The sequence below is a fragment of the Actinomadura gamaensis genome (genome assembly GCF_042652125.1).
GTDB lineage: Bacteria > Actinomycetota > Actinomycetes > Streptosporangiales > Streptosporangiaceae > Spirillospora > Spirillospora gamaensis.
The window spans coordinates 1-56903 of sequence record NZ_JBHSIT010000018.1 but is presented as its reverse complement, the minus strand read 5'-3'; the positions used below and the strand labels follow the sequence as shown (position 1 = coordinate 56903).

Below are 56903 nucleotides of genomic sequence, written 5' to 3'. Positions count from 1 at the left end.
ACTACCACCGCGACCAGAAGCGCAAGAGCGGCGACCCGTACATCACGCACCCGCTCGCCGTCTCCACCATCCTCGCCGAGCTCGGCATGAACACCGAGACGCTGTGCGCGGCCCTGCTGCACGACACCGTCGAGGACACCGAGTACACCCTGGAGGAGCTGCGCGCCGACTTCGGCGACGAGATCGCCGCCCTCGTGGACGGCGTCACCAAGCTCGACAAGGTCAAGTACGGCGAGGCGGCCGAGGCCGAGACCGTCCGCAAGATGGTCGTCGCGATGTCCCGGGACATCCGGGTCCTGGTGATCAAGCTCGCCGACCGGCTGCACAACATGCGCACGCTGCGCTACATGCCGCGGCACAAGCAGGAGAAGAAGGCCCGCGAGACGCTCGAGGTCTTCGCCCCGCTGGCGCACCGGCTCGGCATGAACACGCTGAAGTGGGAGCTGGAGGACCTGTCCTTCGCCACGCTCTACCCGAAGCGGTTCGACGAGATCGCCCGCCTGGTGTCCGAGCGCGCGCCGCGCCGCGACGTGTTCCTCCAAGAGGTCATCGAGGCCGTCTCCGGCGACCTGCGCGAGGCCAAGATCAAGGCGACCGTGGTCGGGCGGCCCAAGCACTACTACTCGATCTACCAGAAGATGATCGCCCGGGACGTGGACTTCGACAAGATCTACGACCTGGTCGGCATCCGCATCCTGGTCGACACCGTCCGCGACTGCTACGCGGCGCTCGGCACGATCCACGCGCGGTGGAACCCGGTCCCCGGCCGGTTCAAGGACTACATCGCGATGCCGAAGTTCAACATGTACCAGTCGCTGCACACCAGCGTGATCGGCCCCGAGGGCAAGCCGGTCGAGCTGCAGATCCGCACCTGGGGCATGCACCGCCGGGCCGAGTACGGCGTCGCCGCGCACTGGAAGTACAAGGAGGAGACGGTCGGCGGCCGCAAGGCGGCCGACATGCAGTGGCTGCGGCAGCTGCTCGACTGGCAGAAGGAGACCGCCGACCCCGCCGAGTTCCTGGAGTCGCTGCGGTTCGACCTGTCGGTGTCGGAGGTGTTCGTCTTCACCCCGAAGGGCGACGTGATCGCGCTGCCGCAGGGGGCGACGCCGGTCGACTTCGCCTACGCGGTGCACACCGAGGTCGGGCACCGGACGATCGGCGCGCGGGTGAACGGCCGGCTGGTGCCGCTGGAGTCGGTGCTCGACAACGGCGACACCGTCGAGATCTTCACCAGCAAGGCCCCGGACGCCGGCCCGTCCCGCGACTGGCTGAACTTCGTCAAGTCGCCGCGCGCCCGCAACAAGATCAAGCACTGGTTCTCCAAGGAGCGGCGGGACACCGCGATCGAGTCCGGCAAGGACTCGATCGCCCGCGCGATGCGCAAGCAGAACATGCCGCTCCAGCGCATGATGTCGGGCGAGGCGCTGCTCGTGCTGGCCCGCGACCTCCGCTATCCGGACATCTCGTCCCTGTACGCGGCGGTCGGCGAGGGGCACATCTCGGCGCAGAGCGTCGTGCAGAAGCTCGTGGAGGCGCTCGGCGGCGTCGAGTCCGCCGAGGAGGACCTCGCCGAGATCGCGCTCCCGACGCGGCGCAAGCGGACCCGTCCGGCCGGCGACCCCGGCGTGGTCGTCGCGGGCGACCCGGACGTCTGGGTGCGGCTCTCGCGATGTTGCACGCCCGTCCCGGGCGACGACATCGTCGGGTTCGTGACCCGCGGGCACGGCGTCTCGGTGCACCGCGCCGACTGCGCGAACGTCGCCCAGCTGAAGGAGCAGCCCGACCGGCTCATCGACGTCCGCTGGTCGCCCGGCGAGGACTCGGTGTTCCTGGTCGCGATCCAGGTCGAGGCGCTCGACCGTCCACGGCTCCTGTCGGACGTGACGCGCGTGCTGTCCGACCAGCACGTGAACATCCTGTCTGCGTCGGTCACCACGACCCGCGACCGGGTCGCGGTCAGCCGCTTCACCTTCGAGATGGGCGACCCGAAGCATCTCGGCCACGTGCTGAAGGCCGTCCGGTCCATCGACGGCGTGTACGACGTGTACCGCGTCACCAGCGGCACGAACCGCTGACCCGGCCCAGGAGAACGCCCTCGTACGGCGAGAGGGCCGGTCCGGGAATCGGACCGGCCCTCACTCATGCCGTGACGATCAGGCCCCGGCGGATTCGGCGCCGGCCTCGGTCTCGTCCTCGTCGTCTTCGGGAACGACGTCGATCCCGGCCTCGGCGCGCTGCTCCGGCGTGATGACGGTCGGCGCGGCGGTCAGCGGGTCGTAGCCGGACGCGGCCTTCGGGAAGGCGATCACGTCGCGGATGGACGACTCGCCGGCCAGCAGCATGGCCATCCGGTCCCAGCCGAAGGCGATCCCGCCGTGCGGCGGCGGGCCGAACTTGAACGCCTCCAGCAGGAACCCGAACTTCGACTCGGCCTCCTGCTTGGACAGGCCGAGCACGTCGAACACCTTCTGCTGCATCTCGGCCTGGTGGATACGGATCGAGCCGCCGCCGATCTCGTTGCCGTTGCAGACGATGTCGTAGGCGTTCGCGAGCACCGAGCCCGGGTCGGACACCAGCCGGTCGGCGTGCTCGGGCTTGGGCGCGGTGAACGGGTGGTGCACCGACGTCCAGCCGATCTGCTCGCCCTTGTCGTCCTCGACGGGCTCGAAGACCGGCGCGTCCACGACCCAGCAGAACGCCCAGGCGTCCTCGTCGATCAGGCCCTTGCGGCGGCCGATCTCCAGCCGGGCCGCGCCGAGCAGCTCGCGGGTCGCGTGCGGCTTGCCCGCGCCGAAGAAGATCGCGTCGCCGGGCGCGGCGCCGACCTCGGCGGCCAAGCCCGACTTCTCCTCGTCCGACAGGTTCTTGGCGACCGGGCCGCCGAGCGTGCCGTCCTCCTGGACGAGCACGTAGGCGAGGCCGCGCGCGCCGCGCTGCTTCGCCCAGTCCTGCCAGCCGTCCAGCTCCTTGCGGGTCTGGGCCGCGCCGCCCGGCATGACGACCGCGCCCACGTACGGCGCCTGGAACACCCGGAACGAGGTGTTCGCGAAGTACTCGGTCATCTCGGTCAGCTCGAGCCCGAACCGCAGGTCCGGCTTGTCCGACCCGTAGCGGGCCATCGCGTCGGCGTAGGCGATGTGCGGGATCTCGCCGATCTCGTGCCCGGCGATGTCGCGCCACAGCCGCCGGACGAGGTCCTCGGCGACCGCGAGGACGTCGGACTGCTCGGCGAACGACATCTCGATGTCGATCTGGGTGAACTCCGGCTGCCGGTCGGCGCGGAAGTCCTCGTCGCGGTAGCAGCGCGCGATCTGGAAGTACCGCTCGACGCCCCCGACCATGAGCAGCTGCTTGAACAGCTGCGGGGACTGCGGCAGCGCGTACCAGTGGCCCGGCCGCAGCCGCGCCGGGACCAGGAAGTCGCGCGCGCCCTCGGGGGTGGAGCGGGTCAGCGTCGGCGTCTCGACGTTCACGAAGCCGTGCTCGCGCATGACCTCGTTGACGATGTAGGCGCCCTGCGAGCGGATCCGGATGTCGCGGCCGACGGCCTCGCGGCGCAGGTCGAGGTACCGGTACTTGAGCCGGACCTCCTCGTTGACGTTGACGTCGCCCTCGATCGGGAACGGCAGCGGCGCGGACTCGCTCAGCACCTCGATCTCGGTCGCGGCGACCTCGATCTCGCCGGTGGGCAGCTCGGGGTTCTCGTTGCCCTCGGGCCGGATCCGCACCTCGCCGGTGATCTTGACGCAGTACTCCGACCGCAGGTCGTGCGCGGTGTCCTCCTCGCGGAAGACGACCTGCGCGGTGCCCGAGGCGTCCCGCAGGTCGATGAAGGTGACGCCGCCGTGGTCGCGGCGCCGCGCCACCCATCCGGCCAGCGTCACCCGCTGGCCGGCGTGCTCCCTGCGGAGCGTCCCCGCCTCGTGCGAGCGGATCATCGTGAAAGCCTTTCCGTCAACGTCGAAATGGTGTCGGCGAGCGCGACGGGGGCCTGCTCCCCGGACGCGAGGTCCTTGAGCTGGACGACCCCGTCGGCGATATCTCGCTCGCCGAGGATCAGCGCGAACCGCGCCCCGGACCGGTCGGCGTCCTTCATGGCGCCCTTGAGCCTCTTGCCGCCGAACGGCATGTCGGTCGCGATCCCGGCCTCGCGCAGCCCGGCGACCAGCTCGAAGACCCTGCGCTCGGCCGCCTCGCCCAGCGGCACCGCGAACACCTCGCAGCGCGGCTTGGGCGCGAACCCGGCGCCTTCCGCCTCCAGCGCGAGGAGGGTGCGGTCGAGGCCGAGGCCGAAGCCGATGCCGGGCAGCTCGGGGCCGCCGATGTCCTCCGACAGGCCGTCGTAGCGTCCGCCGCCGCCGATGCCGGACTGCGCGCCGAGCAGCGGGTGGTCGAACTCGAAGGTGGTGCGGGTGTAGTAGTCCAGCCCGCGGACCAGGGTCGGGGTGTCCTCGTAGGCGATGCCGAGGTCGGTGAGCAGCTCGCGGACCCGGTCGTGGTAGGCCTTGCAGTCGCCGCACAGGTGGTCGGCCATCAGCGGCGCGTCCCGCAGCTGCTCGCGGACGGCCGGGCGCTTGTCGTCCAGCACCCGCAGCGGGTTGATCTCGATGCGCTCGCGGGTCGCCTCGTCCAGGTCCAGGCCGCGCAGGAACTCCTGCAGCAGCGCCCGGTACGCCGGACGGCACTCCTTGCAGCCGAGCGAGTTCAGCAGCAGCCGCATCTGGGTGAGGCCCAGCGACCGGTACCAGCCCGCCGCGATCGCGATCACCTCGGCGTCGACGGCCGGGTCCTCGCTGCCGATCGCCTCCAGGTCGAGCTGGTAGAACTGCCGGTACCGGCCCTGCTGGGGCCGCTCGGCGCGGAACGCGGGACCGCTCGTCCACACCTTGACCGGGAGCCCGCCCTGCTTGTGCAGGTTGTGCTCCAGGACGGCGCGCAGCACCCCGGCGGTGAACTCCGGACGCAGCGTCAGCGACCGCCCGCCGCGGTCGGTGAAGGTGTACATCTCCTTGGAGACCACGTCGGTCGATTCGCCGACGCCCCGCTTGAACAGGTTGGTGTCCTCGAAGACGGCCATCTCCAGGTAGCCGTATCCGGCCAGCCGGGCGCGCTCGGCGAACGCTTCGCGCACGGCGTAGAAGAGGTCCGCGCGGGGCGGCACGTATTCACTGATGCCCTTGGGGGCCTGGAAGCTCGAACTCATGTCTGTGGGTCAGAATCCCTTGTGCGGGCCGTCGGTTGGCTTCAGATCAGCCAGGTTGCGATCCTCGTCAGTCTCGGAAGACTGACGCCACTTAGCCAGGAAGGGGTTGGTCGCGCGCTCACGGCCGATGGTCGTCTGAGGTCCGTGGCCGGGCAGGACGGCCGTCTCGTCGGGCATGGTCAGGCACACCCGGGAGAGGCTGTCCAGGATCTGCTCGTAGGAGCCGCCCGGCAGGTCGGTGCGTCCGATGGAGCCGGCGAACAGCAGGTCCCCGCTGAACATCACGTCGGGGAGCTCACCGGTGGCCGGGGTGCGGAACGTCACCGACCCGCCGGTATGCCCGGGCGCGTGGTCGACGGTGATCTTCAGGCCCGCGAGTTCGAGCTTCACGCCGTCGGCCAGCTCGCGGACGTCGTCCGGCTCCGACAGCGTCAGGCCGCCGAGGAACTGCTGCTTGGTGGCCAGCGACAGGCCCTTGCCCGGATCGGTCAGCAGGTCGCGGTCGTCCGGGTGGATGAAGGCGGGCACGTCCCGGGCGCCGCAGACCGGCGCGACCGACCAGACGTGGTCGATGTGGCCGTGGGTGAGCAGCACCGCGACCGGCTTCAGCCGGTGCTCGCGCAGGATCTCCTCGATCCCGGCCTCGGCGTCCTGGCCCGGATCGATGATCACGCACTCCTCGCCCGCGGCGGGCGCCACGACGTAGCAGTTCGCGGCGAACGATCCGGCGGGGAACCCGGCGACGAGCACGGTCGTCCTTCCTGTGAATTCGCTGAGTGTGCGGTGGGCGCGGGGCGCCCGCGCGCGTCCGCTTCCGGACGGCGCGGCGATCCGGCGGGAAAGCCCGGAACCGGCCCGTCACCGCCGCACACGCGGTGGTACGAGGGTACCGGCGCGGCCGGTCCCGCCGCGAACGAGATCCCGTGATCGCCGTGTCGGGCGTCCGCGGCCGGTGCCGGGGGCGGTGGAAGGGGCCGGCGACCCTTCCGGTACCGCTACTATGCGCTGCACGTTCACCTGATCACACGTACGAGAACGAGGGGCAGGCCACGTGGCGGGGAAGGACCGCAAGAAGCAGCTCGCGCGGCAGCGCTACGAGCGCCAGCAGGCGCGCCGGCAGGCCGAGGAGGCGCGCGCCCGCACCCTGAAGATCGTCGGCGCGGCGGTGGCGGCGGTGGTCGTCATCGGCGGCGGCACGGCCGCGGCCCTCGTCCTCGGCAAGGACGACAAGAAGAAGGACGCCAAGCCCGAGGCGCAGGCCACCCAGTCCAAGGCCAAGCCGGGGGAGTGCGCCTACAACTCCTCGCAGGACCAGGGCGCCCTGAAGGACGGCTCCAAGCCGCCCGCCAAGCCCGCCTACAACGGGCCGGTGAAGGCGACGGTCAAGACGTCCCAGGGCGACATCGGGCTGACCCTCGACGGCGCCAAGGCCCCCTGCGCCACCAACTCGTTCGCGTTCCTGGCGGGCAAGAAGTACTGGGACGGCAGCCACTGCCACCGGCTGTCCACCGGGACGGGCCTGCAGATGCTGCAGTGCGGCGACCCGACCGGCACCGGCCAGGGCGGGCCCGGCTACAAGTTCGCCAACGAGAACACCTCGGGCGCCAAGTACACGGCGGGTACCCTCGCCATGGCCAACGCGGGCCCCGACACCAACGGCAGCCAGTTCTTCCTGGTCTACGGGGACTCGCAGCTCCCGCCGGACTACACCGTGTTCGGCAAGATCACCTCGGGCCTGGACGTGCTGCAGAAGGTCGCCAAGGGCGGCATCGCCAAGGCGGGCGACGACGGCACGGGCGAGCCCAAGAAGAAGGTCACGATCGAGGACGTCGCGATCGCCGGGAAATAGGGGATCGGGATACTAAGGTGTGGAGGGTCCGATGAGTGTGAACACGACCGCGCACTCGGGCGCGCACGCGATCGGACCCGCGATTCAGGAGGCAAGGGTGTCCAGCGCGACCGATCCCTGGGGCCGGGTGGACGAGGACGGCACGGTCTACGTGCGGACCGCGGACGGCGAACGCGTCGTCGGGTCCTGGCAGGCCGGGGCTCCGGAAGAGGCCCTCGGCTACTTCCGCCGCAAGTACGACGCTCTCGTCACCGAGATCGGCCTGCTGGAGCAGCGGGTGCGGACCACCGACCTGCAGCCCCAGCAGGCGCAGCAGAGCATCGCCCGGCTGCGTGAGCAGGTCACCGAGGCGCACGCGGTCGGCGACCTGGACGCCCTGGTGCGCCGCCTGGACGGCCTCGACGGCCTGGTCGGCAAGCGCCGCGAGGAGGTCAAGGCCCAGCGCGAGCACGCCCGGCACGAGGCCCGCGAGGTCAAGGAGCGCATCGTCGCCGAGGCCGAGCGGATCGCGGCCGAGGAGACGCACTGGAAGAACGGCGGCGAGCGGCTCCGCCAGCTGGTCGAGGAGTGGAAGGCCGCCGAGCGCGTCGACCGTCCGACCGAGACCGCGCTGTGGAAGCGGCTGTCGGCCGCCCGCAACGCCTTCACCAAGCGCCGCAAGGCCTACTTCGCGACCCTGGACGACCAGCGCGAGGACGCCCGCCGCGAGAAGGAGCGCCTGGTCGCCGAGGCCGAGGCGATGTCCGGCTCGACCGACTGGAGCGAGACGGCCGCCGCCTACCGCGACCTGATGCGCCGCTGGAAGGTCGCGGGCCGTGCCGCCCGCGACGTCGAGGAGGAGCTGTGGGCCCGGTTCAAGGGCGCGCAGGACGTCTTCTTCCAGGCGCGCAGCTCCGCGTTCGCCGAGCGCGACGCCGAGCTGCGGGTGAACGCCGAGGAGAAGGAGCGCATCCTCGCCGAGGCGGAGAAGCTGCTCCCGGTCACCGACGTGCGCGCCGCCCGGCAGGCGCTGCGCGGCATCCAGGAGCGCTGGGAGGCCGCCGGGATGGTCCCGCGCGACATGCGCGACCGGCTGGAGGGGCGCCTCCGCAAGATCGAGGAGACCGTCCGGACGGCCGAGGAGGCCGAGTGGCGCCGGACCAACCCCGAGGCCCGCGCCCGCGCCGAGGCGACCGTCAACCAGCTTCGGTCGTCGATCGAGCAGCTGGAGAAGCGGCTCGACAAGGCCCGCTCGTCCGGCCGCGAGAAGGACGTCCGGGACGCCGAGGAGGCCCTGGCCGCCCGCCGCGCCTGGCTCTCCGAGGCCGAGCGCACCCTCGCCGAGTTCTCCTGACCTCGGCCAACTGAGCGCGAGACGGGCCCGGCGACCCCCTGAGGGTCTCCGGGCTCCGTCGTGTGGTCAGGTCGTGCGGTCAGGGGGCCGGGGGGCGGTGGCCTGCCGGGTGGCGGCCGAGGAACGACAGCAGGCGGGTCTGCTCGTCCGCGCCCGGCGGGGCGGTGAGCGGCGGCCCGAGGTGCCCGGCGGCGCGCATCGGCGCGGCGATCACCCGCGCGGTGGCGAACGCGTGGTGGACCAGGTCCGGGTCCAGGCGGGTGGGCTGGCCGGTGGCCACGGCGAGGTCCCAGGTGTGGACGAGCGGCTCCAGGATGTACCCGGCGAGGTAGTCGCCGAGGGGCACGTCCCCGAGCGCGCCGAGCGGAATCGGGCGGGCGAGCGCCTGCTCCGACAGCGCCGCCGCGCACTCCTTGCGGGCGCTGCGCCAGGCGAGCAGGACGTCGCCGGGGCAGAACCGCTCCGGCCGGGTGTTGACGTCGGGCTGCGGGGCGCCGACGGCGAGCGCCCTGATCATGTGCTGGCCGCCGATGACGTGCCCGGCGACCTGCCGGGCGGTCCAGCCCGCGCAGGGCGAGGGGGCGGCCCAGCCGTCCCGCGGCACCGCGCCGACCACGCCCTCGAACAGGTCCAGCGCCCGTTCGTAGCCGCCGAGGCGCGGCACCGCGCCGCCGCCCGGTCCGCGCTCTCCGCCGTGCTCGCCGCCCGTCCCGCCGCTCGTCCCGCTGCCCGTCATGCCGCCCAGTCACCCGCGATCGGCGACCGGTGTCAAGCGGGGCGGCGGCGCCGGTCCGCCCCTCTCGCGCCCGGCCCGCGCGGGACCTGCGCAGGTCCGTTCTGATCGCTTTCGGCCGGCCTCGCACGTCCCCGGAACCCCTGCGGCGGATGTGGCCCGGCTGCGCGGAGGCGCGAACCGGGCCGGGCGGTGTCAGGCGGCGGGTGAGCCGCGTTCGGTGAGCATCCGCTCCATCAGCGTGATCTCGGCGCGCTGGCCCTCGACCATGGTGCGGGCCAGGCGCTCGACCCGCGCGTCGCCGGTCCGGCCGAGGACGGCTTCGGCCATCGCGACGCCGCCCCGGTGGTGGGCGATCATCAGCCGGAGGAACAGCGTCTCGGCCGCCCGCCCGGACGCCCGTTCCAGCTCGGCGAGCTGGGCAGGGGTGGCCATTCCGGGCATGGAGCCGTCCGCCGGGAGGGACGTCCCGCCGCCGTGCCCGCCGTGGCCCATCCAGCGCATCGGCCCGGCCGGGTCGGTCTTCGGGAGGCCCCAGCCGTCCAGCCAGGCGGTCATCATGCCGATCTGCGCCTGCTGGGTGTTGATGATGTCGTAGGCGAGCAGCCGGACGGCCTCGTCCCGCGTCCGGTCGCGCACGAGGAACGACATCTGCACGGCCTGCGCGTGATGGACGCTCATGTCCCGCGCGAACCCGGCCTCCGGGCCTTCGGCGGCGGGCCGTCCGGACCGCTGCGTCCAGCCGAACAGGACGGCGGCGACCGCCAAAGCGGCGACCACGGCGATCACGACGGTCCGCCGCCCGCGCGGGGCGGTGGGCCCGGCCGGGGCCGGGACCGCCTCGGCGGCGGTCCCGGCCCCCGGCTCGGTCTGGGGTCCGGCGGTCACGCGGTGGCCTTGCCGCCGGTGCAGGGCGCGCCCGGCTCCGGCGTCTGCGGGCCCCGGACGAACGCGCGCAGGAACTGGTCCACCCGCTCGTCGCCCGCGTCCTGGACCTTGACCTGCTTGCCCCACGCGCTGAGCGCGATCGGGGCGTCCAGGCCGGGGTAGGGGCTGAGCAGCGTGTAGGCGGTGGCGCCGACCTTCGCCGACAGCTTGACGACCTGGTCCTTCGGCAGGTCCGGGCGGTAGGTGATCCAGACCGCGCCGTGCTCCAGCGAGTGGACGGCGTTCTCGTTGCGGAGCGGGCTGGTGTAGACGCCGCAGTTCTGCCAGACCGGGTCGTGGTTGCCGCCCATCGGGGGGTTCGCGTCGTACGTCACCGAGGTCGCGACGTGCTCGCGGCCCGGCTCGTCCTTGCTGACCAGGCCCTTGATCTCGGCGCCGTCGGCGGACGAGCGGGTCTGCATGAAGGCGAACCCGATCGCGACGGCCGCGACGAGCCCGATCACGGAGAAGAACGCGATCGTGCCCCAGGGCGTCTGCTTCTCGGTCAGGGCGTTCTTGCGGGGTGCGGGCCTGCCGGGGCCGCTCTTGCGCGACGCCGACGGCTTGGACGATCCGTTTCCGGGCACGCCGGAACGGCTGTTCTTGGGCATGGCTGTAGAGATCCTCTCGCATGGCTTGAATCCGGAGATGTCGAGGCATGACCGCCATGGGGCGGCCGAGGGGCCTCTACAGCCGGAGCACCTGCAAGGAGGCCAGCGAGAGGGGCGCGGGGCACGGACGGGACGGCTCGGCCGGCCGCCAGCCCAGCCGCGCGGGCAGCAGGAACCGCCACCGGCCCGGACGCGCGGCCAGCGCGAGCAGCATGAAGCCCAGCAGGACGGCCAGGCACAGGCAGGTGTCCACCGGGGCGGGCGGCGTGCGGTGGTGGGAGGCGATCGACGTCAGGGGCGCGCCGTCCACGCCGACCAGGTGCCGGTGCGCGGAACCGTCGGCGGCCGGGGCGAGCCAGGTCACCGCGTGCGGGTGGCAGACGTCCGGCGGCGGGGCGTGCTCCAGCCCGTAGCTGAACACGAGCCCGGCCACGGCGAACAGGACCACGAGCAGCCCCGCCAGTCCGTGGCGTCGCTGTGGCGTCTGCTGGGGCGCGGTCGTGGCCGCCCTCTCGGTCACCTGCTCCGGTTCACCTCCGGGACGGACCAACGCCTCCGCCGTCCCATGGGTTCCCGATCATCCTGACTTGTCACCGGATCGAGATAGTGTCGGACGGTGACGAGCAGTCTGGGAGCAGGGGAGCCGGAGGGCCTCTTCGACGATCCGACGACCGAGGGCGCGGAGCCTTCGCGCCGTCCCGGGGGCCTGGCCGGGAACGGGTCCGGCGGGCCCGCCGGCGTGGCGGACAGAACGGGGACGGCGGGTGCGCAGCAGCCGCTCGCCGTGCGGATGCGCCCGCGCGGCCTGGACGAGGTCGTCGGCCAGCGGCACCTGCTCGGCCCCGGCACCCCCATCCGGCAGCTCGTCGAGCGCGACGCCCCCATGTCGCTGGTCCTGTGGGGCCCGCCCGGCACCGGCAAGACCACCCTGGCGACCGTGGTGAGCCACGTCACCAGCCGCCGCTTCGTGGAGATCTCCGCCGTCACCGACGGGGTCAAGCGCGTCCGCGCCGAGATCGACCTCGCCCGCCGCGAGCTCGGCATGAGCGGCCGCCAGACCGTCCTGTTCGTGGACGAGGTGCACCGCTTCAACAAGGCCCAGCAGGACGCGCTGCTCCCCGCCGTCGAGAACCGCTGGGTCTCGTTCATCGGCGCCACCACCGAGAACCCGTTCTTCTCGGTGATCAGCCCGCTGCTGTCCCGGTCGCTGCTGCTGACGCTGGAGCCGCTCGCCGAGGACGACCTGCGCGAGGTGATCCGCCGGGCGCTCGCCGACGAGCGCGGCCTGAACGGTGAGATCGAGCTCGACCCCGCCGCCGAGGACCATCTGATCAGGCTCGCCGGGGGAGACGCCCGCCGCACCCTCACCTACCTGGAGGCGGCCGCCATGGTCGCCGACCCCGGGAAGCCGGTGGACGTCGCCGTCCTGGAGCGCGCCGTCGACCGGGCCGCCGTCCGCTACGACCGCGAGGGCGACCAGCACTACGACGTCATCAGCGCGTTCATCAAGAGCATCCGCGGCAGCGACGCCGACGCCGCGCTGCACTACCTCGCCCGCATGATCGAGGCGGGCGAGGACCCGCGGTTCATCGCCCGGCGGCTGATCGTCCACGCCAGCGAGGACGTCGGCATGGCCGACCCCACCGCGCTCCAGACCGCCGTCGCCGCCGCCCAAGCGGTCGAGTTCGTCGGGCTGCCCGAGGCCCGCATCAACCTCGCCCAGGCGGTGATCCACCTGGCCGTCGCACCCAAGTCCAACGCCGTGGTCGTGGCCGTGGACGAGGCGCTCGGCGACGTCCGCAAGGGCCTCGCCGGCCCCGTCCCGGCGCACCTGCGCGACGCGCACTACAAGGGCGCGGCGCGGATCGGGCACGGCGAGGGCTACAAGTACGCGCACGATCACCCGGGCGGGGTCGTCCGGCAGCAGTACGCCCCCGACAACGTGCACGGGCGCGAGTACTACCGGCCCACCAGGCACGGCGCGGAGGCCCGCTTCACGGAGGTTCTGGGACGAATCCGGGCGGTGCTGCGCGGCACGGCCCGCTCCAGGGAGAACTGAGCCGGGCTCCGGACGATCTCCGATCGAGCGGCGGGCGGTGGTCCCGCCGCCGCGGCCGGACCACGGTAAGGTCTGTCAGACCGGCCCGGCAGCGGCCGGAACCGGGTACCGGAAAGGTGTACCGGCGACCACCGCGGACGACACAGCGAACGGAAATGCCCTGATGCTCACTGGTGGACAGCTGGCAGGTCTCATCGTGGCCGTGTTCTGGGCCGTGCTGGTGTCCTTCCTCGCCTACACGCTCCTCAAACTCGCGAAACTGCTCGGCGAGGCGCGCAGGATGGTCGCCGACATCGGCGACCAGGCCGGGCCGCTGATGGACGACATGGCCCGCACCGTCCGCCGCGCCAACGAGCAGCTCGGCCGCACCGACGTGATCACCAAGCAGGTCGGCTCGGTCACCCAGAACGTCTCGGCGGTCACCACCGTGATGACCTCGGTCGTCGGCGGGCCGCTGGTGAAGGCCGCCGCGTTCTCCTACGGGGTGCGCAAGGCGCTCGCCAACCGGTCCGGCGAGGAACGGCCGCCGAGCCGTCCGCAGCTCCCGGCCCAGGCGTCCCGGAGCGCCGCGCGCGGCGGCCCGGGCGCCAACGGCGGACGCGGGAGGCGGCGGTGAAGCGGCTGTTCTGGCTCACGGTCGGCGCCGGCGCGGGCGTCTACGCCTCGCACCGGGTCAAGCGGCGCGTCGAGACGCTGGCCCGCCAGTGGTCGCCGGAGGGCGTCGCGGTCCGCGCGGTGAGCGCCGGGCAGGGCGCCGGCCGGCGGCTGCTCGACTTCGCCGCCGACGTGCGGGCCGAGACCGCCGCCCGCGAGGAGGAGCTGCGGGAGGCGGTCGGGCTGGACCAGACCCTTCCCGAACCCGAGGAGCCCCGCGCCCGCCGCCGGGTCCTGCGGGCGCGTTACACGATCGTCAACGACAAGGATGGCCACTGATATGGAGTCGGCAGAGGTCGCACGCCGCTTCCTCAAGTTCTTCGAAGAGCGCGGGCACCTGGTGGTGCCCTCGGCCAGCCTGGTCGCGGAGGACCCGACCCTCCTGCTGGTCAACGCCGGGATGGTCCCGTTCAAGCCGTACATGCTCGGCCAGCGGACGCCTCCGTCGCAGCGGATGACCAGCGCGCAGAAGTGCGTGCGCACCCCGGACATCGACGAGGTCGGCAAGACCACGCGGCACGCCACGTTCTTCCAGATGCTGGGCAACTTCTCCATCGGGGACTACTTCAAGGAGCAGGCGATCCCGTTCGCCTGGGACCTGCTGACCAGGCCGCAGGCCGAGGGCGGGTTCGGGTTCCCCGAGGACAGGCTCTGGGTCACCGTCTTCCACGACGACGACGAGGCCGCCGAGATCTGGAACAGGAAGGTCGGCGTGCCCGCCGAGCGCATCCAGCGCCGCGGGATGGCCGACAACTTCTGGTCCATGGGCGTCCCCGGGCCGTGCGGCCCGTGCTCGGAGATCTACTACGACCGCGGCCCGGAGTACGGCCGCGAGGGCGGCCCGGTCGTCGACGAGGACCGCTACCTCGAGGTGTGGAACCTCGTGTTCATGCAGTTCGAGCGGGGTCCGGGCGAGGGCAAGGAGGACTTCCCGATCCTCGGCCCGCTCGCGCACAGGAACATCGACACCGGCATGGGCCTGGAGCGGATGGCCGCCGTCCTCCAGGGCGTCGACAACATCTACGAGACCGACACGCTGTGGCGGGTCCTCGACCGGGCCGCGCAGCTCACCGACACGACCTACGGGCGCGAGCACCGCGCGGACGTGTCGCTGCGGGTCGTCGCCGACCACGTCCGGTCCGGCACGATGATGGTCGCCGACGGCATCCGTCCCGGCAACGAGGGCCGCGGCTACGTGCTGCGCCGCATCCTGCGCCGCTCGATCCGCAACCTGCGGCTGCTCGGCGCGCAGGACGCGGGCCTGATGCACGAGCTCACCGACGTCGCGATCAAGGCGATGGGCGAGCAGTACCCCGAGCTGGTCCGCACCGCCGCCAACATCCACACGGTGATCGACGCGGAGGAGGAGTCCTTCCTGTCCACCCTGCGCACCGGCACCACGATCTTCGACACGGCCGTCGCCGAGACCAAGGGCGCGGGCGCGAAGGTGCTGGCGGGCGACCAGGCGTTCAAGCTGCACGACACCTACGGCTTCCCGATCGACCTCACCCTCGAGATGGCCGCCGAGCAGGGCCTCTCGGTGGACGAGGAGGGCTTCCGCCGACTGATGAAGGAGCAGCGCGACCGCGCCAAGCAGGACGCGCGCGAGAAGAAGACCGGCAACCTGGACGTCTCGGTCCTGGACGCGCTGCTCACCGAGGCGGGCGGCAAGGTCGACTTCATCGGCTACGGCCAGCTCATCGGCGAGGCCCGCCTCGTCGGCCTGCTGGTGAACGGCGCGAACGTGCCCGCCGCGGGCGAGGGCGCCGAGGTCGAGGTCGTCCTCGACCGCACCCCCTTCTACGCCGAGGGCGGCGGCCAGCTCGCCGACACCGGCGTGATCCGGCTCGGCAACGGCGCGTCCATCGAGGTCCGCGACGTCCAGTCCCCGCTGAAGGGCCTGATCGTGCACCGCGGCGTCGTCCGCGGCGGCGAGGCGCAGGCGGGCGACACCGCCTATGCCGAGGTGGACGTCGAGCGGCGGCACGCGATCTCCCGCTCGCACTCGGCCACGCACCTGGTGCACGCCGGGTTCCGGCGCGCGCTCGGCGAGTCCGCCGCGCAGGCCGGGTCGGAGAACTCGCCCGGCCGGTTCCGGTTCGACTTCACCGCCTCCGGCGCCGTCCCGGTGAGCGTGCTGCGCGACGTCGAGGACGAGGTCAACGAGGTCCTGGTCAACGACCTGGACGTGCGGGCCTTCCACACCTCGATCGACGAGGCCCGCGCCATGGGCGCGCTCGCCCTGTTCGGCGAGAAGTACGGCGACGAGGTCCGCGTCGTGGAGATCGGCGAGTACTCCCGCGAGCTGTGCGGCGGCACGCACGTCGCGCGGTCCGGGCAGCTCGGCCTGATCAAGGTGCTCGGCGAGTCGTCCATCGGCGCGGGCGTGCGCCGCGTCGAGGCTCTGGTCGGCATCGACGCCTTCCGCTTCCTGGCCCGCGAGAGTGTGCTGGTCAACCAGCTCTCCGAGCAGCTGAAGGCGCGCAAGGAGGAGCTGCCCGAGCGGATCTCCGGGCTGGTCGGCCGCCTGCGCGACGCCGAGAAGGAGCTGGAGAAGGTCCGCGCCCAGCAGGTCCTGCAGGCCGCGGCCGGCCTCGCCGAGGACGCCAGGGACGTCAACGGGATCGCCTTCGTGGGCCACCGGGCCCCCGACGGCACCGGCGCGGACGACCTGCGCAAGCTCGCCGTGGACGTGCGCGGACGCCTCCAGGGCCGTCCGGCCGTGGTGATGGTCGCGGGCGCGCCCAAGGACCGTCCCGTCGTCGTCATCGCCCTCACCGAGGGCGCGCGCGAGCGCGGCCTGAAGGCGGGGCAGCTCGTCGGCCTCGCCGCCAAGACCCTCGGCGGTGGCGGCGGCGGCAAGGACGACCTCGCCCAGGGCGGAGGCGCCGACGCCGGCAGGATCGGCGAGGCGCTGGCCGCCGTCGAACGAGCCGTAGGGGCCGCATGAGGCACGGCGTCCGCCTGGGAGTCGATGTGGGAAGCGTCCGGATCGGCGTGGCCCGCAGCGACCCCGGCGGCATCCTCGCCTCCCCCCTGGAGACCGTGAAAGCGGGCAAGGGGGACGTCGACCGGCTGGTGAGGCTGGTGGACGAGAACGAGGCGATCGAGGTCGTCGTCGGGCTGCCGACGTCGCTGTCGGGCCGCGAGGGCCCGGCGGCGGCGTCCGCCCGGAGATTCGCGACGATGCTGGCGGACCGGCTTCCCCCGGAGACGGTCCGCCTGTACGACGAACGACTCACCACCGTCACGGCCGAGAGCGGCCTGCGCGCGGGCGGAGTCCACGGTCAGGCCCGTCGCAGGGTCGTCGATCAGGCCGCCGCGGCGGTCCTGCTCCAGGCGGCCCTCGACGGCGAGAGGTTGACGGGACGCCCGCCCGGCGAGACCGTCCGGGGGAGCTGATGAGCGACGTGGACCTGTTCTCCGACCCGCCGAACGGCCGGGGCCGTTCCGGTCGCGGCCAGCAGGGCCGCGGCCGCTCCGGCCGTGGCCGCCCGCGCCGCGTGGGAGGCCGCCGCGCCCGCGAGGAGCAGCACGACCAGGAGCCGTACGAGCAGGACGAGTACGAGCAGCAGGCGTACGGGCGGCAGCAGCAGTACGACCAGCAGCAGTACGACCAGCAGCAGCAGTACGACCAGCAGGCGTACGAGCAGCAGCAGTACGAGCAGCAGGGGTACGGGCGGCACCAGCAGCAGTACGACCAGTACGGTCGTCCGCAGCCCGGCGGACAGCAGCAGGCGCCACAGCAGGCTCAGCAGCACGCGCAGCACGCGCAGAGTGGCCAGTACGGGCACGGCCAGCCGGGTCAGTACGAGCAGTACGAGCAGGACGAGTACTACGAGGACGAGTACGACGAGTACGAGGAGCAGGGCCGGGGACGCAGCGGCCACCTCCTCGACGACCAGCTGAACCGCGGCGACCGCGGCGACCGGGAGGACCAGCGGCGCGCGCGCAGCAAGCAGCGCCGCCGCAAGGGCAAGGGACGCGCCGCCGTGCTGTTCGCGATGGCGTTCCTCGTCGCGGTCGTCGGCACGGGCGGCGTGCTCGGGTACGCCTGGCTCGACGGCCGGATGCATCCGCCGGACTACTCCGGCCAGGGCTCCGGCAACGTGATCGTCCAGGTGAAGGACGGCGACTCCGGCTCGGCCATCGCCACGACGCTGCAGAAGCACGACGTGGTGAAGAGCGTCCGGGCGTTCCTGAAGGTGTACGCGCACGAGCCGAAGGCGTCCAGCCTCCAGCCGGGCTACTACCAGATGCGGCTGCGGATGTCGTCCAAGGCGGCGATGGCGCTGCTGCTGGACCCGAAGGCCCGCGCGGGCAACATGATCACGCTGCCCGAGGGGCTGCGCGCCAACGAGGTCTTCGAGAAGCTGTCGAAGAAGACGAAGATCCCGGTGAAGAACTTCCAGGCCGCCGCCAGGGACGGCAAGGCGCTCGGGCTGCCGTCCTACGCGAAGGGGAAGGTGGAGGGCTACCTCTACCCGGGCCAGTACAACCTGGACCCGAACGCCCCGGCGAAGGACATCCTCAAGCAGATGGTGGACCGCTTCAACCAGGAGGCCCGCGATCTGGACCTGGTGAACAAGTCCAAGAGCGTCGGGCTCGATCCGGGGCAGGTCGTGACGCTGGCCAGCCTGCTGCAGGCCGAGGGCGGCACCAAGAACGACTACCCGAAGATCGCGCGGGTGCTCTACAACCGGATCAAGGCGGGCCGTCCGCTCCAGCTCGACACCACCGTGCTGTACGCGCTGAACAAGCGGACCCTGCACGTCACCTACAAGGACACGCAGGTCAAGTCGCCGTACAACTCCTACCAGGTGAAGCCGCTGCCGATCGGCGCGATCGACAGCCCGGGCATGGACGCGCTGAAGGCGGCGCTGAACCCGGCGAAGGGCGACTGGCTGTTCTTCGTCACGACCGACCCGTCCACCGGCTACACCGAGTACGGGACGACGGAGGCGGAGTTCACCCGGATGAAGGCCAAGCTCGACAGGTGGCTGGCCGCCCACCCGGAGGGCAAGAAGTGAGCCGCGCGGCCGTCCTCGGATCGCCGGTCGCGCACTCGCTGTCGCCGGTGCTGCACCGGGCCGCGTACGCGGCGATGGGCCTGGACGACTGGTCCTACGACGCGTTCGAGGTCGGCGAGGACGCTCTCGCCGGGTTCCTCGGCGGGCTGGACGGCACGTGGCGCGGCCTGTCGCTGACGATGCCGCTGAAGCGGGTGGCGCTGTCGCTCGCCGACTCGGTGTCCGACCTCGCGGCGAAGGTCGGCGGCGCGAACACGCTCGTCCTGCGGGAGGGGCGGCGCGCCGCCGACAACACCGACGTGCACGGGATCGTCACCGCGCTCCGCGAGGCCGGCCTCGACGGCGCCGGGTCGGTGCTGGTGCTGGGCGGCGGCGCGACCGCCGCGTCCACGCTGGCCGCGCTGTCCCGGCTCGGGGCCTCGCAGGTGTCGGTCGCGGTGCGGAGCCCTGAACGGGCCGCCGAGGCGGTGGAGGTGGGCGCGCGGTTCGGGGTGTCCGCCCGGGTCGTCCGGCTGGACGGGCTGGACGCGGCGCTCCCCGCCGACCTGGTCGTCTCCACGCTGCCCGGACGGGCGGCCGACGCGTTCGCCGAGCCGGTCGCCGCGTCCGGCGCGGCGCTGTTCGACGTGGTGTACGCGCCGTGGCCGACCGAGCTCGCCCGCGCGGCCGGCGCGGCGGGCGGACGCGTCGTCGGCGGCTTCGAGATGCTGCTGCACCAGGCCGTGCGCCAGGTCGCGCTGATGACGGGCCGCGAGGACGTCCCCGTGGCGGCCATGCGCGCCGCGGGCGAAGCCGAACTCGCCCGCCGCGCCGCCTGACCGTCCGCGCCGCTCGGCCGGGTCTGAGCGAGGCGGGTCACTCGGCGGGGGATCTGCGGCGGCGCAGGGACTCGTGCGCGGTCGTCATCGCCATCGGGATGATCACGCTGAGCCAGAACTCGCTCCAGCCCCAGGCGTGCCAGGCGACGCCGCCGAGCGCGCCGATCACCACCGAGGCGAGCAGCAGCGACGACCAGTACCGCCGGACGAACCGGACCGGGTCCGGGCGCGGCCGGGACGGCAGCAGCGCGGGCAGCGGGCGGTCGCGGGCGTGCGCCCGCTGCACGACCGTGGCGTCCGGCAGCCAGTGCAGGACGTCGCGGGAGCGGGCCAGCGGCATCCGGGCCAGCTCGATCAGCGCGTCCAGGCGCCACCACAGCGTCCAGAGCGAGATGCGGCCGTCCGGCGGGTAGGCGGTCCAGGACGGCGCGGTCGTCTCGCCGGCGAGCAGGAGCCCGACGGCGCGGCCGAGGAGCGGCCCCGGCGCCCCGCGCGGATCGTGCACCAGCGCGGTCACCGCGAGCGGCAGCCCGTAGTGCCACAGGGCCATCCGCCAGATCGGGGCGGCGGCCGACCCGTGCGGCATGACGTCGTAGGTCTCGATCCAGGTGTGGTCGTCGGCCGCGTCGAGGTGCGCGGCGAGCCAGTCGTAGGCGGCGAGCAGCCGGTCGTCCTCGTGCCCGGGCCGGGCCTCGGCGAGGGTGACCAGCGCGAACGCGGTGTGCGAGACGGTCGGGGCGGCGGCCGGGGTGGTGCCCCAGCCGGGCCGCAGCGCGGTCCGGTCGGCGGTCAGCCACTCCACGCCCCGCTCGACCGCCGGGTCGTAGGGGTTGAGCCGGGTGAGCGCGCGCAGCGCGAGGCAGGTCAGCCAGGTCCGGGACGGCGCGCCGCGCAGCGAGCCCCAGCCGCCGTCCGGGTTCTGGTTGCGCAGCAGCCAGCGGTAGGCGCGGCGCAGGTCCGGGGCGTCGGGCCGCAGGTCGCACCGGGCGATCGCGAGGAACCGGGCGATCCACGCGGTCGCCTCGACGACGGGCATGCCGAGGCTGGTCTTGGTGGACCAGCCGCCATCGCGCAGCGGGTCCGGCGACTCGACCTGCCGGTGCGCGAGGAAGGCCAGGCCCGAGTCGAAGTGCTCGAAGGGGCGTCCGGCGGCGGTGAAGGCGAGCAGCCCGAGCGCGGTGGCCGTCGCGCCGGGCTCCGGCCGGGAGAGCTCGTGGTACCAGCCGCCGCCCGTGCCGTTCGCGGGCGCGTAGGTGTCGCGCAGGACGTCGAGGGAGTCGTTGAGGGTGCGGTGAAGGAGCGCCATGTCGAGCCGGTCGCCGTCCACCCCGGTGTCGGGCGGCCGTTCGGTGCGCTGTCGCTGCTGGTTCAGGGGGATGTTCACAATGAGAGCCTTCTAGGGGGTATGTGCCCGGAAGGACAGGTGCTCTACCGTCCGGGCGCCAGGGTTGTGGCCCTCGCGCGCAGATCACGCACGTTCCGGCGGGCACCTTCCGGGGCGACGGAGGAGGCGGCATGGCGGCGGACCCGGCGGTGCCCGACGAGGACTGCGTGCTGTGCCCGCCCCTGAGGTTCCGGCTGAACACGATCGCCGGACTTCCGGGGCGGGACGCGGTGCTGGCGGAGGACGACGGGTTCTTCCTGATACCCGATCTCGCGCCGCTCGCCGAGGGACATCTGCTGCTCGTCGCGTCCGCGCACCTGCCGTGCGCGGGCGCGCTCGACCCGGATCTCTGGGACCGGGCGATCGCGTGGCGTGACACGGTCGGGCGGCTCTACCGGCGCGCTTACGGAGACTCCGAGCTGCTCCTTCTGGAGCACGGCCCGGCGACCCCGCAGGGCGGCGGGGCCTGTGTCGACCACTTCCACTGGCATCTGCTGCCGGGGGCGTCCGGGGTCCGCGCCGTCCTGATCCGCGATCGGCTGGACGGCGTCCCGGCGAGCCATGCCGTCCTGAGCGGGCGGTTCCGCGCGGGGCGCTCCTACCTCCTCGTCGAGGAGGCGGGCGTCGCGACGGTCCATCCCGGCGACGGCGTGCCGGGCCAGTACCTGCGGCGCGCGACCGCGACGGCGCTCGGCCTGCCGGGGCCGTGGCGCTGGCAGGAGGTGTTCGCGCTGGACGAGAACAGAAGGCGCTTCCTCAGCACCCTGAACACGCTCCGCGCGGCGGCCGGCGACAACGGCCTCGCCGCCTAGCGTCCGCGCGACGTGCGGCGCGCGAGCCACCAGTACAGCTCGGCGGCGGCGAGGCGGTCCCCGAACCCGACGCGCTCGACGCCGTCCTCGTAACCGGACGGGTAGTCCATGGTCAGCTCGCCCCGCCGATGGGCGAGAACGGTCTCCAGCGTGGACGGCCCGAACCGCAGCAGCCAGAGCGGACGCCCCGGAACCAGGGCGTCCAGCACCGGGACGAGCGCACGGGCGCCGTTCGCCGTCACCGGGACGGGCCGTCCGAGCAGCCGCGCCAGCGTCGGGGCCTCGCTGATCACGACGTCGGCGAGGGGCAGCGGCGCGAGCGCCTCCGGCGCGGGGAGCCGCGAGTCCACGTCGTGCGGGACGAGATCGAACAGCACGAGCGTGCGCGCCGCCCGCGCCGCCTCCATCGCGGTGCGCAGCGCGGCCCGCGAGGGCGCGGCGAGCGAGGCGTACCCGTCGCAGCACAGCGCGTCGGCGCGGCGGATCGCGCGGGCCGCGTCCCGCACGTCGGAGGGGGAGAGGCGCCGGTCCGGGGCGTCCCGCTCGGCGACGAGCAGGCGCGCGCCGCGCCCGCCGTCCGGGCCCCGGTCGCTCAGCATGACCGTCACGCCGTTCGCGGTGCCGTGCTCGGCGCGCAGCAGGTCCCGCGCGCCGAGCCGGCGCAGCTCCCGCCGGACGACCGGGGTGAAGTCGTCGTCGCCGATCCGGCCGAGCACCGCGACCCGCCGGAAGTAGCCGACCGCGCACCGCGCCATGTTCATCGCGGTCCCGCCCACCACGGCGCTCGCGGGCGCGTACGCGAGCCGGTCCTCGGCCACCTCGGTGAAGCGGACGTCCGGCAGCGTCGCCCGCACCTCGATCCGGACGTCGCCCATCACCACGACCGAGAAGCGCCGCCGGGCCGCGCCCGAGAGCCCCGGATCGGCGACGGCCGTCCGCACCGCCCCCGGACCGGCGCGGGGACCGGCACGCGGACCGGCGCGCGGCATCAGGGCAGCGCCGGGTACTGGCGCAGGAACTCCCGCAGCACGGGACGCAGGCTCGGGATGAGGTCCAGCGACTCGACCCGGTCGAGCGGCACCCACGCCGACTCGTCCAGGTGGTCGTCCGGCACGCGGTGCGCCAGGCTGACGTCCAGGGTCAGCGGACGGCAGGCGCGGGCGGCGGCCACCACGCGGACCTGCTCGCCCGAACCGTCCGGCATGAACCACTGCCACAGGTGGAACGGCGGGCCCGGATCGACCTTCAGCCCGACCTCCTCCCACACCTCGCGCCGGATGTGGTCGTCCAGGTCGATGTCGCCGGAGACGTTCAGCCGGCCGCCGGGCACCTCCCAGCGGCCGGGGTGGTGCGGGTCGGAGTCGGACTTGCGGACCATCAGCAGCCGGGCGCCGGTCTCGGTGTCGCCGGACACGATGAACGCCTTCTGCGCGAACTCGAGCCGGACCGGCACGCCGGGCGGAGCCGTGGCGGCGGCGGGTGCGGGCATGGCGGGAAACCCCTCGCGACGCGGCCCCGTCGGGCCGTCCTCGTCCAACCGTAACCCCGCGGCCGGGCCGCGGGTCAGCACCGTCCGGGCAGATGCTCCTCACCCCCGCAGGACACCGCGCCGCGACCCGCCGGACACCCCGCGTTCGAGCGGCGGCAACCGGCTTCCGGATGGTGACATAATCGCTACCCAGCGTGATTATGGCCCCGGGGAGAGCGATGCAGCACGGTCCCATGCCACGTCCCACGCCGCGGCAGCGTCTGGGCTACTGGTTCGACAACACGATGTCCCGCGGCACGCCCGCGCTGATCGGCTGGCTGGCGGCGGTCTCGATCGTCCTGGTCGTGGCGATCAGCGCGCTGCTGGTGGTGGTGGACGACGCGCAGCAGGCGACCGCGGGCGCCGCCGCCGCGGAGATCTGGAAGAACACCGTCGAGACCTTCAAGCTCGGCGACGACGCGACCCGGGGCAACTGGCTGTTCCGCACGGGGGTCGTCGGCCTCGCGCTCGCCGGGCTGTTCTTCGCCAGCACCCTGATCAGCCTGCTCACCACCGGCGTGAACAACCGGATCGAGGAGCTGCGCAAGGGCCGCTCGGCGGTGCTGGAGAAGGGCCACACCGTCATCATCGGCTGGTCCGACCAGGTCTTCCCGATGATCTCCGAGCTGGTCGAGGCCAACGCCAACCAGCGCCGCGGCCGCGTCGCGATCCTTGCCGACCGCGACCGCGCCGAGATGGAGGACGAGATCCGCCGGGTCGTCGGCCGGACCGGCCGCACCCGCGTGGTGTGCCGCACCGGCAGCCCCATCGACCCGGCCGACCTCGACATCGTCAGCCCGCAGACGGCCCGGTCGATCATCGTGCTCAGCCCGCCCGGCGGCGCCGCCGACGCGCACGTCACCAAGACGCTGCTCGCCATCACCAACAGCCCCACCCGCCGCCGCGGCCCGTACCACATCGTCGCCTCGGTGAAGGACACCCGGAACCGCGCGGCGGCCCGGCTCGCGGGCGGCGACGAGACCGTCCTGGTCGACTCCGACGACATCGCGGCCCGGCTGATCGTCCAGACCTGCCGCCAGTCCGGCCTGTCGGTGGTCTACCAGGACCTGCTCGACTTCGCCGGGGACGAGATCTACATGCAGCGCGAGCCCGCGCTCGTCGGCCGCACCTTCGGCGAGGCCCTGCACGCCTACCCGGCGTCCGCGGTGATCGGCGTCCACCGGGCGGACGGCCGGGTGGAGGTCCGCCCGCCGATGGACGCGGTGTTCGGGGAGGGCGACGAGGTGATCGCGATCTCCGAGGACGACGACACCGTCGTCACCGCGCCCTGGGACGGCGAGGTCGCCGAGCACGCCATCGCGCCGCCGCCCGCCCGCGCGCCGGGGCCGTCCCGCACCCTGATGCTCGGCTGGAACCGGCGCGCCGCCGGGATCGTCCGGCAGCTCGACGCCTACGTCACCGCCGGCTCCCGCCTCGACGTGGTCGCCGACCACCCGGACGGCAAGACCGAGCTGGACGAGGCGCGGCCCGCGCTGGCGCGGCTGGAGGCGACGTTCACCCTCGGCGACACCGACACCCGCGCGGCGCTGGAGTCCCGCGACATCGCCGGCTACGACCACGTCATCGTCCTCTGCTACGACGAGGACGACGCCCAGTACGCCGACGGCCGCGCGCTGATCACCCTGCTGCACCTGCGCCAGATGCAGGCCGAGAGCGGGCAGCGGTACGCGATCGTCAGCGAGATGAGCGACGACCGGAACCGGCGGCTCGCGCAGGTCACCCGCGCCGACGACTTCATCGTCAGCGACAAGCTGCTCAGCCTGCTCATGGTCCAGCTCTCGGAGAACCGGCACCTGGCCGGGGTGTTCGATCACCTGTTCGATCCGGACGGTGCCGAGATCTACCTCAAGCCCGCGCCCGACTACGTCCGGCCGGGCGTGCCGATGGACTTCCACACCGTCGTCGAGGCCGCCCGCCGCCGGGGCGAGGTCGCGATCGGCTACCGGGTCGGGGCGCAGACCCTCGCGCCGCCGACGTTCGGCGTGGTGCTCAATCCGGACAAGACCCGGCGGCTGACCTTCGCCGAGGACGACCGGATCATCGTCCTGGCCGACGACTGACCGGGAGGCGCTACCGTTTCGTGACCGGATCGCGGGGCGGGGTGGAACAAGGACCTCCCGGAGGGTGTTAGTCTTGGTGGTCGACCGGTCCTGCGCGTCCGTCCTCACGGAGGGAACGCGCCGGACGTTCAAGCGGAGGCCACCTCCCACCTGACCGGCCACTCGGCCGGTGGGTCCCGGTCCGTGAACGGCGCTCCGGCGCCCGTTCCGCGGTCGCCGTCCCCGTAGGACGACGACTCGACCGAAGGTGGCCCCGCATGCGCGTCGTGCGGGGCTTTTCGCATGAGGAGCCCCGGGGTACAACCGGTCGCAAGCTTGCCACGCACGGCTCCTAGGAGGTCCCATCAGCGCCGAACCGCGTATCAACGACCGCATTCGCGTGCCCGAGGTCCGGCTCGTCGGCCCGAACGGCGAACAGGTGGGCATCGTGCCCATCGCCAAGGCCCTTGAACTCGCGCGTGAGTCGGACCTCGACCTGGTCGAGGTGGCGCCCACCGCGCGCCCGCCCGTCGCCAAGCTCATGGACTACGGCAAGTTCAAGTACGAGTCCGCGATGAAGGCGCGTGAGGCGCGGAAGAACCAGGCGCACACGGTCATCAAGGAGATCAAGCTCCGGCCGAAGATCGACCCGCACGACTACGAGACCAAGAAGGGTCACGTGGTGCGGTTCCTCAAGGCCGGGGACAAGGTCAAGGTGACCATCATGTTCCGCGGTCGCGAGCAGTCCCGGCCCGAGCTGGGCTACCGGCTGCTGCAGCGCCTCGCCGAGGACGTCGACGAGCTCGGCTTCGTCGAGTCCCGGCCGAAGCAGGACGGCCGTAACATGATCATGGTTCTCGGTCCGCACAAGAAGAAGGCCGAGGCGAAGGCCGAGGCCAAGGCGGAGCGCGCCGCGCGCGCCGAGGAGCGCGCGCAGGAGCAGGAGTCCGCGCAGGGCTGAGCGCCGCACCCCGGCGGGGCCGCCTCGCGCCCCCGCGTGAGCGGGACGGTGCCTTGCGAGAGCAGGGCGCAGACGCACGTACATTGAGCCTGACCTGGCGTCGCACCGCGCGACCCGTGGTGCCACGCCGATCAGGCGCGCCCCCGTGCCCGAGCACGGGGGTCCGAACGAGAGGGAGACGACGGCGCCATGCCGAAGACCAAGACCCACAGCGGGGCCAAGAAGCGGTTCAAGCTGACCGGCTCCGGCAAGGTGATCCGCCGCCGCGCCAACCGCAACCACCTGCTCGAGCACAAGCCCACCAAGCGGACCCGCCGGCTCGACGGCCCCGCCGTGGTGACGCCCGCCGACGCGAAGAACATCAAGAAGCTGCTGCGCAAGTAAGCAGCCGCCAGACCAGCAGTCCGTACGACCGGCCGGCGCCTGAGCCGCCGGCCCCCACGAAGGAGTCCAACACGTGGCACGCGTGAAGCGGGCGGTCAACGCCGCCAAGAAGCGTCGGGTCGTCCTGGAGCGGTCGAGCGGCTACCGCGGCCAGCGGTCGCGCCTGTACCGCAAGGCCAAGGAGCAGCAGCTCCACTCCATGACCTACGCCTTCCGGGACCGCAAGGACCGCAAGGGCCAGTTCCGCCGGCTGTGGATCCAGCGCATCAACGCCGCCGCCCGCGCGAACGGCATGACCTACAACCGGTTCGTGCAGGGCCTGAAGGCCGCCGAGGTCGAGGTCGACCGGCGCATGCTGGCCGAGCTGGCCGTCAACGACGCCGCCGCGTTCGCGGCGCTCGTCGAGGTCGCCCGGGCCGCCCTGCCCGCCGAGGGCGAGAAGGCTGCCTGAGCGCGGCCCGATCGACGAGCACGGGCACGAGTACCGGCGTGAGCATGGCGGGCCGCGAGCTGACCTCGCTCCGATCACCACGGGTGAAGGCCGCTCGGCGGCTCGCCAAACGCGCGTTCCGGCGCCGCGAGCGCCGGTTCCTCGCCGAGGGCCCGCAGGCCGTCCGCGAGGCGCTCGCCATCCCCGGCGGCCTCGCCGAGCTGTTCACCACGGCCGAGGCCGAGGCCCGGCACCCGGAGCTGATCGCCGCCGCCGAGCAGGCCGGCGCGCCGGTGCTGCGGGTGAGCGGCGAGGTGATGGCCGAGCTCGCGCAGACCGTCACGCCGCAGGGGCTGCTGGCGGTCTGCGGGTTCGTGGACGTGTCGCTCGGCGACGCCCTGGCGGCGGCGCCGAAACTGGTGACCGTCCTCGCGCACGTCCGCGACCCCGGCAACGCGGGAACGGTCCTGCGGACCGCCGACGCCGCCGGGTCCGACTCGGTGGTGTTCACCGACGCGTCGGTGGACCCCTACAACGGCAAGTGCGTCCGGGCGTCCGCAGGCAGCCTGTTCCACCTTCCGGTGGTGACGGGCCCGCGGTTCGAGGGCCTGGCCGCCGACCTGAAGGCGGCCGGGCTGACCGTCCTCGCCGCCGACGGCGCGGGCGACCGCACCCTGGACGAGGCCATCGACGGCGGGCTGCTGGCCCGCCCGACCGCCTGGGTCTTCGGGAACGAGGCGTGGGGCCTGCCCGAGGAGACCCTCCGGCACGCGGACGAGGTGGTCCGCGTCCCGATCTACGGCCGCGCCGAGAGCCTGAACCTGGCCACGGCCGCCGCCGTCTGCCTCTACGCCTCCGCGCGGGCGCAGCGCGCCTGACGCGCCGCCGCGGAGGCCGGCGCCCGCCGCCGCGGAAGTCGGCGTTCGCCGCCCCGCGGAGGCCCGACGTCTGCTTTCACCGAGAACCGCCCGGGATTCCCGTCCGGGACCCTTTCGGGCGTGCCGTGGACGCCCGGGAAACGGTTCGGAAAGAACGAGGGCGCGGGGCTTCCGGTTCGGTGCTGACCGCAACCGGACGCTTCGCGCCGCACGACCGCCGTCCCCCGTCCGGCCTGCGAAGATGGTGCCCGTCCGGACGGCGCGGCGGGGACCGCGCCGGCCGCCCGACGCGGCGGCGGGGGAACGGGCACGGGACCGGCGGTTCCTTCCTCGGGAGGAGGGCCGAACCGGTCCGGCGGGGGATTCACACGCGTCGAACGCTGCCTACGGTGGAGCCGTGGGACGGCGACGACGCCGCGAGATGGGGGATCGAATGACCGACCACAGGGGGACGCCCGCCCGGCGCCCGGCCCGGCGCGCGCCCGAGGTCCGGTGCCGCGTCGGCGTCCCCGCGGCCCGCCCGGCGGTCGCACCGGCCGGCCGCGGCACGCCGTCCCACGGGGTGGCCTGCGCGGACGCCGTCCAGTTCCGGGTCGGCCTCGCCGCCGAGCACGGCACGACCACGGTCGTCGCCGTCTCGGGCGAGATCGACCTGCGCACCGCCGACGAGCTGCGCGTCCGGCTGTCCCGGCTCGCCGGCCTCACCGACGGGCCCGCCTGCGCCGACCTGGTGCTCGACTTCGGCGGCGTCGCGTTCTGCGACGCCAGCGGCGTCGGCGTGCTGGTCTCGGTGCGCAACGCCCTGCTCGCGCGCGGCGGACGGCTGCGGCTCGCCCGCGTCCGCCCGGCGCAGCTGCGGCTGCTGCGGGTCGTGGGCCTGGACGCCCTGTTCCCGATCCACGCCGACGTGGCCGACGCGGTCGCCGCCGCCGAGGCCGCCACCGCCCGGCGCGGCTGACCCGTCCGCGCGACGGCGGCCGGGCGCCGGTCGGCCCCGGCCGACACCGGCCCGAGGGCCACAAAACGCTTGCCGGACGGGGGCTCTCGGGTCCCGCGCCGCCGCCGTCTCCGGATAGAGTCTGTTGTCGTCAGGCCGCGTCCCGTCCGGTGTTCTGGAGGCCGTCCGTGGGTGGAGAGGACTCCCCGACCGCGCGTCGGCGCGTGCCCGGTCCGAGGGCCGAGCACGCCGACCCGCCGGGTCCCGGGGCGCTCGAACCCGACGACCTGCCGGACGGCCTGCTCGTCGCCGGCCCGGACGGCCGGGTCGCGATCTTCAACGCCGCCGCCCGCCGGCTCACCGGGGTCACCGCGGAGGCGGCGATCGGCCGCGACTTCCGCGACGTCCTCCCGCTGCACGACACCGAGGGCCGCGACTGGTGGAAGTGCGCCGCGCCCTACGAGGGCCTGCACACCCGCTCCCGGCACCCGGAGCAGACCCTCTTCCTGCCGGACGGCACCGAGCTGCTGGTCAGCGCCGCCTACCGGCGGGACGCGCGGGGACGGGTCGAGCGGTTCACCGTCACCCTGCGCGACGCCGCCCGCCGCGCCCGCCGCGAGCGCGACCGGGCCGACCTGGTCTCGACCGTCGCGCACGAGCTGCGGTCCCCGCTGACCAGCGTGAAGGGCTTCACCGCGACGCTGCTGTCCAAGTGGCACCGGTTCAACGACGACCAGAAGCTCGTGATGCTGGAGACGGTGAACGCCGACGCCGACCGGGTGACGCGGCTGATCACCGAGCTGCTGGACGTGTCCCGGATCGAGGCCGGGCGGCTGGAGATGCGCCGCCAGGTGGTGGACCTCGCCGAGGAGGTCCGCAAGATCATCGCGGGCCGGGTCGCGGCGGGCGAGCCCGCCGACCGGTTCCGGTTCGAGGTCCGCGGCGAGCTGCCCGAGCTGTGGCTCGATCCCGACAAGATGGATCAGGTGCTCGGCAACCTGGTGGAAAACGCGGTGCGGCACGGCGCTGGTACTGTCACGATCGTGGTGGAGCCGGACGCTCACAAGGAGGGGGCCGCGGTGTCGGTGCGCGACGAGGGCGAGGGCATCCCGCCCGAGGCCGCCCAGCGCGTGTTCCGGCAGTTCTGGCGCGGGCCCGCCTCCGGCCGCCGCGGCGGCACCGGTCTCGGCCTCTACATCGTGAAGGGCCTCGTCGAGGCGCACGGCGGCACGATCACCGTGCGGCGCGCGCCCGGCGGCGGCGCCGAGTTCCGATTTACCGTGCCCGCCGGGGCCCCCGACCACGCCACCGCCTGAGCCCCGCTCAGCGCCACGGCACCGGGCTCCCCGCGCGGGCGGCGCGCACCGCGCACGCATTTTCCGGATCTTCCCTGTCCGCGCACTAGACTGCGGACGTCCCACGCCGACCGGAGTCATCACATCACCATGTCTGCACCCAACAAGTCCTACGACCCCGTCGAGGTGTCCGCGCTGCAACCCGCGGAACTCGACCGGGCCCGCGACGCGGCGCTCGCCGCGATCGCCGACGCCACCGACCTGGACGCGCTCAAGGCCGTCCGGCTGGCGCACGCGGGCGACCGCTCGCCGCTGGCCCTGGCCAACCGGGAGATCGGCGCGCTGCCGCCGCAGGCCAAGGCCGAGGCGGGCAAGCGCGTCGGCGCGGCCCGCGGCGCGGTCGCGCAGGCGCTGAAGAAGCGCCAGGCGGAGCTGGAGGAGGAGCGCGACCAGCGCGTCCTCGTCGAGGAGACCGTCGACGTCACCCTGCCGTGGGACCGCGCGCCGCGCGGCGCCCGGCACCCGCTGACCACCCTCCAGGAGCGGATGGCCGACGTGTTCGTCGCCATGGGCTTCGAGGTCGCCGAGGGGCCGGAGGTCGAGGCGGGCTGGTTCAACTTCGACGCGCTGAACTTCAAGCCCGACCACCCCGCGCGGTCCATGCAGGACACCTTCTTCGTGGAGTCGGAGGAGTCCGACGTGGTGCTGCGCACGCACACCTCGCCGGTGCAGGTCCGCTCCCTGCTGTCGCGCGAGCTGCCGGTCTACGTGGTCGCGCCGGGCCGCACCTTCCGCACCGACGAGCTGGACGCGACGCACGCTCCGGTCTTCCACCAGCTCGAGGGCCTCGCGGTCGACGAGGGCCTGACGATGGCCGACCTGCGCGGCGCGATCGACGCGTTCGTGACCGGCATGTTCGGCGTCGGGCTGAGGACGCGGTTCCGGCCCTCCTACTTCCCGTTCACCGAGCCGTCCGCCGAGGTGGACATGCAGTGCTTCGTGTGCCACGGGACGTCGGCGGAGCCGGGCGGCGAGCCGTGCCGCACCTGCTCGTCCGAGGGCTGGATCGAGCTGGGCGGCTGCGGCATGGTCAACCCGCGCGTGCTGACGGCCTGCGGCGTCGACACCGAGCGGTACAGCGGCTGGGCGTTCGGCCTGGGCGTCGAGCGGACGCTGATGTTCCGGCACGGCGTGGAGGACATGCACGACATGGTGGAGGGCGACGTCCGGTTCACCCTTCCGTTCGGGATGGAGATCTGATGCGGGCCCCGCTTTCCTGGCTGCGCGAGTACGTCGAGCTGCCCGAGGGGATCACCGGCCGCGAGCTGGCCGCGAAGCTGATCGACGCCGGCCTGGAGGTCGAGACCGTCGAGCGGGCGGGCGCGGACGTCGTCGGCCCGCTCGTGGTCGGCGAGGTGCTGACCATCGAGGAGCTGACCGGCTTCAAGAAGCCGATCCGCTACTGCACGGTGAACGTCGGCGACGCGAACGGCACCGGCGAGCCGCAGCGGATCATCTGCGGCGCGACGAACTTCGCGGTCGGCGACCACGTGGTCGTCATCCTGCCGGGCGGCGAGCTGCCCGGCGGCTTCAAGATCGGCGCGCGGAAGACCTACGGGCACCTGTCCGAGGGCATGATCTGCTCGGTCCGCGAGCTGGCGATCGGCGACGACCACGACGGCATCCTGGTGATCCCGCGGGACACCGTCGTCGGGACGGACGCGGTCGAGCTGCTCGGCCTGCGCGACGACGTCCTCGACATCGCCGTCACTCCGGACCGCGGTTACGCGCTGTCGATCCGGGGTGTCGCGCGCGAGGCGGCGACCGCCTACGGCGTCCCGTTCCGCGACCCGGCGGCCGTCGCGCTGCCGGACGGCGCCGGCGAGGCCTACCCGGCCTCGATCGGCGACGCGTCCGGTTGCGACCGGTTCGTCCTGCGGGAGGTGCGCGGGTTCGACCCGTCCGCCCAGACGCCGCTGTGGATGAGGGTGCGGCTGTTCCGCGCCGGGGTCCGCCCGGTCTCGCTGGCCGTGGACGTCACCAACTACGTGATGCTGGAGCTCGGCCAGCCGCTGCACGCCTTCGACCGGGCCAAGCTGAACGGCCCGATCGTGGTGCGGCGCGCGAACCCGGGCGAGCGGCTGGAGACGCTCGACCACGTCGAGCGCAAGCTCGACGCCGAGGACCTGCTGATCACCGACGCGTCCGGGCCGATCTCGATGGCCGGGACGATGGGCGGCCTGGCCACCGAGATCGACGAGAAGTCGTCCGACATGGTGATCGAGGCCGCGCACTTCGACGAGGTCGCGATCGCCCGCATGGCGCGGCGGCACAAGCTGCACAGCGAGGCGTCCTACCGGTTCGAGCGCGGCGTCGACCGCGAGCTGCCGCTGCAGGCGTCGGCGCGCGCGGTGCGGATGCTCGCCGAGCTCGGCGGCGCGGAGATCGTCCCCGGCGTCACGCACGCCGAGGCGCCGGTCGAGCGGCGCACGATCGCGATGGCCGCCGGGCACCCGGCGAAGGTCGCGGGCGTCGCCTACTCGCGCGAGACGGTCGTCCGGCGCTTGGAGCAGGTCGGCTGCTCGGTCGCGGGTGACACGGCGGGCGAGGACGAGCTGACGGTCACGCCGCCGTCCTGGCGTCCGGACCTGAACGACCCGAACGACCTCGCCGAAGAGGTCATCCGGCTGGAGGGGTACGACAACATCCCGTCGCGCGCGCCCCGTCCGGTCGCGGGCCACGGGCTGACCGCCGACCAGCGGCTGCGCCGCCGCATCGGCCGCGCGCTCGCCGGTTCCGGCTACGTGGAGGCGCTGAGCTTCCCGTTCACCTCGGCCAAGGACGCCGACGACCTCCAGCTCCCGGCCGGCGACCCGCGCCGCGCCGCGCTGCGGCTGGCGAACCCGCTGTCGGAGGACGAGCCGCTGCTGCGCACGACGCTGCTGCCGGGCCTGCTGAAGGCCCTGGTCCGCAACGTCGGACGCGGTTTCGGCGACGTCGCGCTGTACGAGATCGGCCGCGTGTTCCGGCCGCGCCCGGACGCGCCGAAGGCCGCGCCGCGGCTGCCGGTGGACCGGGGACCGTCCGCCGAGGAGATCGCCTCGGTCGACGCCGCGCTGCCCGACCAGCCGCTCCGCGTCGCGGCCGTGCTGTCCGGCGAGCGCGTCCCGTCCGGCTGGTGGGGCAAGGGCGAGCCCGCGACCTGGGCGGACGCCGTCGAGGCGGCCCGCGTGGTCGCGCGCGAGGCGGGCGTCGAGCTGTCGGTGAAGGCCGATCAGCACGCGCCCTGGCACCCGGGCCGCTGCGCCGCGCTGTACGCGGGCGACACGCTCGTCGGGCACGCGGGCGAGCTGCACCCGCGCGTGGTGAAGGCGTTCGGGCTGCCGCCGCGCACCTGCGCGATGGAGCTGGAGATCCGCCTTCTCGGCGAGCCGCGCGACGTGCGCGCGCCGCACGTGTCCGGCTACCCGGTCGCGACGCAGGACGTGGCGCTGACGGTGGACGCCTCGGTGCCCGCCGCCGACGTCGCGTCCGCGCTGCGCGACGGCGCCGGCGAGCTGCTGGAGTCGCTGCGCCTGTTCGACGTCTACACCGGCGAGCAGGTCGGCGAGGGCCGCAAGTCCCTGGCCTACACGCTCCGGTTCCGCGCGTCCGACCGGACGCTGACCGCGGAGGAGGCGAGCGAGGCGCGCGACGCGGCCGTCGCCGTCGCCGCGGAACGCACCGGCGCGGTCCTGCGCGGCGCGTAAGCGCAGACGAGAAACGCCCCTGGCCTGCTGGCCGGGGGCGTTTCGCGTTGCGTCAGCCCGCGTAGTCGAGCGTTCCGGTGCGGCGTCCGACGCTGACGAGCCGGTCCATGGACAGCCACGCGACCAGGTACCAGCCCGCCCCGACGAGCGCCTCGATCCCCACGAGCCCGAGGACGTGCCCGACCGGCGCCCCGTTCAGGACGCCCCGCACCGCGTCGAGACCGTGCACGAGCGGCAGGACGTCGATCGCGACGCGCATCGGCTCGGGCCAGACGCTCACCGGCACGTTGACCCCGCCGAACGTCATGACGATCCCGTACGCGAAGTTCAGCACCAGCCATTCGACCCCGCGGAGCCGGAGCGCGACGCCCGCCAGCGCGCAGCCGTACCCGTAGCTGGTGACCAGCACGAGCACGATCACCGGGATCGCGTAGGCGGCGCGCGGCCAGGGCAGCGGCACGCCGAGCAGCGGCGGCAGGACGGTCCAGGCGACCAGCGAGCTGACCAGTCCCGTGGCCATCCACTGGATGCCGCGGCCGAGGTAGACGGGCAGGTGCCCGGCGGGCGCGACGGCCAGCAGCGGCAGCGTGCCGAGGGCGCGCTCGCCCGCCAGCGAGATCACGACGATCGTCGACTCCATGCAGGCCAGCGCGACGACGTTGCCGACCAGCACGTACCGCGTCAGCGCCGGGTCGCCGAGGTAGGAGCCGAGCAGCGCGTAGAACGTCACCTGGCAGAGCAGCCGCATGAGCCAGCCGAACGTCCAGGTCCGCCAGGTGTAGACGCGGCTCAACTCGGCGAATCCCAGGACGACCGCCTGCCGGACGATCCGGATGACGTCGATCACGCGTACCCCACCGTCCCCTCGCGCCGGGCCGCGTCCACGTGGCGGCGCGTCAGCCGGACCCCGCCCGCCATCGCCGCCGCGCCGAGCCCGAGGATCACCGCGAGCGCGAGCGGCCAGCCGGGCGCGTTCCCGTGCACCGCGTCCCTGAGCAGGCGCGAGCTCCACGACAGGAACACCAGCCGGCTGAAGGGGCGCACCCAGTACGGCAGCACGAGGATCGGGAAGACCACGCCGCCGAGGATGTAGAAGGGGTAGCTCAGCGAGTTCTGGAGCACGTCGCGGGCCCGCGAGAGCGCCAGCAGCCCGGCCAGCAGCATGGCCGTCCCGACGGCGGCGAGGCAGGTGGCGGCGACGGCGGCGGCGAACACGCCCGGGGCGTGGACGGTCAGCACCCGCCCGAACCCGAGCGCGGCGACCAGCCAGGACTCGCCGAACGCCAGCGCGCCCACCAGCACGACCGCGAACACCCGCCCGACGACGACCAGGGCGAGCGGGACCGGGGCCGCGACCATGGGCGTGAACCGGCCCGCCCACTGGTCCTCGGGGATCACCCGTCCGGCGTAGTCGAGCGCGGACACCCACAACCCGATCAGCCCGGGGGCGATGACGGCGGTCGCCACGGCGTCCGGACGGTGCGCGTGCACGGTCAGCGAGAGCAGCCGCGTCGTCTGCATCGGGGCGATCAGCAGGATCAGCACATGCCCCGGGCTGCGCCGCGAGAGCGCCGCCTGCAACAGGAACGACCGCCACACCACGACGAGGCACGTCATACCCGCATCCCCCGGTCGCCGACGGTGCGCAGGTAGACCTCTTCGAGCGTCGGCTGGGCGTGCCGCGCGGTGAGGACGTCCCGCTCGACCAGCCACGCCAGCACCCGCCGCGCCCCGTCCCGGTCGGCGGTGTGGACGCGCCACCGGCCGTCCAGCCGCTCGACGTCGGTCACGAAGGACAGCACGCCGAGCGCTTCGGCCAGCGCGCCGTCCTCATGGACGAAGTCGACGCACTCCCGGTCTCCGAGGACGCGCCCGACACCGGCGGTGTCGTCGGTCAGCAGGAGCCGTCCGCGATCGATCAGCGACACGCGGTCGCACAGGGCGGTCGCCTCGTCCATGTCGTGCGTGGCGAGCAGGAACGTCCGCCCCTCGTCCCGCAGCTCCAGCACGAGCCGCCGGAACGCGACCGCCGCGACGGGATCGAGCCCGGATGTCGGCTCGTCCAGAAAGAGAACGCGGGGCTCGTGCAGCAGCCCGCGCGCCAGGTGCAGCCGCTGCCGCATCCCGCGCGAGAACCGCTCGACCGGATCGTCGGCCCGCTCGGCGAGCCCGACGCGCTCCAGCAGGGCGTCGGCCCGCCGCCGGACCGTCCGGGCGTCGAGCTTGTAGAGCGCCCCCCAGAACAGCAGGTTCCGCCGGGCGCTCAGCCGGTCGTACAACCCGCGGTCTCCGCCGAGCACGAGCCCGACCAGCGACCGCACGACCTTCGTCTCGGCGACGACGTCGTGCCCGAGCACCGCCGCCGACCCGCCGCTCGGCAGCAGCACGGTCGAGAGGATCTTGACGAGGGTGGTCTTCCCCGCCCCGTTGGGCCCCAGCAGCCCGTGGATCTCGTTCCGGGCGATCGACAACGTGAGGTCGTCCAGCGCGACGACGGCGTCCTTGCGCTTGCGCTCGTAGACCCGGCGAAGCGAGGACGCGGCAACGGCGTCTTCCATGCCTCGACCGTGGCCGTAAGGCCCGCCCCGAGGCCATAAGGCCCCGTCCTAGATGAGCCGCCCGCCCTTAGGCGGACGGCAGTGCGGAGCGCGGGGACGTGCGGGACAGGACCGCGGCCAGCTCCAGGGCGGCGGCCGTCCCGCGCTGCTCGACCGGGACGGCGCCCAGCACCGTCCGCCCCGACTCGGTGATCATCTGGCTCCGCTGTCCGGGCGGGAGGCCGTCCAGGATGGCCGCCGCCCGCTCCGCGCCCCGCCGGACGCCGCCGTTGACGACCGTGCACAGCGCCTCGTGGAGCTGGACGTTGGCGACGTACTGGTAGTCCACGAAGTCCTGGGAGAGGACGCGGTCGCGGGCCTGGTCGGCGGGGGACTCCTCGCCCGCGTGGGAATGGACCCAGCTCTCGGTGAAGTACACCTGGTCGGCGCACCAGTACGACGGGATCAGTTCGGTCGTGCCGTCCTCGGGGACGACGTGACGGAGGACGGCGAGGGACTTCTTCGCCTCGTCATGGCGTCCGAGCAGGGAAAGGGCCTTCGCCCTGGAGCTGGTGAGCGTGGCGAGACCTGCTGAGGGCCGGTTGCCCGCGAGGGCCTGAGCCTGGTCGGCGAGCCGCAGGAGCGTGTCGGGCGTCCGCTGGCCGTAGAGCCCGAAGCCGACCTCGGACGCGCGCGCCAGCACCCGGAGCCGCTGGTCGCCGGAGGCGTCGGCCGCCTCCTTGGCGGTGCGCCACCAGCGGAGCGCCCCGCCGTGCTCGCCCAGCCGGGTCAGCACGTTCGCATGGAGCATCGCGAGGGCGGCTTGCACGCGCTGGAGCTCGGTCACGTCCGCGCCCGGCTCGGTGAGCTGCTGCCGCACGCTGATCAGGTCGAGCAGCAGGTCGTCCCGCACGGCCGCCGGCGGACGCGTCCGGATGGCGTACAGGTGGTCGGTGCAGGCGAGCTGCCAGTCCTCGATCGCCCGGGGCGGTGTCGTCAGGGCGACGTCCATCGCCCGGCGAAGGGACTCGGCCGAGGATCCGAACGCTCCCGCGCCGAGTCCCAGCGCCGCGAGCAGCAGTCGGCGTCGCTCCATCTCGTCTCCAGCATCGTGGGGGACGGTCGTCTCCACGGTAACCGGAGGGGAATCGGGCAGCGCGGGCGCGAGCGCGGTCAGCGTCCCGCCGGCGTCGAGTTCGGCGTCGAGGCGGACGGCGAGGCCCGCGGCCGGGGGGACGCGGTCCTGCGAGACGAGGACGAGCTCGTCCACCCCGCATCCGACGGTGGCGGCGAGGTCGCGGAGGCGGACGTCGCGGGCGGCCATCAGGCGGCACAGGTTCGCGCCGAAGGTCACGCGGGCGCGCTCGGGACCGAAGAGCTCCGCCTCGGCCAGTTCGAAGACGCCGGCGAGCCACGGGGCCCAGTCGCGCGGGTAGTGCTTGCCGCGCTCCCAGTCGGCGGCCTGCCGGGTCAGGGAGCGGATGCGGCGCTCGTCCAGAGGCGCGCCCACCGCGCTGAGGAGCTCGCGGGCGAGTTTGCGGCGGCCCCAGTGGCGGGTCGCGCGTTCGGTGCGGAGCCGAACCGCCCACGCGGGTAGTGCGGTGTCACCCATCGTGCCCCCTTGCTCTCGGAACGTTCATTGTCGGACGTCCCGGTACCGCTCCGCCGGGGGTTCAGAGGATTCCGCGGTCCCGGGCGGTGGCCACCGCCTCGCCTCGGGACGAGGCGGCCAGCTTGGCCATCAGGTTGGAGACGTGGACGCTGGCGGTCTTGGGGGAGATGAACAGCTCGGCGGCGATCTCCTTGTTGGAGCGGCCTCGAGCCAGGAGGCGGAGGACCTCCGATTCGCGGGCGGTGAGGGGGCCGCCGGTCGGGCCGGAGAGGCCCGCGCGGCGGGACCGTTCGGAGATCCGGCGCTGGAGAGGGGCGGCGCCCAGGCGGGCGGCGATCTCGGCGGCGCGGCGGAGGCGGTCGGCGGCGCGCGGGCGGTCGCCGGACGACAGGTCGGCGCACGCGGCCTCGAAGAGGGCGCGGGCGAGCGGGTAGGGGTGGCCGAGGGACTCCCAGGTGGTGATGGCGGTGTCCCAGGCGTCCGGGTGGCCGTTGTGGGCGGCGACGGCTGCGGCGTAAGCGGTCAGGACGGGGCCGACGACGGGGAGGCGCGCGGCGGTTCCGGCGGTGCCGGGGACGCCCGCGCGGGCGGCGGTTTCGAGGAGCGGCCAGGCGAAGACGGGCTGGAGGGTCAGCTGCGGGTGGCGCAGGGCCGTCTCGGCGGTCTCGCGGGCGGCCGGACGGTCGTCCTCGGACAGGTGGAGTTCGGCGAGCATCCGCGCCAGGGGGAGCGAGGTCTGCGGGAAGCCGGCGTCCAGGGGTTCCTTCAGGGTGGTGAGGTCGGGTTCGGGGCCGGCGCCGCGGGCGGCGCGCAGGGCGGTGGCCCAGATGGACAGCTGGAGGCGCATAGCGGGGGCGTGGTGGCGGTCCAGGGCGTCCTGGAGGAGCGCGGCCGTCTCGTCCCAGCGGCCGAGCTCGAAGAGCGTCTCGATGCGGTTGACGATCAGGGGGTTCGCGGCGCTGTGCAGGAGTCCGGCGCGTCCGGCCACGACGAGGCCCTCTTCGCAGGCGGCCAGGGCGTCCGCCGAGCGGCCGAGGCCGTCGTAGGCGTGCGACAGGTGGGCGTGGACGGTGGTCCTGGCGCTGTCGTCCATGTCGGCCAGGCGCAGCCGTTCGAGCGGGGCGAGGTCGCCGAGGCCGTCGCGGGCGGCGGCGGCCGCGACGGTGACGCGCAGGCGGGGGACGGCCGGGTGCCCGCCGAGCGCACCGGCGAGGTCCAGCGCCTCGCGGCCGAGGCGCTCCGCCTCGGCCTTCTCGCCGCGCACGGCGAGCCGCGCGCTGAGCTGCGACAGGACGTACACGCGCTGACCCGTGGGACCGGACGCGAGGCGCTCGGCCGCGCGGAGGTCGTCCATCTCGGTGTCCTGGCCGACGAAGCCGCGCAGCCCGGCGCGCAGGCAGAGGAGCTTGGCGGTCTCCTCGGGGTCGGACGCGTCCTTCAGCAGCGTCTCGACGATCGGGAGGCCGCGCGCGGGATCCCCCACATAGAGGGCGGTGAAGGCCGCCTGCATGAGCACGTCGGCGCGGTCGGCGCTCGTGCGGGCCTCGGCGTCGGGCACGCGGGGCCACAGGTCCAGGACGCGTTCCAGCAGGTCCAGGCACTCGGCGTAGGAGGCGGCGCGGGCGCGTTCCCCGGCGGCACGCCAGGCGGAGGACAAGGCTCGGGGGTGGTCTCCGCACGCGTCCCAGTGGACGGCCAGGGCGCTCTCGGGCGCCTCGCTCAGGTCCGGGTCGTCCTCGATCGCCTCGGCATAGCGGCGGTGCAGGCGCGTCCGCTCGCCGGGCAGCAGGTCCAGGTGGACGGCCTCCCTGATCAGCGCGTGCCGGAAGGCGTAGCCGTCGCCGTCCGCGAGCAGCAGGCCGCGTTCCACGGCCGGACGCAGCGCCGCGTCGAGGCCGGGATCGCCGGTCACGGCGGCCAGCAGGGCGTGGCCCACGCGGTCCCCGGCGGCGCTCGCCGCGCCGACCGCCGCGCGGGTCGCGGGCGGGAGCGTGCGGAACCGGGCGAGCAGCAGGTCGCGCAGCGAGCCGGGGACGGCCTCGTCCGGGCTGTCCGCGAGGGCCTCCACGAACAGCGGGTTGCCCCCGGCGCGGGCGTGCAGGTCGGCGATCAGGCCGGGATCTGCGGCGCCGGTGAGGGCGGTGACCTGCGCGGCGACCTCCGAGCGGGTCAGCGGCGGTAGGTCGAGCCGGGTCACGTGGGGCAGCCGGGCGAACTCGCCGAGCAGGGTGCGGACGTCCGGGTCGTCCACGCGGGACGTGACGACCAGCAGCACCTTCGCCGGGACGGGGTTGCGGACGAGGAAGGTCAGCAGGTCGCGGGTGGAGCGGTCGGCCCAGTGCGCGTCCTCGACGACCAGGACGGCCGGCTCGTCCGCGCCGAGCCTCCCGACCAGCCCGAGGACGTGCTCGAACAGCCGCACCTGGCCGGACTCCTCGTCGGACGCGGCGTCGCCGAGCGCGGGCAGCAGCCGGGCCAGCTCGCGCCGCGCGGCCGGGGAGCAGAGCCGCGCGACGGCGTCCGGGCCGAGCTTCCGCAGGATCGCGGTGAACGGCGCGTAGGGCAGGCTCGCCTCGCCGAGGTCCAGGCAGCCGCCGACGAGCGCGCGCTTCTCCCGGACGAACTCGGCGATCAGCCGCGACTTGCCGCCGCCCGCCTCGGCGGTGACGAGCACGACGGCCATCTCGCCTTCGCCCGCGCGCGCGTAGGCGTCGCGGAGCGCGGCGAGCTCGGTGGCGCGCCCGACGAAAACCTCGGCCCTCATTCGGCCAGAATGCCCACGTTGCCGCGCAGCGTCCACCGGCTATCGGGGGCGCAGGCCGTCCACCATGTAGCTGAACAGCCGGTCGCGCAGCTCGGTGTCCTCGGGGGAGTGCTCGGTGACGGAGGCGAGCATCGCGGCGAGGTACAGCATGTCCGCCGACCGGACCTCCGGACGGACCACGCCGGCCTCCCGCGCGCGTACGAGGAGCGCGTCACCGGCGGCGCGCATGTCATGGCACGACGCATAAAGGTCGGACGACTCGTCCTGGAGTGCGGCCATCATCGTCTGCGCGAGGCCGCGGTAGGTGAGCGCGCCCGCGCCGAGGCGGCGCATCCATCCGACCAGCGCTTCGAACGGGTCGTCCGCGCCGAGCAGTTCCTCGGCGTGGGCGCGGAGGCCGTTGAAGCGGTCGTGCAGCAGCGCCTCCAGCAGCGCCTCGCGGGTGGGGAAGTGCCGGTACAGCGTGCCGATCCCGACGCCCGCGCGGCGCGCGACCTCCTCCAGCGACGCGTCCGTGCCCTGCTCGGCCACGACGTCCCGGGCCGCGGCGAGCAGCCGTTCGTAGTTCCGGCGCGCGTCGGCGCGCATGGGCCGTTCCGGCATGCGGCATTCCCCTTGATATGCGGAGGGCGCCTCCGATTAAATGGAGGACCCCTCAGTTTACCGATCCGGAGGCGTTCATGACGGACGTGGAAGTGGTGCGGAAGACCCGGCGGCGGCTCGGCCGCGTCGGGGTGTGGCTGAACAGGGCGGTCTACGGCGCGGTCCCGGCGGAGGCCGAGCGGCGCGAGCTCGCGCGGATCGAGGCGCTCGGCTACGGCTCGGTGTGGTCGGGCGAGACCATCGGCGGCAGGGACGCGCTCGTCCAGCACGGCCTGTACCTGGCGCACACCGAGCGGCTGGTCGCCGGGACGGGCATCGCCAACGTGTGGGCGCGGCACGGCGCGACCGCCCACGGGGGCGCGGTCGCGCTCGCCGACGCCTACCCCGGCCGGTTCGTCCTCGGGCTCGGCGTCGGCCACCCGTTCCAGGCCGAGGCGGCGGGCGCGCGCGAATGGCGCCCGCTGGAGAAGATGCGCCGCTACCTGGACGAGATCGACGCCGGCGCCCCGTTCCCGCCCGGCTTCTCGCGCCGTCCGGTCGTGCCGGACGTGCCCTACCCCCGCGTGCTCGCCGCGCTGAACCCGCGCATGATGGAACTCGCCCGCGACCGCTCGGACGGCGTCCAGCCGTTCTTCGTCCCGGTCGCGCACACCGCCGAGGCCCGGCGCGTCCTCGGCCCGGACAAGCTGCTGATCCCGCAGCTGAGCGTGCTGCTGGAGCCCGATCCCGACCGGGCCCGCGCGACCCTCCGCGCGTCCGCCGCCTACGGCTTCAAGGTGGCCGCGTACGCGCGCAACCTGGCCAGGCTCGGCTACTCCGCCGACGAGATCGAGACGCCGTCCGACCGCATCCTCGACGCGCTCTACGGCCACGGGGACGAGAAGGCCATCGCGCGGCGCGTCGCCGAGCATCTCGACGCCGGAGCCGACCACGTCCTGGTCACGCCGCAGGCCGGCACCCTCACGGACATGGTCGACCTGCTGGAGCGGCTCGCCCCGGTGCTCGTCCAGGGCTCCCTCTAATGCGACGCGTGTTGCATTAGTCCCGCCCGTCGGGTAAGCTGAACAGCGTCACATCGTCGTCCGGTTGGGGAGTCCTTTGGAGATCTGAGGTCGCAGGCACCGCGCAGTCGCCTCGCCCGCCATGCGGGCTCCGAGGATGCGCAGCGATCTCAGCGGACTCTCCCGGCCGGGCTCTTCCATGCCCGCGCGCGATGCGCGACGGCCGCGGTGCCTCCATGTGTCCCACCCGCACCGACACCTTCCATGGAGGCCCCCATGTCATTCGCCATCGTGTGCTCCGACCTCACCTTCGCCTGGCCGGACGGCACCGTCGTCCTCGACGGCCTGGACGCCGCGTTCGGCGCGGGCCGCACCGGCCTCATCGGCCTCAACGGCGCCGGCAAGTCCACCCTGCTCAAGCTCGTCGCGGGCGAGGTGAAGCCCGCCTCCGGGTCGGTGTCGGTGCGCGGGCGGGTCGGCTACCTGCCGCAGTCGCTGCCGCTCGGCACCGCGCGGACGGTCGCCGACCTGCTCGGGATCTCCCCGGCCCGCGCCGCGCTGCACGCCATCGAGCGCGGCGAGGCCACCGAGGAGAACTTCGCCGCCGTCGGCGACGACTGGGACGTGGAGGAGCGCGCCCGCGCCGAGCTCGACCGGCTCGGCCTGCACCACCTCGACCTGGACCGGACGGTCGGCACGCTGTCCGGCGGCGAGACGATCCTGGTCGGGCTGGCCGCGCAGCTCCTCGCCCGCCCGGACGTGCTGCTGCTCGACGAGCCGACCAACAACCTCGACCTGGACGCCCGCCGCCGCCTTTACGACGCGGTGGACGCCTGGAACGGGGTGCTCGTCGTGGTCAGCCACGACCGCGAGCTGCTCGACCGGATGGACGAGATCGCCGACCTGCGCGAGGGCCGGATCCGCACGTTCGGCGGCAACCTCACCGCCTACGAGGAGCTCCTCGACGTCGAGCGGGAGGCCGCCGAGCGGATGGTCCGCACCGCCGAGAGCGACGTGCGCAAGCAGAAGCGCGAGCTGGAGGAGGCGCAGACCAAGCTGGCCCGGCGCGTCCGGGCGGGCAAGAAGGCGCAGGCGGAGAAGCGCGTCCCGAAGATCGTCGCCGGGCTGCGCAAGCAGGCCCAGGAGGTGTCGGTCGGCAAGCACAAGCAGCTGCACGAGGACCGCCTCGCGGGCGCGCGCGAGCGGCTCGCCGAGGCCGAGGAGCTGGTCCGCGACGACACCGAGATCAAGGTGCAGCTGCCCGCGACGCACGTCCCGGCGGGCCGGACGGTCCTGACCGTCACCGGCCTGACCGCGCCCGAGCCCGTCCCGGGCACGCTGGAGGAGCTGATCGTCCGCGGTCCCGAGCGGATCGCGCTGGTCGGCCCGAACGGCGCGGGCAAGACGACGCTGCTGCGCGCCCTGATGGGGGAGCGCGTGCACGAGGGCGTCGCGGACGGCGTGGAGGTGAAGGCGGGCGTGGACGGCGTCCGCTACCTGCCGCAGCGCCTCGACGTCCTGGACGACGCGCTCAGCGTGCTGGACAACGTCCGCAAGGTCGCGCCGGACGCGTCGATCCAGACCGTCCGCAACGGCCTCGCCCGGTTCCTGTTCCGGGGCGCCCGCGCCGAGCGCCCCGCCGGGACGCTCAGCGGCGGCGAGCGGTTCCGCGCCGTCCTGGCGTCGCTGCTGCTGGCCGAGCCCGCCCCGCAGCTCCTGCTGCTGGACGAGCCGACCAACAACCTCGACATGGCCAGCGTCCGGCAGCTCGGCCAGGCCCTCGACGCGTACGAGGGCGCGCTGATCGTGGTGAGCCACGACCTGCCGTTCCTGCGCGGCCTCGGGATCACCCGCTGGCTGCGCGTGGACCGCGCCGAGGGCGTCACCGAGACCGAACCGATGTAGCCGCTATTGCAGGACGCGTCGCGTGAACGTCCGCATCGAGAGCCACGTCAGCAGGATCGTCCCGACGACGAGCACGCTCATGTACGCCCACGCCGACATGTGCCCGACCTGCGGGGTGAGCGCCGCGCGCAGCCCCTCGTTCACGTACACCATCGGGTTGACCAGGACGAGGATCTGGAGCCAGCGGATGTGGTCCATCGCCGCCCACGGGTAGTACACGCAGCCGAGCATCGACATCGGCAGCAGGACCAGCGCGAACATCATCTGGACCTTCTGCGGGTCGAGCAGGGTGCCGAGCCACAGCCCGGCCGCCGACGACATCAGCGAGCCGAGCACGAGCACGACCACCAGCGTCAGCCAGTTGCTCACGTGGATCTTCGGGCCCTGCCCGGCCGCGTGCACGAACAGCACGCACGGGAACACCAGCAGCCCGCCGATGAGCGCCTGCACGCCGGCCGCGGTGATCTTCTGGAACGCGAGCATCGGCACCGACAGCGGCGCGAGCGCCCGGTCGGTGATGGAGCGCTGCCAGTTCAGCTCCATCATCAGCGGGAAGATCACCGCCATGATCGCCTGCATGACGATGGCCGATCCGACCAGGCCGGGCACCAGCACCGTGGAGAAGGTGCCGCCCGACCCGCGCGAGGCCGCCGACATCGTCCCCGCGCCCGCCCCGCCGATCTTCGGCAGCACGTAGGAGAACACGAACACGAACAGCAGCGGCTGGGCGAGGACGCGGGCGAAGGTGGCGACGAAGTTCTTGCGCAGCACCCGCATCTCGCGCGCCATCATCGCCAGGAAGGTGCGCGGCAGCGTCGGCCGCACCGGCGGCGCGGCGGACGCGGGGGTGGAGACGGCGGTCACTCTCGGTACTCCCGTCCGGTGAGGGTGAGGAAGGCGGACTCCAGGCTGGGCCGGAGCTGGGACGCGTCGGTGACGCCGGTGCCGGCGGCCGAGCCGATGGCGACCAGCTCGCCGAGCAGGCCGTCGGCGGTGTGCGCGAACACCCGCACCTGGTCGCCGGTGACCTCGACCTTCGTGACGCCGGCGCGGTCGCGCAGCTTCGCCACGCCGTCCGGGACGGGCCCGTCGTAGGCGACCGTGATGACCGTGTCGGCCCCGGCGGACGCCTTCAGGTCGTCCACGGTGCCGCTGGCGAGGACCTTGCCGTGGTCGACGACCGCGACGCGCTCGCAGAGCGCCTCGGCCTCCTCCATGTAGTGCGTGGTCAGCAGGATCGTCTGGCCGCCGCTCTGCAGCTCGCGCAGGACGTCCCACAGGTTGACGCGGGTCTGCGGGTCGAGCCCGGCGGTCGGCTCGTCCAGGAACAGCACCTCGGGCCGGTGCACCAGGGCGCGGCAGATCATCAGCCGCTTGGCCTGGCCGCCGGACATGTCGAACGGCTTGGCCGCGCGCCGGTCGGACAGGTTGAACATCTCCATCAGCTCGTCGGCGCGTCGGCGCGCGTCGCGGGCGGACAGGCCGAAGTAGCGGCCCCGGAACTCGAGGTTCTCGAAGGCGTTCAGCTCGTTGTCGAGGGTGTTGCCCTGCGACACCATGCCGATGCGCCGCTTGACCTCGACGGAGTGCTTGGCGACGTCGAAGCCGCACACGGTCGCGCGCCCGGACGTGGGCACGACCAGCGACGTCAGCATGCCGATCGTGGTGGACTTGCCCGCGCCGTTCGGGCCGAGCAGCCCGTAGAACTCGCCGTGCGCGATCGACAGGTCGATGCCCCGGACGGCGGGCACGTCGCCGCCGGGGCCCTTGTAGGTCTTGTGCAGGTCGACGGTCCGGACGGCGGCCCGGATCTCGTCGACCGGCTCGTCCACCCGCTCTCTGATGGGTCGGTCTAGCACTCCCGGTCTCCCTTCGAGTACTCCTCGAACCGGTTGATGAGGCGGAGCAGGAAGCGGCGGACGGCCGGTTCGTCCTCCGGTTCCACCACGTCGTAGAGCTTGAACAGGTCGGCACCGATGTCGGGGCCGACGTCCTTGAGCAGCGCGACGCCCCCCTCGGTGGCGTGCAGCAGGACGGCGCGCCGGTCGCCCGGGTCGCGGCGGCGCTCGACGTAGCCGTCGCGTTCCAGGGTGTTGACGACCGAGGTGAGGGTGGCCGGGGTGACGCCGAGGCGGCGCGCCGCCTCGCCGGCGCGCAGGCCCTCCTCGCTGTTGTGCAGCAGCCGCAGCAGGAAGAACCCGGCGGGGGTCATCCCGTGCCGCTCGACGACCTTCCACATGACCGGGCCGCCGAGGCGCATCGCGGCGCCGAACAGGCGGCCGATCGGCCACTCCTCGGGCGGCCCCAGCGAGCTGAGGTCGCCGAAGCCCAGCTTCTCGGTGTCCATGGGGACATTCTTAGCCAACGTACCTTTAGTGGTCAAATCATTAGCCGGCTAAGTAACGCGAAGATGTCTCAGATCGTGAGCGGTGCGGCGCCGAGGTATTGAATAATCATCCATAACTGTGCATACTTTTGCTGAATGCTCCGGAAGGCAGGGGAGAGATGGGAATCCGAGCGGCGGTGGCCGGCGCCAGCGGGTACGCGGGCGGCGAGCTCCTTCGTGTACTGGCGGGACATCCGGAATTCGAGATCGGTGCGGTGACGGCGGGCTCCAACGCGGGCCGCCGCCTGGGCGAGGTCCAGCCGCACCTGCGATCCCTGGCCGACCTGGTCCTCGCCCCGACCAGCCCGGCCACCCTCGCGGGGCACGACGCGGTGTTCTTCGCGCTCCCGCACGGCGACTCCGGCCCGATCGCGGGACGGCTCGGCGACGACACCCTCGTGGTCGACTGCGGCGCGGACTTCCGCCTGGACAGCCCGCAGGAGTGGGAGTTCTTCTACAACTCCCCGCACGCGGGCACCTGGCCCTACGGCCTGCCCGAACTCCCCGGCCACCGCGACGCCCTCCGCCGGACGAACCGGATCGCCGTCCCCGGCTGCTACCCCACCTCGGTCGCGCTCGCGCTCTACCCGGCGTTCGCGGCGCGCCTCGCCGAACCGGACGTCGTGGTCGTCGCCGCGTCCGGGACGTCCGGCGCGGGCAAGGCGCCCAAGCCGCACCTCGTCGGCAGCGAGGTCATGGGCTCGGTCGGCGCCTACGGCGTCGGCGGCGTCCACCGGCACACCCCCGAGATGGAGCAGAGCCTGTCCGCGGTCGCGGGCGAGCCGGTGTCGGTCTCCTTCACCCCGACCCTCGCCCCCATGAGCCGCGGCATCCTCGCGACCTGCACCGCCAAGGCCCGGCCCGCCGTCACCGCCGCGCGGCTGCGCGACGCCTACGCCGCCGCCTTCGACGGCGAGCCGTTCGTGGAGCTGCTGCCCGAGGGGCAGTGGCCCGCCACGGCGATGACCCTCGGCGCGAACACCGCGCTCGTCCAGACCGCGCTCGACGAGCGCACCGGGCGGATCGTCGCGGTCGCCGCCATCGACAACCTCACCAAGGGCACCGCGGGCGGCGCCGTGCAGAGCGCCAACCTCGCCCTCGGCCTCCCCGAAACACTCGGCCTCACCACGATCGGAGTCGCCCCGTGAGCGTCACCGCCCCCCAGGGTTTCCGCGCCGCCGGCGTCAGCGCCGGCCTCAAGGAGAACGGCGGCCGCGACGTCGCCCTCGTCGTCAACGACGGACCGTCCCGCGCGGCAGCCGGCGTCTTCACCCGCAACCGCGTGAAGGCCGCGCCGGTCCTGTGGTCCGAGCAGGTGCTCAAGGGCGGCCGGCTGCGCGCCGTCGTGCTGAACTCCGCCGGGGCGAACGCCTGCACCGGCCCGGACGGCTTCGCCGACACCCACGCCACCGCCGAGAAGGTCGCGGACCTGCTCGCCGACTCGGCGGGCGAGGTCGCGGTCTGCTCCACCGGCCTCATCGGCACCCGGCTCGACATGGACCGCCTGCTGCCGGGCGTCGAGTCCGCCGCCGCCGAGCTGTCGCGCGGGGACGGCGGCCTCGCCGCCGCCGACGCGATCCGCACCACCGACACCGTCGCGAAGATCGCCTTCCGGCAGGGCGACGGCTACATGCTCGGCGGCATGGCCAAGGGCGCGGGCATGCTCGCGCCGTCCCTGGCGACCATGCTGTGCGTGATCACCACCGACGCCGACCTGCCCGCCGAGGCGCTGGACCGGGCGCTGCGCGCCGCGACCGGCGCGACCCTCGACCGGCTCGACGCCGACGGCTGCATGTCCACCAACGACACCGTCCTGCTCATGGCGTCCGGCGCGGCCGGCGTCACCCCGGACGAGGCCGCCTTCACCGACCTGCTCATCGACCTCTGCGCCGACCTCACCCGCCAGCTGCTCGTGGACGCCGAGGGCGCGTCCAAGGCCATCGCGATCGAGGTGGTCGGCGCGGCCAGCGAGGCCGACGCGGTCACCGTCGGCCGCACCGTCGCCCGCAACAACCTGCTCAAGTGCGCCATCCACGGCGAGGACCCCAACTGGGGACGGGTCCTGTCGGCGGTCGGCACCACCGACGCCGTCTTCGAGCCGGACGCGCTGAACGTCGCGATCAACGGCGTCTGGGTCTGCCGCAACGGCTCGTTCGGCGACGACCGCGACAAGGTGGACCTGCGCCCCCGCGACGTCACGATCACCGTCGACCTGTCGGCGGGCCCGCACAGCGCGACCGTCTGGACGACCGACCTCACGGCCGACTACGTCCACGAGAACTCGGCGTACAGCTCATGAGCGCGCTCATCTCGGGCGAGCGGATGCGCCGCCGGCGCGAGGCCGTGCTGCCCAAGGCCAGCACGCTGATCGACGCGCTGCCCTGGCTGGAACGTTTCCACGGCAAGACCATCGTCATCAAGTACGGCGGGCACGCCATGTCCGACGAGGCGCTGCGCCACCAGTTCGCCGAGGACGTGGTGTTCCTGCGCTACGCCGGGCTCCGGCCGGTCATCGTGCACGGCGGCGGCCCGCAGATCAACGCCGCGCTCGACGCGCACGGCATCGAGTCCAGCTTCACCGCCGGGCTCCGCGTCACCACCCCCGAGGCGATGGAGGTCGTCCGGATGGTGCTGGTCGGGCAGGTGCAGCGGGACGTCGTCGGCCTGATCAACCGGCACGGCGCGTTCGCGATCGGCATGTCCGGCGAGGACGCCAACCTGTTCACCGCCGAGCGCAAGCGCGCCGTCGTGGACGGCACGGAGGTCGACATCGGCCAGGTCGGCGAGATCGTCGAGATGGAGGTCGGCGCGGTCAACGCGCTGCTCGCCGACGGGCGCGTCCCGGTCGTGTCCAGCGTCGCGCGCGGCGACGACGGCGAGGTCTACAACGTCAACGCCGACACCGCCGCCGCCGCGCTCGCCGTCGCGCTCGACGCCGCCAAGCTGGTCGTCCTCACCGACGTCGAGGGACTGTACGCCGACTGGCCCGCGTCCGACGACGTCATCGACCGGCTGACCGCCGACGAGCTCGCCGAGCTGCTGCCGGACCTGTCGGCGGGCATGGCGCCCAAGATGGAGGCGTGCCTGGCCGCGGTGCGCGGCGGAGTCCCGCAGGCCCACGTCCTGGACGGACGCGTCCCGCACGCGCTGCTGCTGGAGCTGTTCACCGAGGAGGGCATCGGCACGATGGTCACGCCCGGCGTCCCGGGCGGTCCGATCGCACCGGACGCCGAAACCGACACCGACGCCGAAGCCGAAGCCGTGCCAGAGGGAGAACCCGCGTGACCACCCCCCGCAACGACGACCTGAAACGGCGGTACGAGGCCGCCTTCATGCCGAACTACGGCGTCCCGCCGCTCGCGCTCGTCCGCGGCGAGGGCTGCACCGTCTGGGACGCCGACGGCAACGCCTACCTGGACCTCATCGGCGGCATCGCCGTCACCTCCCTCGGCCACGCGCACCCCGCGCTCGTCGCGGCCGTGACCGGGCAGGTCGGCACCATCGCCCACACCTCCAACCTGTTCCTCAACGAGCCGGAGGTCCGGCTCGCCGAGCGGCTGCTCGGGCTGCTCGGCGGCGACGGGCGCGTCTTCCTCGCCAACAGCGGCACCGAGGCCAACGAGGCCGCGCTGAAGATCGCGATCAAGTACGGCAGGACGCACGGCCGGTCGTACTTCGTCGCCACCGAGGAGGGCTTCCACGGCCGCAGCCTCGGCGCGCTGTCGCTCACCGGCAAGGCCGCGATCCGCGAGCCGTTCGGGCCGTTCGGGCGGGACGTCCGGTTCGTCCCGTACGGGGACGTGGACGCGCTCAAGTCCGCCGTCACCGAGGACTGCGCCGCCGTCTTCCTCGAGCCCACCCAGGGCGAGGCCGGCGTCGTCCCGCCGCCGCCCGGCTACCTCGCCGCCGCCCGCGAGATCTGCACCGCGAACGGCGCGCTCTACGTCGGCGACGAGATCCAGTCCGCGATCGGCCGCACCGGCGCCTGGTTCGCCTTCCAGCACGAGGACGCCCGGCCCGACGTCCTCACCCTCGCCAAGGGACTCGGCGGCGGCCTCCCCATCGGCGCGGTCGTCGCGTTCGGCGAGCACGGCGACATCTTCGCCAAGGGCGACCACGGCAGCACCTTCGGCGGCAACCCGGTCGCCGCGTCCGCCGCTCTCGCCGTCCTCGACACGCTGGAGGCGGACGGCCTGCTCGCCAACGCCGCCCTCGTCGGCCGCGTCCTCGCCGACGGCGTCGCCGCCATCGACCACCCGCTGCTCGCGGGCGTCCGGGGCCGCGGGCTGTGGCAGGCGCTCGTGCTGACCTCCGACGCGTCCGCCGCCGTCCAGGACGCGGCGCGCGCCGCCGGGTTCCTCGTCAACGCGCTCCGGCCGAACGCCGTCCGCCTCGCCCCACCGCTCACCATCACCGCGGAGCAGGCGCAGTCCTTCGTGGACGCGCTGCCCGCCATCCTCGAGGAGGCGGCGCGTTGACCGTCCGGCACTTCCTGCGCGACGACGACCTCACCCCCGCCGAGCAGGCGCGGGTCCTCGACCTCGCCGACGCGATGAAGAAGGACCGCTTCGCCTGCAAGCCCCTCGCCGGCCCCCGGACGGTCGCGGTCCTGTTCGACAAGTCGTCCACCCGCACCCGCGTCTCGTTCGCCGTCGGCATCGCCGAACTCGGCGGCGAAGCGCTGATCCTGGAGACGGGGAGCAGCCAGATGGGCCGCGGCGAGTCGATCGCCGACAGCGCCCGCGTGCTGGAGCGGCAGGTCGCCGCGATCGTCTGGCGCACCGGCGACCAGTCGCGCATCGACGAGATGGCCGACGGCACCGCCGTCCCCGTCGTCAACGCCCTCACCGACCAGTTCCACCCCTGCCAGGTCCTCGCCGACCTCCAGACCGTCCGCGAGCGCAAGGGCGTCCTCGCCGGCCGCACCCTCGCCTACTTCGGCGACGGCGCGAACAACATGGCGCACTCCTACCTGCTCGGCGGCGCCACCGCGGGCATGCACGTCCGGATCGCCGCGCCCGAACCCCTCCCGCCCGACCCGGACGTCGTCGCGCGCGCCGAGGAGATCGCCGCGGCCACCGGCGGCTCGGTCCTGGTCACCGCCGACCCCGTCGAGGCCGCGACCGGAACCGACGTGCTCGCCACCGACACGTGGGTCTCCATGGGGCAGGAAGGCAAGGACACCGGCCTCTACGAACCGTATTCTGTGGACGAGGCGCTGCTCGCGCACGCCGCCTCCGACGCGATCGTGCTGCACTGCCTGCCCGCCTACCGCGGCAAGGAGATCTCGGCGGCCGTCCTGGACGGCCCGCACAGCGTGGTCTGGGACGAGGCCGAGAACCGTCTGCACGCGCAGAAGGCCCTGCTCACCTGGCTCCTGGAGAACACTGCGTGACGACCCCGATGACCAAGGCCGCCCGGCACGCCCGGGTGATCGAACTGCTGTCCCGGCACCCCGTCCACTCGCAGGGGGAGCTCGCCAAGCTCCTCGCCGACGCGGGCGTCGAGGTCACCCAGGCCACCCTCTCCCGGGACCTGGTCGAGATCGGCGCGGTCAAGCTCCGCGCCGAGGACGGCAGCCTGATCTACGCCGTGCCGGGGGAGGGCGGCGAGCGCATCCGCCGCGTCCCCACCGGCACCGCCGAGACCTTCGACGGCCGCCTCACCCGGCTCGCCGCCGAACTCCTGGTCGCGGCCGAGGCGTCGGCCAACCTGGTCATCGTCCGCACGCCGCCCGGCGCGGCCCAGTACCTCGCGTCCGCCATCGACCACGCCGAATGGCCCTCCATCCTCGGCACCGTCGCGGGAGACGACTCCATCCTCGTCATCTCCCGCGACCCGGCCGGCGGCCACGACCTCGCCGAGGCGCTGCTCCGCCTCGCCGCCGGACGCGAACGACGAAGCTAGCCCGGCGCCGGCCTTCCGGCGCGGGGCACCCTCACGGCCCCCGCCCGCGCTCGCGGCGTGGGGCTTGGCACGACGCGCGCCCGCGCGATAAGCGTGCAGTAGCGCAATGAGCGTGCAGTAGCGCAATGAGCGCGCAGCAGACCGACAAACCCGCAGCGGTAGAAGCAAAAGAGGACTTACCAGTGACGAAGGCACCGACGCGTCTATGGGGCGGCCGGTTCGAAGGCGGCCCGTCGGACGCGCTCGCCCGGCTCTCGGTGAGCGTCCAGTTCGACTGGCGGCTCGCCCCCTACGACCTGATGGGCTCGCGCGCGCACGCCCGCGTGCTCCACCGCGCGGGCCTGCTCACCGCCGACGAGCTCGACAGGATGATCGGCGCGCTCGACGACCTCGAGGAGGCGTGCAGGAACGGCGAGTTCCGGCCGACCGTCGCCGACGAGGACGTTCACACCGCCCTCGAACGCGGCCTGCTCGAACGCCTCGGCGCGCTCGGCGGCAAGCTCCGCGCCGGCCGCTCCCGCAACGACCAGGTCGCCACCGACCTGCGCCTCTACCTGCGCGACCACGCCCGCCAGGTGGTGTCCCGGCTGGTCGAGCTGGAGACCGCGCTGATCGCCCAGGCCGAGCACAACCTCGGCGTCGCCGCGCCCGGCATGACCCACCTCCAGCACGCCCAGCCCGTGCTGTTCTCCCACCAGCTCCTCGCCCACGTGCAGCCGCTCACCCGCGACATCTCCCGGATGCGCGACTGGGACCGGCGCGCGTCGGTGTCCCCGCTCGGCTCCGGCGCGCTCGCCGGGTCGTCCCTGCCGCTCGACCCGCAGGCCACCGCCGCCGAGCTGGGCTTCGACTCGGCCGCGCCGAACTCGATGGACGCCGTCTCCGACCGCGACTTCGTCGCCGAGTTCCTCTTCGTGGCCGCGCTGATCGGCGTGCACCTGTCCCGGCTCGGCGAGGAGATCTGCCTCTGGGCCTCGCAGGAGTTCCGCTGGATCGAGATGGACGACACCTACGCCACCGGGTCGTCGATCATGCCGCAGAAGAAGAACCCCGACGTCGCCGAGCTCGCGCGCGGCAAGGCCGGACGGCTCATCGGCCACCTCGTCGGCCTGCTCACCACCCTCAAGGGCCTCCCGCTCACCTACAACCGCGACCTCCAGGAGGACAAGGAGGGCGTCTTCGACGCCGTGGAGACCCTCCTGCTCGTCCTGCCCGCCATGTCCGGGCTGATCGCCACCATGCGGATCAACACCGAGCGGCTGGAGGCGCTCGCGCCCGAGGGCTTCGCGCTCGCCACCGACCTCGCCGAGCTGCTCGTCCGGCGCGGCGTCGCCTTCCGCGACGCGCACGAGATCGTCGGCCACCTCGTCGTGTGGTGCCAGGTCAACGACAAGGACTTCGGCGACCTCACCGACGACGAGCTCGCCAAGGTCTCCCCGCACCTCACCCCGGACGTCCGCGAGGTGCTGAACGTGCCGGGAGCGCTCGCCTCCCGCAAGGCGCACGGCGGCACCGCCCCCGACCGCGTCCGGGAGCAGCTGGACGACCTGCGCGCCCAGGTCAACGAACACGCCGCCTGGGCCTCCGGCAACGACTCCTGACCAGCGTCCACCGGGCGTGCGTCCGGCGCGCGTCCAGCGGCGCGCGTCCGGCGTGCGGCGTGCGTTCGGCGTGCGTATCCGGCGTGCGTCGGGCGCGCGGCGTCCGCTCCGGCCGGCGTCCGGGCCGCTCGCGTGATCTTCGTCCGCGGGCGGCCCGGTGGCCGGTACGGTGGAGAACGCCCGAAACGGACGATCCTGGTGGGGGAATGAACGGAGCACCACTGCCGCGCAGCTTCTTCGACGCGCCCGTCGAGACCGTCGCGCCCCGCCTGCTCGGCAGCGTCCTGGTCCACACCACCGCGGACGGACCCGTCGGCGTCCGGCTGACCGAGGTCGAGGCGTACGCCGGGCCCCGCGACCCCGCCTCGCACGCCTACAAGGGCCAGACCGCCCGCAACGCCGTCATGTTCGGGCCTCCCGGCCACGCCTACGTGTACTTCACCTACGGGATGCACTACTGCGCCAACCTGGTCTGCGGGCCCGCGGGCACGGCGTCCGGGATCCTGCTGCGCGCGGGCGAGATCGTCGAGGGCCGGGAGCTGGCCGCGGCGCGGCGGCCCAACTCGTCCGTCCGCGACCTCGCCCGGGGACCCGCGCGCCTCTGCAATGCCCTCGCCATCGCCCGTCCCGAGAACGGCCTGGACGTCTGCGACCCGGCGGGCGCGCTGTGCATCCTCCCCGGAGACCCCGTCGCCCCGGCCTCCATCCGGACGGGCCCGCGCGTCGGGGTGAACGGCGGCAAGGACACCCCCTGGCGGTTCTGGATCGACGGCGACCCGACCGTCTCGGTCTACCGTCCCCACGTCCCGCGCCGCCGGACCGCGACCCGCGCCTGACCTCGGCCCACGGCGCGCGCCGGACGCCCGCCGAGCGCCGTCCACCTGCCGGAACCCGCTCGGCCCGGGCCGAATATCGTTAGCCTGTGCACCGTCCATCGGGGAAGCTGATGGACGCAGGGACAAGCAAGCCGGAGACGAGGGAGACCGTGACCGACATCCTGGACGATCTCGCATGGCGCGACCTGATCGCGCAGTCCACCGACCTGAGTGAACTGCGGGCCCTGCTCGCCGCGGGGCCGGTCACGCTCTATTGCGGGTTCGATCCGACGGCGCCCTCGCTGCACCTCGGCAACCTCATCCAGATCCTCACCCTGCGCCGCTTCCAGCGCGCCGGGCACCGGCCGATCGGCCTGGTCGGCGGGGCCACCGGCCTCATCGGCGACCCCAGCGGCAAGAGCGCCGAGCGCGTCCTCAACACCGAGGAGACCGTCGCGGGCTGGGTCGAGCGCATCCGCGGCCAGGTCTCGAAGTTCCTCGACTTCGACGGCGGCCCGACCGGCGCGACGATGGTCAGCAACCTCGACTGGACCGGCCCCATGTCGGCCATCGAGTTCCTGCGCGACATCGGCAAGCACTTCCCGGTGAACCGGATGCTCGCCCGCGAGACCGTCAAGGCGCGACTCGAGTCGTCCGGGATGAGCTACACCGAGTTCAGCTACGTCCTGCTCCAGTCCATGGACTTCCTGGAGCTGTACCGCAGGCACGGCTGCCGCCTCCAGACCGGCGGCAGCGACCAGTGGGGCAACCTCACCGCCGGGGTCGACCTGATCCGGCGCGTCGAGGGCGGCACCGCGCACGCGCTCACCACGCCGCTGCTCACCAAGGCGGACGGCTCCAAGTTCGGCAAGACGGCCGGCGGCGAGACCTACTGGCTCGACCCCGACCTGACCTCGCCGTACGCGTTCTACCAGTTCTGGATCAACGCCGACGACCGGGACATCGAGAACTACCTCAAGGTCTTCTCGTTCAAGTCCCGCGAGGAGATCGAGGCGCTGATCAAGGAGGGCGCGGAACGACCCGCCGCGCGCATCCCGCAGCGCGCGCTCGCCGAGGAGATGACCACGCTCGTGCACAGCGCGGACGAGACGGCCGCGGCCGTCGCCGCGTCCCGCGCCCTGTTCGGGCAGGGGGAGCTGCGCGAGCTGGACGAGCGGACGCTCGCCTCGGCACTCGCGGAGGTCCCGCGCACGGAGGTCGCCCCTGGTGAGCTGCCCTCCGTCGCGGACCTGCTCGCCGCGTCCGGACTGTGCAAGAGCAAGTCGGAGGCCCGGCGCGCGATCGCCCAGGGCGGTGCGTACGTGAACAACGCGAAGGTCGAGTCGGAGGACGCCGTGCCGTCGTCCGGCGACCTCCTGCACGGCCGCTTCCTGGTGCTGCGGCGCGGCAAGCGCAACATCGGCGGGGTGGAGGTCGTCCGCTCCTGAGCCCGAACGGCGAAGGCCCCGTCCGCGATGCCGGACGCGGCCTTCGGCCTGCGTGGGGAAAGCTTCGGTAGATTCACGTCACAGTGCGGTCACGGGCAGGCCGCCGAGAGCGCCGTCCAGCCCCCGAAGTGGCCTCTGATCAGGGCTTTTGCGCTTCTCGAAGCCGATTTGACGGTACCCGCGACCGGACCTAATGTTCTACCTGCCCCGAGGGGAGCGGGACGCCGGACACGGCGGCCGGCCCGAGGGGAACCCCGGATCCGACACCGCAGGCCTCGGCCTTCGATGCCGCATCCGTGGTCACTCGAACCGGACGAAGTTGAACAAACCGGACGGATCGGGTAAGTTTGAAGGGTTGCCCCGGAGCGAGGCCCGCGGAAGCGGGTGGAGCGCGGTGGGTGTCCGTTTCTTGAGAACTCAACAGCGTGTTAAAAGCCAGTGCCTTTATAGATCAGGCGATGCGCCTGGTCACCCCGTGGCTCTGACCGGAAGGTCGGGGTGGGGATTTCTTTGAGGCAAGCGGTCTTCGGATCGCATGCTGGGATCTTCGGATCCTTCATGAGGTTTGGCGGTGCGGGTTCGCCCCCGTGTCCGTCGTTGGACCTTGATGGAGAGTTTGATCCTGGCTCAGGACGAACGCTGGCGGCGTGCTTAACACATGCAAGTCGAGCGGAAAGGCCCCTTCG

General features: G+C 73.4%; 50 protein-coding genes and 1 rRNA gene (1 of these 51 running past the window's edge). 32 read left to right on the top strand and 19 right to left on the bottom strand.

Annotated features, from left to right (window positions below; genetic code table 11):
* Nucleotides 1-2078 carry the 3' portion of a RelA/SpoT family protein gene (locus tag ACFPCY_RS40165; RefSeq protein WP_378264775.1) on the top strand. The gene continues 97 nt to the left of window position 1, outside the view, so 2078 of the gene's 2175 nt are visible here — the last part of the coding sequence; its start codon lies off the left edge, out of view; it ends in the stop codon at nucleotides 2076-2078.
* 78 nt (nucleotides 2079-2156) lie between these two features.
* Here ACFPCY_RS40165 and aspS read toward each other — a convergent pair whose 3' ends face one another.
* From aspS to ACFPCY_RS40150, 3 genes are read right to left on the bottom strand one after another with little or no spacing between them, the layout of a single operon-like run.
* Nucleotides 2157-3941 (bottom strand): aspartate--tRNA ligase, encoded by a 1785-nt coding sequence (gene aspS / locus ACFPCY_RS40160; protein ID WP_378264615.1) that lies wholly within the window; start codon nucleotides 3939-3941, stop codon nucleotides 2157-2159.
* The gene (gene hisS, locus ACFPCY_RS40155) at nucleotides 3938-5206 is read right to left on the bottom strand and encodes a histidine--tRNA ligase (RefSeq protein ID WP_378264613.1); all 1269 of its coding nucleotides are present in this window, start codon (nucleotides 5204-5206) and stop codon (nucleotides 3938-3940) included. Before hisS ends, aspS begins: the two co-directional genes overlap by 4 nt.
* A 9-nt stretch (nucleotides 5207-5215) precedes the next feature.
* Nucleotides 5216-5956, bottom strand: a complete 741-nt coding sequence (locus ACFPCY_RS40150) for an MBL fold metallo-hydrolase (protein ID WP_378264611.1) — start codon at nucleotides 5954-5956, stop codon at nucleotides 5216-5218.
* 301 nt (nucleotides 5957-6257) lie between these two features.
* Here ACFPCY_RS40150 and ACFPCY_RS40145 point away from each other — a divergent pair, with 301 nt between their 5' ends.
* A complete protein-coding gene (locus ACFPCY_RS40145) occupies nucleotides 6258-7055 on the top strand; it encodes a peptidylprolyl isomerase (RefSeq protein WP_378264609.1) in 798 nt (265 codons plus the stop codon).
* A gap of 31 nt (nucleotides 7056-7086) precedes the next feature.
* On the top strand, nucleotides 7087-8388 hold the full coding sequence (locus ACFPCY_RS40140) for a DUF349 domain-containing protein (RefSeq protein ID WP_378264607.1): 1302 nt from the start codon (nucleotides 7087-7089) through the stop codon (nucleotides 8386-8388).
* Nucleotides 8389-8467: 79 nt separating this feature from the next.
* On the opposite strand, the gene ACFPCY_RS40135 is transcribed toward ACFPCY_RS40140, so the two are convergent.
* The 4 genes from ACFPCY_RS40135 to ACFPCY_RS40120 all read right to left on the bottom strand — a co-directional run bounded on the left by ACFPCY_RS40135 (nucleotide 8468) and on the right by ACFPCY_RS40120 (nucleotide 11179).
* Nucleotides 8468-9124: a TIGR03086 family metal-binding protein gene (locus ACFPCY_RS40135; RefSeq protein ID WP_378264605.1), complete on the bottom strand. Its 657-nt coding sequence runs from the start codon at nucleotides 9122-9124 to the stop codon at nucleotides 8468-8470.
* Nucleotides 9125-9316: 192 nt separating this feature from the next.
* Entirely contained in the window at nucleotides 9317-10009 is a 693-nt protein-coding gene (locus ACFPCY_RS40130; protein ID WP_378264603.1) for a DUF305 domain-containing protein, read from the bottom strand.
* Nucleotides 10006-10659 carry a DUF3105 domain-containing protein gene (locus ACFPCY_RS40125; protein ID WP_378264601.1) on the bottom strand — a complete coding sequence of 218 codons (654 nt, stop codon included), beginning with the start codon at nucleotides 10657-10659 and terminating at the stop codon, nucleotides 10006-10008. Before ACFPCY_RS40125 ends, ACFPCY_RS40130 begins: the two co-directional genes overlap by 4 nt.
* A gap of 76 nt (nucleotides 10660-10735) precedes the next feature.
* Nucleotides 10736-11179, bottom strand: coding sequence for a hypothetical protein (locus ACFPCY_RS40120; RefSeq protein ID WP_378264599.1), 444 nt, complete (start codon nucleotides 11177-11179; stop codon nucleotides 10736-10738).
* Between the two features lie 270 nt (nucleotides 11180-11449).
* On the opposite strand from ACFPCY_RS40120, the gene ACFPCY_RS40115 reads away from it, so the two are divergent.
* The 7 genes from ACFPCY_RS40115 to ACFPCY_RS40085 all read left to right on the top strand — a co-directional run bounded on the left by ACFPCY_RS40115 (nucleotide 11450) and on the right by ACFPCY_RS40085 (nucleotide 19220).
* A complete protein-coding gene (locus ACFPCY_RS40115; protein WP_378264773.1) occupies nucleotides 11450-12718 on the top strand; it encodes a replication-associated recombination protein A in 1269 nt (422 codons plus the stop codon).
* Between the two features lie 163 nt (nucleotides 12719-12881).
* The gene (locus ACFPCY_RS40110; protein ID WP_378264597.1) at nucleotides 12882-13334 is read left to right on the top strand and encodes a DUF948 domain-containing protein; all 453 of its coding nucleotides are present in this window, start codon (nucleotides 12882-12884) and stop codon (nucleotides 13332-13334) included.
* Nucleotides 13331-13651, top strand: coding sequence for a DUF6167 family protein (locus ACFPCY_RS40105; protein WP_378264595.1), 321 nt, complete (start codon nucleotides 13331-13333; stop codon nucleotides 13649-13651). Before ACFPCY_RS40110 ends, ACFPCY_RS40105 begins: the two co-directional genes overlap by 4 nt.
* A gap of 1 nt (nucleotide 13652) precedes the next feature.
* Nucleotides 13653-16322, top strand: coding sequence for an alanine--tRNA ligase (gene alaS / locus ACFPCY_RS40100; RefSeq protein ID WP_378264593.1), 2670 nt, complete (start codon nucleotides 13653-13655; stop codon nucleotides 16320-16322).
* A complete protein-coding gene (ruvX, locus tag ACFPCY_RS40095) occupies nucleotides 16319-16774 on the top strand; it encodes a Holliday junction resolvase RuvX (protein WP_378264591.1) in 456 nt (151 codons plus the stop codon). The genes alaS and ruvX overlap by 4 nt, the downstream gene beginning before the upstream one ends.
* Nucleotides 16774-18402: an endolytic transglycosylase MltG gene (mltG, locus tag ACFPCY_RS40090; protein WP_378264589.1), complete on the top strand. Its 1629-nt coding sequence runs from the start codon at nucleotides 16774-16776 to the stop codon at nucleotides 18400-18402. The genes ruvX and mltG overlap by 1 nt, the downstream gene beginning before the upstream one ends.
* Nucleotides 18399-19220 (top strand): shikimate dehydrogenase, encoded by an 822-nt coding sequence (locus tag ACFPCY_RS40085; protein ID WP_378264587.1) that lies wholly within the window; start codon nucleotides 18399-18401, stop codon nucleotides 19218-19220. Before mltG ends, ACFPCY_RS40085 begins: the two co-directional genes overlap by 4 nt.
* Before the next feature lie 37 nt (nucleotides 19221-19257).
* Here the strand turns inward: ACFPCY_RS40085 and ACFPCY_RS40080 are convergent, their stop codons facing one another.
* Complete coding sequence (locus tag ACFPCY_RS40080; protein WP_378264585.1) at nucleotides 19258-20604, bottom strand: prenyltransferase/squalene oxidase repeat-containing protein; 1347 nt, start codon at nucleotides 20602-20604, stop codon at nucleotides 19258-19260.
* Between the two features lie 131 nt (nucleotides 20605-20735).
* Here ACFPCY_RS40080 and ACFPCY_RS40075 point away from each other — a divergent pair, with 131 nt between their 5' ends.
* Nucleotides 20736-21416: an HIT family protein gene (locus tag ACFPCY_RS40075; protein ID WP_378264583.1), complete on the top strand. Its 681-nt coding sequence runs from the start codon at nucleotides 20736-20738 to the stop codon at nucleotides 21414-21416.
* On the opposite strand, the gene ACFPCY_RS40070 is transcribed toward ACFPCY_RS40075, so the two are convergent.
* Together ACFPCY_RS40070 and ACFPCY_RS40065 are read right to left on the bottom strand one after the other, a co-directional pair.
* Nucleotides 21413-22405 (bottom strand): PfkB family carbohydrate kinase, encoded by a 993-nt coding sequence (locus tag ACFPCY_RS40070; RefSeq protein ID WP_378264581.1) that lies wholly within the window; start codon nucleotides 22403-22405, stop codon nucleotides 21413-21415. The two genes, ACFPCY_RS40075 and ACFPCY_RS40070, sit on opposite strands and share 4 nt — an antisense overlap.
* The gene (locus ACFPCY_RS40065; protein ID WP_378264579.1) at nucleotides 22405-22905 is read right to left on the bottom strand and encodes an NUDIX domain-containing protein; all 501 of its coding nucleotides are present in this window, start codon (nucleotides 22903-22905) and stop codon (nucleotides 22405-22407) included. Before ACFPCY_RS40065 ends, ACFPCY_RS40070 begins: the two co-directional genes overlap by 1 nt.
* 233 nt (nucleotides 22906-23138) lie before the next feature.
* On the opposite strand from ACFPCY_RS40065, the gene ACFPCY_RS40060 reads away from it, so the two are divergent.
* The 9 genes from ACFPCY_RS40060 to pheT all read left to right on the top strand — a co-directional run bounded on the left by ACFPCY_RS40060 (nucleotide 23139) and on the right by pheT (nucleotide 33638).
* Nucleotides 23139-25025: a CASTOR/POLLUX-related putative ion channel gene (locus ACFPCY_RS40060; protein WP_378264577.1), complete on the top strand. Its 1887-nt coding sequence runs from the start codon at nucleotides 23139-23141 to the stop codon at nucleotides 25023-25025.
* A gap of 343 nt (nucleotides 25026-25368) precedes the next feature.
* Nucleotides 25369-25965, top strand: coding sequence for a translation initiation factor IF-3 (gene infC / locus ACFPCY_RS40055; protein ID WP_378264771.1), 597 nt, complete (start codon nucleotides 25369-25371; stop codon nucleotides 25963-25965).
* Nucleotides 25966-26154: 189 nt separating this feature from the next.
* Nucleotides 26155-26349 carry a 50S ribosomal protein L35 gene (gene rpmI / locus ACFPCY_RS40050; protein ID WP_378264575.1) on the top strand — a complete coding sequence of 65 codons (195 nt, stop codon included), beginning with the start codon at nucleotides 26155-26157 and terminating at the stop codon, nucleotides 26347-26349.
* 73 nt (nucleotides 26350-26422) lie between these two features.
* On the top strand, nucleotides 26423-26800 hold the full coding sequence (rplT, locus tag ACFPCY_RS40045; protein WP_378264573.1) for a 50S ribosomal protein L20: 378 nt from the start codon (nucleotides 26423-26425) through the stop codon (nucleotides 26798-26800).
* Between the two features lie 44 nt (nucleotides 26801-26844).
* Nucleotides 26845-27657, top strand: coding sequence for a TrmH family RNA methyltransferase (locus tag ACFPCY_RS40040; protein WP_378264769.1), 813 nt, complete (start codon nucleotides 26845-26847; stop codon nucleotides 27655-27657).
* 433 nt (nucleotides 27658-28090) lie between these two features.
* Nucleotides 28091-28615 carry an STAS domain-containing protein gene (locus ACFPCY_RS40035; protein WP_378264571.1) on the top strand — a complete coding sequence of 175 codons (525 nt, stop codon included), beginning with the start codon at nucleotides 28091-28093 and terminating at the stop codon, nucleotides 28613-28615.
* A 203-nt stretch (nucleotides 28616-28818) separates the two neighbouring features.
* Entirely contained in the window at nucleotides 28819-29910 is a 1092-nt protein-coding gene (locus ACFPCY_RS40030) for a sensor histidine kinase (protein WP_378264569.1), read from the top strand.
* Between the two features lie 129 nt (nucleotides 29911-30039).
* Nucleotides 30040-31149 (top strand): phenylalanine--tRNA ligase subunit alpha, encoded by a 1110-nt coding sequence (gene pheS, locus ACFPCY_RS40025; protein ID WP_378264567.1) that lies wholly within the window; start codon nucleotides 30040-30042, stop codon nucleotides 31147-31149.
* Nucleotides 31149-33638 (top strand): phenylalanine--tRNA ligase subunit beta, encoded by a 2490-nt coding sequence (gene pheT, locus ACFPCY_RS40020; RefSeq protein WP_378264565.1) that lies wholly within the window; start codon nucleotides 31149-31151, stop codon nucleotides 33636-33638. The genes pheS and pheT overlap by 1 nt, the downstream gene beginning before the upstream one ends.
* A 52-nt stretch (nucleotides 33639-33690) precedes the next feature.
* Here the strand turns inward: pheT and ACFPCY_RS40015 are convergent, their stop codons facing one another.
* The 6 genes from ACFPCY_RS40015 to ACFPCY_RS39990 form a co-directional block, all read right to left on the bottom strand.
* On the bottom strand, nucleotides 33691-34485 hold the full coding sequence (locus ACFPCY_RS40015; RefSeq protein ID WP_378264563.1) for an ABC transporter permease: 795 nt from the start codon (nucleotides 34483-34485) through the stop codon (nucleotides 33691-33693).
* Nucleotides 34482-35255 carry a hypothetical protein gene (locus tag ACFPCY_RS40010; protein WP_378264561.1) on the bottom strand — a complete coding sequence of 258 codons (774 nt, stop codon included), beginning with the start codon at nucleotides 35253-35255 and terminating at the stop codon, nucleotides 34482-34484. The genes ACFPCY_RS40015 and ACFPCY_RS40010 overlap by 4 nt, the downstream gene beginning before the upstream one ends.
* A complete protein-coding gene (locus ACFPCY_RS40005; protein WP_378264559.1) occupies nucleotides 35252-36196 on the bottom strand; it encodes an ABC transporter ATP-binding protein in 945 nt (314 codons plus the stop codon). The genes ACFPCY_RS40010 and ACFPCY_RS40005 overlap by 4 nt, the downstream gene beginning before the upstream one ends.
* 67 nt (nucleotides 36197-36263) lie before the next feature.
* Nucleotides 36264-37787 (bottom strand): hypothetical protein, encoded by a 1524-nt coding sequence (locus ACFPCY_RS40000; protein WP_378264557.1) that lies wholly within the window; start codon nucleotides 37785-37787, stop codon nucleotides 36264-36266.
* Nucleotides 37788-37848: 61 nt separating this feature from the next.
* Nucleotides 37849-40551: an ATP-binding protein gene (locus ACFPCY_RS39995; RefSeq protein WP_378264555.1), complete on the bottom strand. Its 2703-nt coding sequence runs from the start codon at nucleotides 40549-40551 to the stop codon at nucleotides 37849-37851.
* A 39-nt stretch (nucleotides 40552-40590) separates the two neighbouring features.
* A complete protein-coding gene (locus tag ACFPCY_RS39990) occupies nucleotides 40591-41154 on the bottom strand; it encodes a TetR/AcrR family transcriptional regulator (RefSeq protein WP_378264553.1) in 564 nt (187 codons plus the stop codon).
* 77 nt (nucleotides 41155-41231) lie between these two features.
* On the opposite strand from ACFPCY_RS39990, the gene ACFPCY_RS39985 reads away from it, so the two are divergent.
* The gene (locus tag ACFPCY_RS39985; protein ID WP_378264551.1) at nucleotides 41232-42176 is read left to right on the top strand and encodes a TIGR03620 family F420-dependent LLM class oxidoreductase; all 945 of its coding nucleotides are present in this window, start codon (nucleotides 41232-41234) and stop codon (nucleotides 42174-42176) included.
* Nucleotides 42177-42431: 255 nt separating this feature from the next.
* Nucleotides 42432-44060 (top strand): ABC-F family ATP-binding cassette domain-containing protein, encoded by a 1629-nt coding sequence (locus ACFPCY_RS39980; protein WP_378264549.1) that lies wholly within the window; start codon nucleotides 42432-42434, stop codon nucleotides 44058-44060.
* A gap of 3 nt (nucleotides 44061-44063) precedes the next feature.
* On the opposite strand, the gene ACFPCY_RS39975 is transcribed toward ACFPCY_RS39980, so the two are convergent.
* The 3 genes from ACFPCY_RS39975 to ACFPCY_RS39965 are packed head-to-tail and all read right to left on the bottom strand — an operon-like array spanning nucleotide 44064 to nucleotide 46407.
* Nucleotides 44064-44924, bottom strand: coding sequence for an ABC transporter permease (locus ACFPCY_RS39975; RefSeq protein WP_378264547.1), 861 nt, complete (start codon nucleotides 44922-44924; stop codon nucleotides 44064-44066).
* Complete coding sequence (locus tag ACFPCY_RS39970; protein WP_378264545.1) at nucleotides 44921-45919, bottom strand: ABC transporter ATP-binding protein; 999 nt, start codon at nucleotides 45917-45919, stop codon at nucleotides 44921-44923. Before ACFPCY_RS39970 ends, ACFPCY_RS39975 begins: the two co-directional genes overlap by 4 nt.
* Nucleotides 45913-46407, bottom strand: coding sequence for a MarR family winged helix-turn-helix transcriptional regulator (locus tag ACFPCY_RS39965; RefSeq protein WP_378264543.1), 495 nt, complete (start codon nucleotides 46405-46407; stop codon nucleotides 45913-45915). Before ACFPCY_RS39965 ends, ACFPCY_RS39970 begins: the two co-directional genes overlap by 7 nt.
* 158 nt (nucleotides 46408-46565) lie before the next feature.
* On the opposite strand from ACFPCY_RS39965, the gene argC reads away from it, so the two are divergent.
* From argC to ACFPCY_RS39915, 10 genes are all read left to right on the top strand, one after another.
* Entirely contained in the window at nucleotides 46566-47594 is a 1029-nt protein-coding gene (argC, locus tag ACFPCY_RS39960; RefSeq protein WP_378264541.1) for an N-acetyl-gamma-glutamyl-phosphate reductase, read from the top strand.
* Nucleotides 47591-48745, top strand: coding sequence for a bifunctional glutamate N-acetyltransferase/amino-acid acetyltransferase ArgJ (argJ, locus tag ACFPCY_RS39955; RefSeq protein ID WP_378264539.1), 1155 nt, complete (start codon nucleotides 47591-47593; stop codon nucleotides 48743-48745). The genes argC and argJ overlap by 4 nt, the downstream gene beginning before the upstream one ends.
* Before the next feature lie 23 nt (nucleotides 48746-48768).
* The gene (gene argB, locus ACFPCY_RS39950; RefSeq protein ID WP_378264767.1) at nucleotides 48769-49731 is read left to right on the top strand and encodes an acetylglutamate kinase; all 963 of its coding nucleotides are present in this window, start codon (nucleotides 48769-48771) and stop codon (nucleotides 49729-49731) included.
* Between the two features lie 47 nt (nucleotides 49732-49778).
* On the top strand, nucleotides 49779-50924 hold the full coding sequence (locus tag ACFPCY_RS39945; RefSeq protein WP_378264765.1) for an acetylornithine transaminase: 1146 nt from the start codon (nucleotides 49779-49781) through the stop codon (nucleotides 50922-50924).
* A complete protein-coding gene (argF, locus tag ACFPCY_RS39940; RefSeq protein WP_378264537.1) occupies nucleotides 50921-51841 on the top strand; it encodes an ornithine carbamoyltransferase in 921 nt (306 codons plus the stop codon). Before ACFPCY_RS39945 ends, argF begins: the two co-directional genes overlap by 4 nt.
* An 8-nt stretch (nucleotides 51842-51849) precedes the next feature.
* Nucleotides 51850-52353 carry an arginine repressor gene (locus tag ACFPCY_RS39935; RefSeq protein ID WP_378264763.1) on the top strand — a complete coding sequence of 168 codons (504 nt, stop codon included), beginning with the start codon at nucleotides 51850-51852 and terminating at the stop codon, nucleotides 52351-52353.
* A 182-nt stretch (nucleotides 52354-52535) separates the two neighbouring features.
* Entirely contained in the window at nucleotides 52536-53954 is a 1419-nt protein-coding gene (gene argH, locus ACFPCY_RS39930) for an argininosuccinate lyase (protein WP_378264535.1), read from the top strand.
* A gap of 206 nt (nucleotides 53955-54160) precedes the next feature.
* Nucleotides 54161-54790: a DNA-3-methyladenine glycosylase gene (locus tag ACFPCY_RS39925; RefSeq protein ID WP_378264533.1), complete on the top strand. Its 630-nt coding sequence runs from the start codon at nucleotides 54161-54163 to the stop codon at nucleotides 54788-54790.
* A 149-nt stretch (nucleotides 54791-54939) separates the two neighbouring features.
* Complete coding sequence (gene tyrS / locus ACFPCY_RS39920; RefSeq protein WP_378264531.1) at nucleotides 54940-56217, top strand: tyrosine--tRNA ligase; 1278 nt, start codon at nucleotides 54940-54942, stop codon at nucleotides 56215-56217.
* A 604-nt stretch (nucleotides 56218-56821) separates the two neighbouring features.
* Nucleotides 56822-56903 (top strand): 16S ribosomal RNA (locus tag ACFPCY_RS39915); the annotation flags it as partial.

Excerpts from the sequence above, each read along its gene's own strand:
- argB (WP_378264767.1), top strand. The coding sequence starts at position 48,769 with ATGCGCCGCCGGCGCGAGGCCGTGCTGCCCAAGGCCAGCACGCTGATC.
- ACFPCY_RS40010 (WP_378264561.1), bottom strand. The coding sequence starts at position 35,255 with ATGACGTGCCTCGTCGTGGTGTGGCGGTCGTTCCTGTTGCAGGCGGCG.
- pheS (WP_378264567.1), top strand. The coding sequence starts at position 30,040 with ATGTCTGCACCCAACAAGTCCTACGACCCCGTCGAGGTGTCCGCGCTG.
- ACFPCY_RS40115 (WP_378264773.1), top strand. The coding sequence starts at position 11,450 with ATGCGCCCGCGCGGCCTGGACGAGGTCGTCGGCCAGCGGCACCTGCTC.
- mltG (WP_378264589.1), top strand. The coding sequence starts at position 16,774 with ATGAGCGACGTGGACCTGTTCTCCGACCCGCCGAACGGCCGGGGCCGT.
- ACFPCY_RS39980 (WP_378264549.1), top strand. The coding sequence starts at position 42,432 with ATGTCATTCGCCATCGTGTGCTCCGACCTCACCTTCGCCTGGCCGGAC.
- ACFPCY_RS40125 (WP_378264601.1), bottom strand. The coding sequence starts at position 10,659 with ATGCCCAAGAACAGCCGTTCCGGCGTGCCCGGAAACGGATCGTCCAAG.
- ACFPCY_RS40075 (WP_378264583.1), top strand. The coding sequence starts at position 20,736 with ATGGCGGCGGACCCGGCGGTGCCCGACGAGGACTGCGTGCTGTGCCCG.
- ACFPCY_RS39990 (WP_378264553.1), bottom strand. The coding sequence starts at position 41,154 with ATGCCGGAACGGCCCATGCGCGCCGACGCGCGCCGGAACTACGAACGG.
- ACFPCY_RS40005 (WP_378264559.1), bottom strand. The coding sequence starts at position 36,196 with ATGGAAGACGCCGTTGCCGCGTCCTCGCTTCGCCGGGTCTACGAGCGC.
- ACFPCY_RS40135 (WP_378264605.1), bottom strand. The coding sequence starts at position 9,124 with ATGACGGGCAGCGGGACGAGCGGCGGGACGGGCGGCGAGCACGGCGGA.
- ACFPCY_RS40110 (WP_378264597.1), top strand. The coding sequence starts at position 12,882 with ATGCTCACTGGTGGACAGCTGGCAGGTCTCATCGTGGCCGTGTTCTGG.
- ACFPCY_RS39945 (WP_378264765.1), top strand. The coding sequence starts at position 49,779 with ATGCCGAACTACGGCGTCCCGCCGCTCGCGCTCGTCCGCGGCGAGGGC.
- pheT (WP_378264565.1), top strand. The coding sequence starts at position 31,149 with ATGCGGGCCCCGCTTTCCTGGCTGCGCGAGTACGTCGAGCTGCCCGAG.
- ACFPCY_RS39935 (WP_378264763.1), top strand. The coding sequence starts at position 51,850 with ATGACCAAGGCCGCCCGGCACGCCCGGGTGATCGAACTGCTGTCCCGG.
- ACFPCY_RS40065 (WP_378264579.1), bottom strand. The coding sequence starts at position 22,905 with ATGCCCGCACCCGCCGCCGCCACGGCTCCGCCCGGCGTGCCGGTCCGG.
- ruvX (WP_378264591.1), top strand. The coding sequence starts at position 16,319 with ATGAGGCACGGCGTCCGCCTGGGAGTCGATGTGGGAAGCGTCCGGATC.
- ACFPCY_RS40035 (WP_378264571.1), top strand. The coding sequence starts at position 28,091 with ATGACCGACCACAGGGGGACGCCCGCCCGGCGCCCGGCCCGGCGCGCG.
- ACFPCY_RS40070 (WP_378264581.1), bottom strand. The coding sequence starts at position 22,405 with ATGCCGCGCGCCGGTCCGCGTGCCGGTCCCCGCGCCGGTCCGGGGGCG.
- ACFPCY_RS40040 (WP_378264769.1), top strand. The coding sequence starts at position 26,845 with ATGGCGGGCCGCGAGCTGACCTCGCTCCGATCACCACGGGTGAAGGCC.
- aspS (WP_378264615.1), bottom strand. The coding sequence starts at position 3,941 with ATGATCCGCTCGCACGAGGCGGGGACGCTCCGCAGGGAGCACGCCGGC.
- alaS (WP_378264593.1), top strand. The coding sequence starts at position 13,653 with ATGGAGTCGGCAGAGGTCGCACGCCGCTTCCTCAAGTTCTTCGAAGAG.
- hisS (WP_378264613.1), bottom strand. The coding sequence starts at position 5,206 with ATGAGTTCGAGCTTCCAGGCCCCCAAGGGCATCAGTGAATACGTGCCG.
- ACFPCY_RS39985 (WP_378264551.1), top strand. The coding sequence starts at position 41,232 with ATGACGGACGTGGAAGTGGTGCGGAAGACCCGGCGGCGGCTCGGCCGC.
- argC (WP_378264541.1), top strand. The coding sequence starts at position 46,566 with ATGGGAATCCGAGCGGCGGTGGCCGGCGCCAGCGGGTACGCGGGCGGC.
- ACFPCY_RS39925 (WP_378264533.1), top strand. The coding sequence starts at position 54,161 with ATGAACGGAGCACCACTGCCGCGCAGCTTCTTCGACGCGCCCGTCGAG.
- rpmI (WP_378264575.1), top strand. The coding sequence starts at position 26,155 with ATGCCGAAGACCAAGACCCACAGCGGGGCCAAGAAGCGGTTCAAGCTG.
- ACFPCY_RS39965 (WP_378264543.1), bottom strand. The coding sequence starts at position 46,407 with ATGGACACCGAGAAGCTGGGCTTCGGCGACCTCAGCTCGCTGGGGCCG.
- ACFPCY_RS40060 (WP_378264577.1), top strand. The coding sequence starts at position 23,139 with ATGCCACGTCCCACGCCGCGGCAGCGTCTGGGCTACTGGTTCGACAAC.
- ACFPCY_RS40000 (WP_378264557.1), bottom strand. The coding sequence starts at position 37,787 with ATGGGTGACACCGCACTACCCGCGTGGGCGGTTCGGCTCCGCACCGAA.
- ACFPCY_RS40140 (WP_378264607.1), top strand. The coding sequence starts at position 7,087 with ATGAGTGTGAACACGACCGCGCACTCGGGCGCGCACGCGATCGGACCC.
- ACFPCY_RS39995 (WP_378264555.1), bottom strand. The coding sequence starts at position 40,551 with ATGAGGGCCGAGGTTTTCGTCGGGCGCGCCACCGAGCTCGCCGCGCTC.